This is a genomic window from Pseudomonas graminis (assembly GCF_900111735.1).
Lineage (GTDB): Bacteria > Pseudomonadota > Gammaproteobacteria > Pseudomonadales > Pseudomonadaceae > Aquipseudomonas > Aquipseudomonas graminis.
This window is the reverse complement of the sequence record NZ_FOHW01000028.1, coordinates 1-56,343: the sequence shown is the minus strand read 5'-3', so window position 1 is coordinate 56,343 and position 56,343 is coordinate 1. Positions and strand designations below refer to the sequence as shown.

The 56,343-nt window shown below is 57.6% G+C and carries 60 protein-coding genes, 4 tRNA genes and 1 rRNA gene (1 of these 65 only partly in view); 11 read left to right on the top strand and 54 right to left on the bottom strand.

All coding sequences use genetic code 11. The annotated features are described in order from the left end of the window. On the top strand, positions 1–371 hold the 3' portion of the coding sequence (gene trxA / locus BMY98_RS19300; protein ID WP_074891789.1) for a thioredoxin. 502 nt of this gene lie to the left of the window's left edge; 371 of the gene's 873 nt are visible here — the last part of the coding sequence; its start codon lies off the left edge, out of view; the stop codon is at positions 369–371. 180 nt (positions 372–551) lie between these two features. Here the strand turns inward: trxA and BMY98_RS19295 are convergent, their stop codons facing one another. Then, positions 552–905, bottom strand: a complete 354-nt coding sequence (locus tag BMY98_RS19295; protein WP_074891787.1) for a hypothetical protein — start codon at positions 903–905, stop codon at positions 552–554. A 175-nt stretch (positions 906–1,080) separates the two neighbouring features. Between BMY98_RS19295 and BMY98_RS19290 the strand changes: the two genes are divergently transcribed. From BMY98_RS19290 to BMY98_RS19270, 5 genes are all read left to right on the top strand, one after another. Then, positions 1,081–1,677, top strand: coding sequence for a DUF2796 domain-containing protein (locus BMY98_RS19290; RefSeq protein ID WP_074891785.1), 597 nt, complete (start codon positions 1,081–1,083; stop codon positions 1,675–1,677). A gap of 63 nt (positions 1,678–1,740) precedes the next feature. Next, the gene (locus tag BMY98_RS19285; protein ID WP_074891783.1) at positions 1,741–2,451 is read left to right on the top strand and encodes an ABC transporter ATP-binding protein; all 711 of its coding nucleotides are present in this window, start codon (positions 1,741–1,743) and stop codon (positions 2,449–2,451) included. 1 nt (position 2,452) lies between these two features. After that, entirely contained in the window at positions 2,453–3,718 is a 1,266-nt protein-coding gene (locus tag BMY98_RS19280; protein ID WP_074891781.1) for an ABC transporter permease, read from the top strand. A gap of 25 nt (positions 3,719–3,743) precedes the next feature. After that, the gene (locus tag BMY98_RS19275) at positions 3,744–4,253 is read left to right on the top strand and encodes a DUF3299 domain-containing protein (RefSeq protein WP_425438893.1); all 510 of its coding nucleotides are present in this window, start codon (positions 3,744–3,746) and stop codon (positions 4,251–4,253) included. Positions 4,254–4,365: 112 nt separating this feature from the next. Further along, the gene (locus BMY98_RS19270; RefSeq protein ID WP_074891777.1) at positions 4,366–5,052 is read left to right on the top strand and encodes an OmpW/AlkL family protein; all 687 of its coding nucleotides are present in this window, start codon (positions 4,366–4,368) and stop codon (positions 5,050–5,052) included. A gap of 66 nt (positions 5,053–5,118) precedes the next feature. Here the strand turns inward: BMY98_RS19270 and BMY98_RS19265 are convergent, their stop codons facing one another. Then, positions 5,119–6,048 (bottom strand): NAD-dependent epimerase/dehydratase family protein, encoded by a 930-nt coding sequence (locus tag BMY98_RS19265; RefSeq protein ID WP_074891775.1) that lies wholly within the window; start codon positions 6,046–6,048, stop codon positions 5,119–5,121. Then, positions 6,041–6,925 carry a sugar nucleotide-binding protein gene (locus tag BMY98_RS19260; RefSeq protein WP_074891773.1) on the bottom strand — a complete coding sequence of 295 codons (885 nt, stop codon included), beginning with the start codon at positions 6,923–6,925 and terminating at the stop codon, positions 6,041–6,043. Before BMY98_RS19260 ends, BMY98_RS19265 begins: the two co-directional genes overlap by 8 nt. 191 nt (positions 6,926–7,116) lie before the next feature. Here BMY98_RS19260 and BMY98_RS19255 point away from each other — a divergent pair, with 191 nt between their 5' ends. Beyond that, entirely contained in the window at positions 7,117–11,430 is a 4,314-nt protein-coding gene (locus BMY98_RS19255; protein ID WP_074891770.1) for a DEAD/DEAH box helicase, read from the top strand. Between the two features lie 259 nt (positions 11,431–11,689). On the opposite strand, the gene BMY98_RS19250 is transcribed toward BMY98_RS19255, so the two are convergent. Continuing rightward, positions 11,690–13,852: a mechanosensitive ion channel family protein gene (locus tag BMY98_RS19250; protein ID WP_074891768.1), complete on the bottom strand. Its 2,163-nt coding sequence runs from the start codon at positions 13,850–13,852 to the stop codon at positions 11,690–11,692. A 216-nt stretch (positions 13,853–14,068) separates the two neighbouring features. Here BMY98_RS19250 and BMY98_RS19245 point away from each other — a divergent pair, with 216 nt between their 5' ends. From BMY98_RS19245 to BMY98_RS19235, 3 genes are read left to right on the top strand one after another with little or no spacing between them, the layout of a single operon-like run. Next, the gene (locus BMY98_RS19245) at positions 14,069–16,423 is read left to right on the top strand and encodes an FdhF/YdeP family oxidoreductase (RefSeq protein ID WP_074891766.1); all 2,355 of its coding nucleotides are present in this window, start codon (positions 14,069–14,071) and stop codon (positions 16,421–16,423) included. Between the two features lie 55 nt (positions 16,424–16,478). Further along, the gene (locus BMY98_RS19240; protein ID WP_074891764.1) at positions 16,479–17,057 is read left to right on the top strand and encodes a TetR/AcrR family transcriptional regulator; all 579 of its coding nucleotides are present in this window, start codon (positions 16,479–16,481) and stop codon (positions 17,055–17,057) included. A gap of 48 nt (positions 17,058–17,105) precedes the next feature. After that, positions 17,106–17,585, top strand: a complete 480-nt coding sequence (locus BMY98_RS19235; protein ID WP_074891762.1) for a nuclear transport factor 2 family protein — start codon at positions 17,106–17,108, stop codon at positions 17,583–17,585. A gap of 90 nt (positions 17,586–17,675) precedes the next feature. Here BMY98_RS19235 and BMY98_RS19230 read toward each other — a convergent pair whose 3' ends face one another. Beyond that, a complete protein-coding gene (locus BMY98_RS19230) occupies positions 17,676–18,215 on the bottom strand; it encodes a single-stranded DNA-binding protein (protein ID WP_037017756.1) in 540 nt (179 codons plus the stop codon). Between the two features lie 9 nt (positions 18,216–18,224). Beyond that, entirely contained in the window at positions 18,225–19,619 is a 1,395-nt protein-coding gene (locus BMY98_RS19225; protein ID WP_074891760.1) for an MFS transporter, read from the bottom strand. A gap of 189 nt (positions 19,620–19,808) precedes the next feature. On the opposite strand from BMY98_RS19225, the gene uvrA reads away from it, so the two are divergent. Beyond that, entirely contained in the window at positions 19,809–22,643 is a 2,835-nt protein-coding gene (gene uvrA / locus BMY98_RS19220; RefSeq protein ID WP_074891758.1) for an excinuclease ABC subunit UvrA, read from the top strand. Positions 22,644–22,714: 71 nt separating this feature from the next. On the opposite strand, the gene bfr is transcribed toward uvrA, so the two are convergent. The 48 genes from bfr to rrf all read right to left on the bottom strand — a co-directional run bounded on the left by bfr (position 22,715) and on the right by rrf (position 56,147). Further along, the gene (gene bfr / locus BMY98_RS19215) at positions 22,715–23,179 is read right to left on the bottom strand and encodes a bacterioferritin (protein WP_074891756.1); all 465 of its coding nucleotides are present in this window, start codon (positions 23,177–23,179) and stop codon (positions 22,715–22,717) included. Positions 23,180–23,429: 250 nt separating this feature from the next. Continuing rightward, entirely contained in the window at positions 23,430–23,816 is a 387-nt protein-coding gene (gene rplQ, locus BMY98_RS19210) for a 50S ribosomal protein L17 (RefSeq protein ID WP_074891753.1), read from the bottom strand. 42 nt (positions 23,817–23,858) lie between these two features. Then, positions 23,859–24,860: a DNA-directed RNA polymerase subunit alpha gene (locus tag BMY98_RS19205; RefSeq protein WP_007970428.1), complete on the bottom strand. Its 1,002-nt coding sequence runs from the start codon at positions 24,858–24,860 to the stop codon at positions 23,859–23,861. A 22-nt stretch (positions 24,861–24,882) separates the two neighbouring features. After that, positions 24,883–25,503, bottom strand: a complete 621-nt coding sequence (gene rpsD, locus BMY98_RS19200) for a 30S ribosomal protein S4 (RefSeq protein WP_037017742.1) — start codon at positions 25,501–25,503, stop codon at positions 24,883–24,885. A gap of 18 nt (positions 25,504–25,521) precedes the next feature. Continuing rightward, entirely contained in the window at positions 25,522–25,911 is a 390-nt protein-coding gene (gene rpsK / locus BMY98_RS19195) for a 30S ribosomal protein S11 (protein WP_002555466.1), read from the bottom strand. Positions 25,912–25,941: 30 nt separating this feature from the next. Beyond that, positions 25,942–26,298 (bottom strand): 30S ribosomal protein S13, encoded by a 357-nt coding sequence (gene rpsM / locus BMY98_RS19190; RefSeq protein ID WP_037017739.1) that lies wholly within the window; start codon positions 26,296–26,298, stop codon positions 25,942–25,944. Between the two features lie 131 nt (positions 26,299–26,429). Then, positions 26,430–26,546, bottom strand: a complete 117-nt coding sequence (gene rpmJ, locus BMY98_RS19185) for a 50S ribosomal protein L36 (protein WP_002555468.1) — start codon at positions 26,544–26,546, stop codon at positions 26,430–26,432. A 28-nt stretch (positions 26,547–26,574) separates the two neighbouring features. After that, positions 26,575–27,906 carry a preprotein translocase subunit SecY gene (secY, locus tag BMY98_RS19180; RefSeq protein ID WP_065988454.1) on the bottom strand — a complete coding sequence of 444 codons (1,332 nt, stop codon included), beginning with the start codon at positions 27,904–27,906 and terminating at the stop codon, positions 26,575–26,577. Then, on the bottom strand, positions 27,907–28,338 hold the full coding sequence (rplO, locus tag BMY98_RS19175) for a 50S ribosomal protein L15 (protein ID WP_037017733.1): 432 nt from the start codon (positions 28,336–28,338) through the stop codon (positions 27,907–27,909). It abuts the gene before it with no gap. A 3-nt stretch (positions 28,339–28,341) separates the two neighbouring features. Then, positions 28,342–28,518, bottom strand: a complete 177-nt coding sequence (gene rpmD, locus BMY98_RS19170; protein ID WP_028621547.1) for a 50S ribosomal protein L30 — start codon at positions 28,516–28,518, stop codon at positions 28,342–28,344. A gap of 2 nt (positions 28,519–28,520) precedes the next feature. After that, positions 28,521–29,021 (bottom strand): 30S ribosomal protein S5, encoded by a 501-nt coding sequence (rpsE, locus tag BMY98_RS19165; RefSeq protein ID WP_037017729.1) that lies wholly within the window; start codon positions 29,019–29,021, stop codon positions 28,521–28,523. 3 nt (positions 29,022–29,024) lie between these two features. Next, entirely contained in the window at positions 29,025–29,375 is a 351-nt protein-coding gene (gene rplR / locus BMY98_RS19160; protein WP_037017727.1) for a 50S ribosomal protein L18, read from the bottom strand. A gap of 10 nt (positions 29,376–29,385) precedes the next feature. Beyond that, the gene (gene rplF, locus BMY98_RS19155; RefSeq protein WP_074891751.1) at positions 29,386–29,919 is read right to left on the bottom strand and encodes a 50S ribosomal protein L6; all 534 of its coding nucleotides are present in this window, start codon (positions 29,917–29,919) and stop codon (positions 29,386–29,388) included. A 12-nt stretch (positions 29,920–29,931) separates the two neighbouring features. Beyond that, on the bottom strand, positions 29,932–30,324 hold the full coding sequence (gene rpsH / locus BMY98_RS19150; RefSeq protein WP_037017722.1) for a 30S ribosomal protein S8: 393 nt from the start codon (positions 30,322–30,324) through the stop codon (positions 29,932–29,934). Positions 30,325–30,538: 214 nt separating this feature from the next. Continuing rightward, the gene (rpsN, locus tag BMY98_RS19145; RefSeq protein WP_003186042.1) at positions 30,539–30,844 is read right to left on the bottom strand and encodes a 30S ribosomal protein S14; all 306 of its coding nucleotides are present in this window, start codon (positions 30,842–30,844) and stop codon (positions 30,539–30,541) included. Positions 30,845–30,857: 13 nt separating this feature from the next. Next, positions 30,858–31,397, bottom strand: coding sequence for a 50S ribosomal protein L5 (gene rplE / locus BMY98_RS19140; protein ID WP_037017720.1), 540 nt, complete (start codon positions 31,395–31,397; stop codon positions 30,858–30,860). Positions 31,398–31,417: 20 nt separating this feature from the next. Beyond that, positions 31,418–31,732 carry a 50S ribosomal protein L24 gene (rplX, locus tag BMY98_RS19135; protein WP_002555478.1) on the bottom strand — a complete coding sequence of 105 codons (315 nt, stop codon included), beginning with the start codon at positions 31,730–31,732 and terminating at the stop codon, positions 31,418–31,420. Positions 31,733–31,743: 11 nt separating this feature from the next. Then, on the bottom strand, positions 31,744–32,112 hold the full coding sequence (gene rplN, locus BMY98_RS19130) for a 50S ribosomal protein L14 (protein ID WP_002555479.1): 369 nt from the start codon (positions 32,110–32,112) through the stop codon (positions 31,744–31,746). Positions 32,113–32,135: 23 nt separating this feature from the next. Further along, a complete protein-coding gene (gene rpsQ / locus BMY98_RS19125; RefSeq protein WP_003194644.1) occupies positions 32,136–32,402 on the bottom strand; it encodes a 30S ribosomal protein S17 in 267 nt (88 codons plus the stop codon). Between the two features lie 2 nt (positions 32,403–32,404). Beyond that, the gene (gene rpmC / locus BMY98_RS19120) at positions 32,405–32,596 is read right to left on the bottom strand and encodes a 50S ribosomal protein L29 (protein WP_002555481.1); all 192 of its coding nucleotides are present in this window, start codon (positions 32,594–32,596) and stop codon (positions 32,405–32,407) included. Continuing rightward, positions 32,596–33,009, bottom strand: a complete 414-nt coding sequence (rplP, locus tag BMY98_RS19115) for a 50S ribosomal protein L16 (protein ID WP_003186052.1) — start codon at positions 33,007–33,009, stop codon at positions 32,596–32,598. The genes rpmC and rplP overlap by 1 nt, the downstream gene beginning before the upstream one ends. Positions 33,010–33,021: 12 nt before the next feature. Then, positions 33,022–33,708, bottom strand: a complete 687-nt coding sequence (gene rpsC / locus BMY98_RS19110) for a 30S ribosomal protein S3 (RefSeq protein ID WP_003176422.1) — start codon at positions 33,706–33,708, stop codon at positions 33,022–33,024. 13 nt (positions 33,709–33,721) lie between these two features. Next, a complete protein-coding gene (gene rplV / locus BMY98_RS19105) occupies positions 33,722–34,054 on the bottom strand; it encodes a 50S ribosomal protein L22 (protein WP_003103908.1) in 333 nt (110 codons plus the stop codon). 13 nt (positions 34,055–34,067) lie between these two features. Further along, a complete protein-coding gene (rpsS, locus tag BMY98_RS19100; RefSeq protein ID WP_002555486.1) occupies positions 34,068–34,343 on the bottom strand; it encodes a 30S ribosomal protein S19 in 276 nt (91 codons plus the stop codon). Positions 34,344–34,359: 16 nt separating this feature from the next. Then, on the bottom strand, positions 34,360–35,184 hold the full coding sequence (rplB, locus tag BMY98_RS19095; RefSeq protein ID WP_003176423.1) for a 50S ribosomal protein L2: 825 nt from the start codon (positions 35,182–35,184) through the stop codon (positions 34,360–34,362). 14 nt (positions 35,185–35,198) lie between these two features. After that, positions 35,199–35,498: a 50S ribosomal protein L23 gene (gene rplW / locus BMY98_RS19090; RefSeq protein WP_065988457.1), complete on the bottom strand. Its 300-nt coding sequence runs from the start codon at positions 35,496–35,498 to the stop codon at positions 35,199–35,201. Beyond that, complete coding sequence (rplD, locus tag BMY98_RS19085; protein WP_037017717.1) at positions 35,495–36,097, bottom strand: 50S ribosomal protein L4; 603 nt, start codon at positions 36,095–36,097, stop codon at positions 35,495–35,497. The genes rplW and rplD overlap by 4 nt, the downstream gene beginning before the upstream one ends. A gap of 12 nt (positions 36,098–36,109) precedes the next feature. Continuing rightward, a complete protein-coding gene (gene rplC, locus BMY98_RS19080; protein ID WP_065988459.1) occupies positions 36,110–36,745 on the bottom strand; it encodes a 50S ribosomal protein L3 in 636 nt (211 codons plus the stop codon). Positions 36,746–36,826: 81 nt separating this feature from the next. Then, positions 36,827–37,138 carry a 30S ribosomal protein S10 gene (gene rpsJ, locus BMY98_RS19075; protein ID WP_003186070.1) on the bottom strand — a complete coding sequence of 104 codons (312 nt, stop codon included), beginning with the start codon at positions 37,136–37,138 and terminating at the stop codon, positions 36,827–36,829. 139 nt (positions 37,139–37,277) lie between these two features. Then, positions 37,278–38,471 (bottom strand): elongation factor Tu, encoded by a 1,194-nt coding sequence (gene tuf, locus BMY98_RS19070; protein WP_024646116.1) that lies wholly within the window; start codon positions 38,469–38,471, stop codon positions 37,278–37,280. 31 nt (positions 38,472–38,502) lie between these two features. Next, positions 38,503–40,608: an elongation factor G gene (gene fusA, locus BMY98_RS19065; RefSeq protein WP_074891749.1), complete on the bottom strand. Its 2,106-nt coding sequence runs from the start codon at positions 40,606–40,608 to the stop codon at positions 38,503–38,505. Between the two features lie 30 nt (positions 40,609–40,638). Further along, entirely contained in the window at positions 40,639–41,109 is a 471-nt protein-coding gene (rpsG, locus tag BMY98_RS19060) for a 30S ribosomal protein S7 (protein ID WP_002555493.1), read from the bottom strand. A gap of 116 nt (positions 41,110–41,225) precedes the next feature. Further along, the gene (gene rpsL, locus BMY98_RS19055; protein WP_002555494.1) at positions 41,226–41,597 is read right to left on the bottom strand and encodes a 30S ribosomal protein S12; all 372 of its coding nucleotides are present in this window, start codon (positions 41,595–41,597) and stop codon (positions 41,226–41,228) included. Between the two features lie 202 nt (positions 41,598–41,799). Beyond that, a complete protein-coding gene (gene rpoC / locus BMY98_RS19050; protein ID WP_074891747.1) occupies positions 41,800–45,999 on the bottom strand; it encodes a DNA-directed RNA polymerase subunit beta' in 4,200 nt (1,399 codons plus the stop codon). Between the two features lie 63 nt (positions 46,000–46,062). Continuing rightward, positions 46,063–50,136, bottom strand: a complete 4,074-nt coding sequence (gene rpoB / locus BMY98_RS19045; RefSeq protein ID WP_074891745.1) for a DNA-directed RNA polymerase subunit beta — start codon at positions 50,134–50,136, stop codon at positions 46,063–46,065. 221 nt (positions 50,137–50,357) lie between these two features. Further along, positions 50,358–50,723 carry a 50S ribosomal protein L7/L12 gene (gene rplL / locus BMY98_RS19040; RefSeq protein ID WP_019409897.1) on the bottom strand — a complete coding sequence of 122 codons (366 nt, stop codon included), beginning with the start codon at positions 50,721–50,723 and terminating at the stop codon, positions 50,358–50,360. A 78-nt stretch (positions 50,724–50,801) separates the two neighbouring features. After that, positions 50,802–51,302, bottom strand: a complete 501-nt coding sequence (gene rplJ, locus BMY98_RS19035) for a 50S ribosomal protein L10 (protein WP_074891743.1) — start codon at positions 51,300–51,302, stop codon at positions 50,802–50,804. 197 nt (positions 51,303–51,499) lie between these two features. Then, positions 51,500–52,195, bottom strand: a complete 696-nt coding sequence (gene rplA, locus BMY98_RS19030; protein WP_065988464.1) for a 50S ribosomal protein L1 — start codon at positions 52,193–52,195, stop codon at positions 51,500–51,502. After that, complete coding sequence (rplK, locus tag BMY98_RS19025) at positions 52,195–52,626, bottom strand: 50S ribosomal protein L11 (RefSeq protein WP_037017696.1); 432 nt, start codon at positions 52,624–52,626, stop codon at positions 52,195–52,197. The genes rplA and rplK overlap by 1 nt, the downstream gene beginning before the upstream one ends. Before the next feature lie 119 nt (positions 52,627–52,745). Further along, positions 52,746–53,279 carry a transcription termination/antitermination protein NusG gene (gene nusG, locus BMY98_RS19020; protein ID WP_003317113.1) on the bottom strand — a complete coding sequence of 178 codons (534 nt, stop codon included), beginning with the start codon at positions 53,277–53,279 and terminating at the stop codon, positions 52,746–52,748. A 9-nt stretch (positions 53,280–53,288) separates the two neighbouring features. Beyond that, entirely contained in the window at positions 53,289–53,657 is a 369-nt protein-coding gene (gene secE, locus BMY98_RS19015; RefSeq protein WP_037017694.1) for a preprotein translocase subunit SecE, read from the bottom strand. A gap of 44 nt (positions 53,658–53,701) precedes the next feature. Continuing rightward, positions 53,702–53,777: transfer RNA gene (locus BMY98_RS19010), tRNA-Trp, on the bottom strand. A gap of 176 nt (positions 53,778–53,953) precedes the next feature. After that, a tRNA-Thr gene (locus BMY98_RS19005) sits at positions 53,954–54,029 on the bottom strand. Between the two features lie 27 nt (positions 54,030–54,056). Then, positions 54,057–54,130 (bottom strand) — tRNA-Gly (locus tag BMY98_RS19000). 27 nt (positions 54,131–54,157) lie between these two features. Then, positions 54,158–54,242 (bottom strand) — tRNA-Tyr (locus tag BMY98_RS18995). A gap of 142 nt (positions 54,243–54,384) precedes the next feature. Continuing rightward, complete coding sequence (locus BMY98_RS18990) at positions 54,385–54,822, bottom strand: hypothetical protein (RefSeq protein WP_074891817.1); 438 nt, start codon at positions 54,820–54,822, stop codon at positions 54,385–54,387. Between the two features lie 61 nt (positions 54,823–54,883). Further along, entirely contained in the window at positions 54,884–55,840 is a 957-nt protein-coding gene (gene birA / locus BMY98_RS18985) for a bifunctional biotin--[acetyl-CoA-carboxylase] ligase/biotin operon repressor BirA (RefSeq protein WP_074891741.1), read from the bottom strand. Positions 55,841–56,031: 191 nt separating this feature from the next. Continuing rightward, a 5S ribosomal RNA gene (rrf, locus tag BMY98_RS18980) occupies positions 56,032–56,147 on the bottom strand. Between the last annotated feature and the right edge of the window lie 196 nt (positions 56,148–56,343).

Here is a 56,343-nt window from a genome sequence, read left to right as displayed (position 1 = left end):
GCGAGCTGACGGAAGCCCGTACGGTGCTGGATGCGGTTAAAAGCGATGAGCACAAAGCCGCGCTGGCCGGAGCGAAGGCGCAATTGACGTTTCTGGCCGAAGCCGGCGCGTTGCCTGACGCCGCGGAGCTGAAATCGCGCCTGGCGCAGAACCCGCAGGACGACGAAGCCGCGCACCAGTTGGCGATCCAGCAATTGTCCCGTCAGCAATACGAAGCCGCGTTGGAGGGACTGCTCAAGCTGTTCGTCCGCAACCGCAGCTACAACGAAGGCCAGCCGCACAAGACGCTGCTGCAGGTGTTCGACTTGCTGGGCAACGATCACCCGCTGGTGACTACGTATCGTCGTCGGTTGTTTGCGGCGCTTTACTAGCGGCTGAAGCCGGTCCTACATTGACGCACCGAGCCAGTTCCAAGGAATGTACGCGGTCTACTTGTGGGACCGGCTTTAGCCGGGAAGAGGCCCGCATCAGCACCCTCAATTTTGTGGTGTGACGGATGACGCCTTCCCGGCTAAAGCCGGTCCCACACGGGTCCAAAACGCCCGTATGTATCACTTAACCCAGCGATACACCGGCGTGTCGCCCTGGCTTTCCACTTTCACGTTGGCGCTGTGACGCATGCGCACCATCAGGCGTTTGCCCGCAGCGGTGCTGCCCGACAGTCCTTCAAGCTGACCGAGCAGATCCGGCCCGGTCAGGTGACCTGCTTTGCGTAGCAGCTCCTGAGCGATGTCCCAGACAGCATCATTGCGACTGGCCGCAGGCTTGACGGACGTATCCGTTGGCGCCGACGTTTCCTGAGCCTGCGCGCCCAGCTGAATGCCCAGCCGAGCCCAATCGGCGTCGTCCATTTCCACAGTCAGATCCACCGGCAGATCGCCGACGGTTCCACGGATTCGCAGCATGGTGTGTGTCCTCTGATAAGGCGGACCCGCATGGTCCCACAGCAATTGATGACCTGCACGTGATCCCTGACAGCCCACGCGCCTACAAGGCATCTCGAAAAAGTTAAGAAACCGCGCAACACATTGTTATAAGATCACATAACAAATTTCAGACCTGCCTCCGGAGCTTTCCCCCATGCGTCGTTTGCTACTCGCCCTGCCCTTCGCTTTGCTGCCCCTCGCCGTCGCCCACGCGGCCGATGAACATGACCACGATCATGAGCACGGCAGTCTAGGCGCGCACGTGCACGGTGTCGCGCGGCTGGATATGGCGCTGGACGGGCGTACGCTGGAACTGGAGCTCGACACCCCGGCGATGAACATCGTCGGCTTCGAGCATCCGGCAACCACAGACGCTGACAAGATGACCCTGGCCCTGGCCAAGGAAACCCTGCTCAAGCCCCACGCGCTGTTCAGTCTTCCGGAAACGGCCGGATGCACCGCCACCAGGCAGCGGGTTGAAAGCACGCTGTTCGGCGACAAGGATGACGACGATCACGACCATGACCATGACCATGACCAAGCCGGTGGCGACGCGACTGAACACGAGCACAGCGAAATCCACGGCCACTATCAATTCACCTGCAGCGCGCCGAACGTGCTCAACAAGCTCGACCTGACCCAACTGTTCAAAAGCTTCCCGGCCACCCAGACCATTCAAGTGCAGCTGGTGACACCGAAACGCCAGATGGGCGCTGAAGTGCGTCCGAGCAATCCGGTGGTCAAGTTTTAACCAGCTCCGCTCCATCAGCGACCGGGCTTCCCGGTCGATCACTTTTCAGACGCACGTGTGGCCATGACTCAAGCGCTCATTGAATTGTCCGGACTCGGCTTCAGCTGGCCGGGGCATCCGCAACTGCTGGATATTCCGGCGTTTCGCCTCGATGCCGGCGAAACCCTGTTCCTCAAAGGCCCCAGCGGCAGCGGTAAAACCACGTTGCTGGGTCTGCTGGGCGGTGTGCAGCGCCCGAGTCGCGGCAGCGTTCGCCTGCTCGGTCAGGAGCTGACGCAGCTCTCGGCCGGGGCGCGAGACCGGTTTCGCGTCGATCACACGGGCTACATCTTTCAACAGTTCAACCTGCTGCCGTTTTTGTCGGTGCGCGAGAACGTCGAGCTGCCGTGTCGCTTTTCCAGACTACGCACCCAGCGGGCGACCCAGCGCCACGGCAGCGTCGACAAAGCGGCTGAAAGCCTGCTCGCTCACCTGGGCCTGAAAGACCCTGAAATGCTCAGCCGCCGCGCCGACTCGCTGTCCATCGGTCAGCAGCAGCGCGTCGCCGCAGCCCGCGCGCTGATCGGCCAGCCGGAGCTGGTGATCGCTGACGAACCCACCTCGGCGCTGGATGCCGACGCCCGCGAAGCTTTCATTCAGCTGCTGTTCGCCGAATGCCGCGAGGCCGGCGCCAGCCTGTTATTCGTCAGCCACGATCAGAGCCTGGCGCCGCTGTTCGATCGCAACCTATCGCTGGCCGAACTCAATCGCGCCGCCGTCGCCGCAGAGGTCTGAGATGTATCTTCTTCGTCTGGCGCTGGCCAGCCTCGCCAACCGCCGCTTCACCGCGTTCCTCACCGCGTTCGCCATCGCCCTTTCCGTTTGCCTGCTGCTGGCAGTCGAACGGGTGCGCACCGAAGCGCGCGCGAGTTTTGCCAGCACCATCAGCGGCACGGACCTGATCGTCGGCGCGCGTTCGGGCTCGGTCAACCTGCTGCTGTACTCGGTGTTCCGCATCGGCAATGCCACCAACAACATTCGCTGGGACAGCTTCGAGCACTTCGCAAACAGCAAGCAGGTGAAGTGGGCGATCCCGATTTCCCTGGGTGACAGCCATCGCAGCTATCGCGTGATGGGTACCAATGAATCGTATTTCGAGCACTACCAATACGGTCGTCAGCAGCATCTGGAGCTGGCCGACGGGCGGCCGTTCGCCACCGACCCGTTTGAGGTGGTGCTCGGTGCGGAAGTGGCGGACGCGCTGCATTACAAGCTCGGCGACAAGCTGGTGCTGGCCCACGGCGTCGCGACGGTGAGTCTGGTCAAGCATGACGACAAGCCGTTCACCGTGGTCGGCATTCTCAAACGCACCGGCACGCCGGTGGACCGCACGCTGCACATCAGCCTGGGCGGCATGGAAGCGATTCACATCGACTGGCACAACGGCGTGCCTGCACAAGGCGCCGGGCGTATCAGCGCCGATCAGGCACGCAACATGGACCTCACGCCCACCGCCATCACCGCCTTCATGCTCGGGCTGAACAGCAAGATCGCGACCTTTGCCGTGCAGCGGGACATCAACGAGTTCCGCGGCGAGCCGATGTTGGCGATTCTGCCGGGGGTAGCGTTGCAGGAGCTGTGGAGCCTGATGGGTACGGCTGAAAAGGCGCTGTTCGTGATTTCGTTGTTTGTCGTACTGACCGGGTTGATCGGCATGCTGACGGCGATCCTCACCAGCCTTAACGAGCGGCGCCGCGAGATGGCGATTCTGCGTTCGGTGGGTGCGCGGCCCTGGCATATCGCCAGTCTGTTGGTGCTGGAAGCGTTTGCCCTGGCGCTGGGGGGCTCGGTCTGCGGCCTGGCGCTGCTTTACATCGGCATCGCCTCCGCGCAGGGTTACGTGCAGGCCAATTATGGTTTGTATCTGCCACTGTCACTGCCCAGCACCTACGAATGGACGCTACTGGCGGGGATTCTCGGCGCGGCCGTGTTGATGGGCACCGTTCCTGCGTGGCGTGCCTATCGCCAATCGCTGGCAGACGGGCTGTCGATTCGTTTATGAGGTCGTTGTGATGCGGATGGGTTGGATGCTGCTGTTGATGCTCGTCGCGGCGCCGTTGTGGGCGCAGGACCTGCGGGTGCTGACGTGGCAGGAAATGATTCCGCCTGACGCGCCGCCGGTGAAGCTGATCACCGCGCCGATCCATAACCTGTCGAGCCTGGCGGACACCCTGTCAGTCGAGTCGGCGCCCGCCGCGCATCAACTGGCGCCCCATGCGCCGGTCGTCAAGTCGCTGGACGGCGAGCGGGTGCGGCTGCCGGGTTACATCGTGCCGCTGGAAGTCAGCGAGGAAGGCCGGGTGACGGAGTTTCTGCTGGTGCCGTATTTCGGCGCCTGCATTCACGTGCCACCGCCGCCGCCGAACCAGATCGTCCACGTGACCAGCGAATTGGGCGTGAAGGTTGACGAGCTGTACCAACCCTACTGGATCGAAGGCCCGATGCAGGTCAAACCGTCGACCAGCGAATTGGCCGATGCGGGTTACCAGATGGAAGCGGACAAGATTCTGGTGTACGAAATGCCGGATGAGCAGTGAGTTGCCGTTAACAGGCACACCCTAATCCAGTTTTCATTGAGCCAGGTCAAAAACCGCGACCTAGACGCTTCGTAACATACGGCATACATTTTTATGCCCTTACGGAGCCCCCATGCACAAGTACCTGCTCAGCGCGCCCCTGCTCGCGCTTGCACTCGGTGTCCCCCTCGCTGCTCACGCCCACCAGGCCGGTGACTTCATTATTCGTGCCGGTGCTGCCACGACGGCGCCCAACGAAGAAAGCGGAAACCTGAAGCTTGATGGTGCCAAGGTCCCGGGCACTAAAGCGACACTGGACAGCGACACGCAACTGGGCCTGGCCTTCGCCTACATGCTCACCGACCACGTGGGCCTCGAGTTACTGGCGGCAACGCCCTTCCAGCACACCGTGGGGATCAAAGGCCTGGGCCCGGGCCTGGATGGCAAGCTGGCGGACGTGAAGCAGCTGCCGCCCACCCTGTCGCTGCAGTACTACCCGATGGACGCGACGTCTAAGTTCCAGCCGTACGCCGGTGTCGGCGTGAACTACACCTGGTTCTACGATGAAAACCTGAGCAGCGAGCGCAAGGGCCAGGGCATGAACAACCTGCACATCAAGAACTCCTGGGGCTGGGCCGGTCAGATCGGCGCGGACTACATGCTGACGGACAAGATCATGCTCAACGCCGCCGTCTGGTATGTGGACATCGACACACAAGCGACGCTGGACGGTCCGTCGGCGCTGGGCGTCGGCCGGACCAAAGTGAACGTGGACGTCGATCCGTGGGTGTACATGGTCGGCGTGGGCTACAAGTTTTAAGCGCTGACGCCCCAACGAGCAGGCACAAAAAAGGCACCTCACCGGTGCCTTTTTGCTGTGCGGGCTTCAGCGCCCCAGCAGCCGCGCCAGCCCGACTTTCAGCGGCGTCGGCTCGGGCACTTTGAAACGCTCAAGCAGACGCTGATTGCTCGCCCGTGAATGCTTGATGTCGCCCGAACGTGCCGGCAAGTAGCTCACCGGCGGCAGACTTCCGACAACCTCGGCAAGGGCGCCCAGCAGTTCGTTGAGCGAAGTCGTCGCATTCAGGCCGACATTGACTGCACCCTCCGCCACCGTCGGCATCTCGATACCCTGCACCACAAGGTCAACCAGGTCCTCAACGTAGAAGAAATCGCGGGTCTGCTCGCCATCACCGAAGACGGCAATCGGCAGGCCTTTCACGGCGCGCTCTGCAAAGATGCTGATCACCCCGGAATACGGCGAAGAAGGATCCTGACGCGGGCCGAAGATGTTGAAGAAGCGGAACACGACCGGCTCGAAACCGTGCTGACGACGATAGAAATCGAAGTAGTGCTCACCGGCCAGTTTGTCCGACGCATACGGGGTCAGCGGTGCTTTCGGAGTGTCTTCGGTGATGGCCTCGCCTTCACCGTTGTTGCCGTAAACAGCGGCGCTGGAAGCAAACACCACACGTTTGATGCCGGCCTGGCGCATTGCTTCGCAGACATTCAGCGTGCCGATGAAGTTGCTCTGGTGCGTCTTCACCGGATCATCCACCGAGGCCTGCACCGACGCGACGGCGGCCAGGTGCGCAACGGCCTGACAACCCAGCGCCGCACGGGCCACCAGCGCGGCATCGGCCACATCACCTTCGATCAGCTCGACGCGCGGGTTATCCAGCGGCAGGTTGCTGCGCTTGCCAGTGGACAGGTCGTCGAGGATGCGCACGGCGTAGCCTTTGGCGAGCAGCGCGTCAGTCAGGTGCGAACCGATGAAACCGGCGCCGCCGGTGATGAGGACAGGAGCATCAGACATGGCGGTAATAGCGGTCCAGTAGATTGGGCAAGCCGGCACGCCAGGCGCGTGGCTTGATACCGAAAGTGTGAAGGATTTTCTTACAGGCGAGCACGGCGTTCTGTGGCTCGTCGCTGGCGTCCGGACGCGCGGCATGGGCTTGCGCGGTCGGCGTCTCGATCGCCAGCGGGCGCAGCAGACGGGCTTCGGTCAATACAGCCTGACCGAATGCCAGTGGCGTAGTCGCTTCGTGTCCGGCGTAGTGATAAGTGCCCCACAGCGGCGCGGCGCAATCGAGCTGTTTGAGCACCGAAATAATGACCCTCGCGGCATCGTCGACCGGGGTCGGATTGCCGCGACGATCGTCTGCCAGCAGCAATTCACCGGGGGATTCGGCGCGGCTGAGGAAGCGCCCCAGTACGCCGTCGGCGCTGTCATCCAGCAGCCAGCCAAAACGCAGCAGCACATGCTGCGGGCAGGTGGCACGCACACTCTGCTCGATGCGCCACAAGGCCTGGCCACGGGAACCCAGCGGCACGGGCTCGTCTTTTTCACTGTAAGCCGTCGCCCGCGAACCGTCGAACACACGGTAGCTGGACGGTTGAACGAGGACGATATTGTGGTGCTGGCACAGTTCAGCGAGACGCTCGACGGCGCGTTCCTGATTATCCAGCCTGTCAGCGCTCACTCGCTCCGCCTGAAACCAGTCGAAGTAGTAAGCGAGATTGATCAAGGCATCCGGGCGGGTGTCATCGAGCAGTTGCGTCAGGCTTGCCGCATCCCAACCGTCTTGCGGTGGGCGCGGCGCGAGGAATCCAATGTTCTCCTCGGCACCTAGACGAATCAACGCCTGCCCGAGGGCATTTCCGCCGCCCAATAGCATAAGGCGCATTCGCATAGAGTCAGCAGGCTCAGTCTTCAGGTCGATTAAAAATAGGTGAAAAACGTCCGCAAACATAACACGCCGACGGGCAAGTCCCAACAGCCTCGGGCGCGCGGGACTGCGTGAAGGTATTGAGGCACGCCGCTGATCACTCGGCCCGGTATCTGCCCCTTGCATCCGCCTGCCTGCGCCCGCATTAATTGCTGATGAATCTTCCCCAGAAACCCGACCCGGTGCTCGACCCCTTCCATCCGGCGGTCAGCGCGTGGTTCCGTTCGACGTTTCCGGCCATTACCGCGGCCCAGGCCCAGGCGTGGCCGCTGATCAAGGGCCGCGAATCCACGTTGATTGCCGCGCCGACCGGCTCCGGGAAAACCCTGACGGCGTTTCTGGCGGTCATCGATGATCTGGTCCATCAAGGGCTGGAGCGGGGCGGCGAGCTGCCGGACGAGACCTTCGTGGTGTACGTCTCGCCCCTGAAAGCGCTGTCCAACGACATCCAGATCAATCTGCAAAACCCGCTGGCGGGCATCACGGATCACCTGATCCAGCAAGGCCTGCCCGGGCTGCGTATCACTACCGCTGTGCGCACCGGTGACACGCCCCAGAAAGAACGCACGGCCATGCGCAAAACCGCGCCGAACATTTTGGTCACGACGCCGGAATCGCTTTACGTGCTGCTGGGGTCCGACTCGGGCCGACGCATGCTTGCGAGCACCCAGACCGTCATTGTCGACGAAATTCACGCGATTGCGGCCGGCAAGCGCGGCAGTCATCTCGCCCTGACCCTCGAGCGTTTACAGGCGCTGTGCGCAAAACCGCTGCTGCGCATCGGCCTGTCAGCAACGCAAAAACCCATCGAGCGCGTATCACGCTTTCTGGTCGGCAGTGATCCGGTCAGTCGTCCGTGCGCCATCGTCGACATCGGCCACGCGCGCCCTCGGGATCTGGCTATCGAAGTGCCGCCGGTTGCCTTGAGCGCCGTGATGTCCAGTGACGTCTGGCAACTGGTCTACGACCGGCTGGCGGCGCTGGCCCGTGAACACCGCACCACGCTCATCTTCGTCAACACCCGGCGACTGGCCGAGCGCATGGCGCGGCATCTGAGCGAGCGACTGGGCAAAGAAGCAGTCGCCGCCCACCACGGCAGCATGGCCAAGGAACAGCGGCTGAACGCCGAGCAGCGCCTCAAGCGCGGTGACCTGCAAGTACTGATTGCCACCGCTTCGCTGGAGTTGGGGATTGATATCGGCGACGTCGATCTGGTCTGCCAGATCAGCTCGCCCCGCTCCATCGCGTCCTTTTTGCAGCGGGTCGGCCGTTCCGGTCACCACGTCGGCGGCACGCCCAAGGGACGGCTGTTTGCTGTGTCCCGGGACGATCTGATCGAGTGCGCGGCGCTGCTGGATTGCGTGCGGCGCGGCGAACTCGACACGCTGGTCATTCCCAAAGCACCGCTGGATGTGCTGGCGCAGCAGATCATCGCCGAGGTGAGTTGTCAGGAATGGCAGGAGCAGGACCTGCTGGCGCTGTTCCGCAAGGCTTCGCCCTACGCCGACGTTGACGAAGGCCATTATCAGGCGCTGTTGAGCATGCTCGCCGAAGGTTACAGCGGGCGGCAGGGCGTGCGCGCGGCGTACCTGCATCGCGACGCGGTGACCCGCACGTTGCGTGGCCGGCGCGGCAGCAAACTCACAGCGGTCACCAGCGGCGGCACAATTCCGGACAACGCCGACTACAGCGTGGTTCTCGAACCCCAGGCGCTGAACATCGGTACGGTCAACGAAGATTTCGCCGTGGAAAGCGCGGCGGGCGACATCTTCCAGCTGGGCAACACGTCCTACCGGATTCTGCGGATTGAGTCCGGCCGCGTGCGGGTCGAGGACGCCCACGGCATGCCGCCGAACATTCCGTTCTGGATGGGTGAGGCGCCGGGGCGCAGCGATGAATTGTCGTTCGCCGTCGCACGCTTGCAGGCCGACATCGATCAGCAGCTCAGCGCCCACCCCGGCAACCTTCAGGCCTGCACGGACTGGCTGATGAAAAGCCTGGGCCTGAACCTCGCCAGCGCCGAGCAAATCATTGAATACCTCGCCCGCGCGCACTCGGCCTTGGGCGCATTGCCGTCCCAGGACACGCTGGTCATCGAGCGTTTTTTCGATCAGTCCGGCGGCACGCAACTGGTGATTCATTCCCCGTTCGGCAGCCGGGTCAATCGCGCGTGGGGGCTGGCCCTGCGCAAGCGCTTCTGTCGTACCTTCAACTTCGAGCTGCAGGCGGCGGCCAGCGAGGACGCCATCGTGCTGTCGCTGTCCACGACTCACAGCTTTGCCCTCGATGAAGTCTGGCGTTATCTCAACTCCGCCACTGCCGAGCATTTGCTGATTCAGGCGGTGCTGGATGCGCCGCTGTTCGGCGTGCGCTGGCGCTGGAATGCCGGTGTCGCACTGGCCCTGCCGCGTTACACCGGCGGGCGAAAAGTGGCGCCACAGCTGCAACGGATCAAGAGCGATGACCTTATCGCCACGGTGTTTCCGGACCAGATCGCCTGTATGGAGAATCTGGTGGGCGAGCGGGATGTCCCTGAGCATCCGCTGATCGAGCAGACCCTGGACGATTGCCTGCACGAAGCCATGGACGCCGAAGGCTGGCTGAAACTGCTGCGGCGCATGGAGAACGGCGAGGTGCGTCTGGTCAGCCGCGATCTGCCCGCGCCCTCGCCGCTGGCGGCGGAAATTCTCAACGCCAAGCCGTATGCGTTTCTCGACAACGCGCCACTGGAAGAACGTCGCACCCAGGCAGTGCTCAATCGGCGCTGGAGCGACCCGGAATCCACCGACGATCTCGGCGCGCTGGACGTCGATGCGATCAAAGCGGTGGCCGATGAAGCCTGGCCGCAGCCGCAAAACGTCGATGAGATGCACGAGGCGCTGATGAGCCTGGGGTGCATCACCGGCGTTGAGGCCCGCGAGCACGGCGGCTGGATGAAATGGCTGGAGAGCCTCGCCCGTTCAGGCCGGGGCACACGCTTGCAGGTCACCCCTGAGCAGGCGTTGTGGATTCCCCTGGAGCGGCTGACCTGTTTGCAGGCGATCTACCCTGCCGCCGAAATGCACCCGCCGTTGGCGACATTGGCCGGGTTCGATGAAGCGTGGAGCGAGGACGAAGCGCGCGTGGAGATCGTGCGGGCGCGGCTTGGCGGTTTCGGTCCGCTCACGGTCGCGGCCATTGCCGAGCCGCTGGCGCTGACACTGAACGAGGTCGCTCAGGCGCTGGCGCAGCTGGAGAACGAAGGGTATGTGCTGCGCGGCCAGTTCAGCCCTGACGCCCGCGAGGAACAGTGGTGCGAGCGGCATCTGCTGTCGCGCATCCACCGCTACACGGTCAAACGCCTGCGTCGCGAAATCGAGCCGGTGTCGCTGCAGGACTTCACTCGGTTCCTGTTCGATTGGCAGCACTTGTCTGCGACGACCCAGAGTCAGGGCAAAGCCGCGCTGCCGGAGGTCGTTGCGCAACTGGAGGGTTTTTCGTCGGCGGCAGGCGCGTGGGACAGTGATCTGCTTCCAGCGCGCTTGAAGGACTATTCATCGATCTGGCTGGATGACCTGTGTCGGTCCGGCAAGGTGGTGTGGATGCGTCTGACCAGTCGCAACAAGGTTGGCAGCGCCGCGTTGCGCAGTACGCCGATTGTGCTGCTGCCGCGACCGCAGGTTCGCCTGTGGACCGGGCTGACCGAACAGCCGGCGCCGACCGAATTATCCCTGCGCGCGCAGAAGGTTCATGAGGTGCTGTCGAGCCAGGGCGCGATGTTTTTCGACGAGCTGACCGGCGAAGCGCACTTGCTGCGCGCCGAGCTGGAAACCGCGCTGCAGGAATTGGTCGGTGCCGGGCTGGTCAATGCCGACAGCTTCGCCGGGCTGCGCGCGCTGATCACCCCGGCGAGCAAACGCAGCAGCCACACCAGTCGACGCAACCGTGGCGCGTTCATTGGCGGCATGGACGACGCCGGGCGCTGGGCGTTGCTGCGTCGCGCGCCGGCGAAGGAAGAAGGCGCGTCGCAAAGGATCGACAGCGACACGCTGGAGCACATAGCCATGACCTTGCTGCGCCGATACGGCGTGGTGTTCTGGCGCCTGCTGGAGCGCGAGGCCGACTGGCTGCCGACCTGGCGCGAGCTGCTGCGCACATTCCATCGTCTTGAGGCCCGCGGCGAGATTCGCGGCGGGCGCTTTGTGGCAGGGCTGGCCGGTGAGCAGTTCGCGTTGCCCGAAGCCATCCCGCTATTGCGCGAAGTCCGCAATCGCCCGCTGGACGGCAGCCTGATTGCCGTCAGTGGAGTCGACCCACTCAACCTCGCCGGGACCCTGCTGCCCGGCGCGAAGGTCCCGGCGATTGTGGGCAACAAGCTGGTTTACCGCGACGGCATCCCCATCGCCGCCATCGTCGCGGGCAAACCGCAATACTGGGGCGAGGTGGATGAGGCGCTGATGTTGCAGGTGCGCGATCGATTGTTCAGGTAGACCGCAGGCAATCTCTGGGGCGTCGCTTGCTGGCGAAGGCGGTGCCTCAGGCAATCACGATGTTGGATGTGCTGACGCCTTCGCGGGCAAGCGCGCTCCTACAGTGGCTTTAGGTCGCTCACATGATTTGTGGTTGGCCCCAATCCAAGGAGCCGGCTTGCTGGCGAACCTTGCCGGTCTGACAACTATGTAGGGGCTGACCGGACGCTTTCGCCAGCAAGCCGGCTCAATTTCGAGCTCGCGCCAGCTACCCAGTATGTCAAACCGGGCTTTCGGACCCGTCTTTGTTCACCACGGATGTCTTGCCGGGCAGCGCTTGTTGCTCTCCGCCCTCCTCGGCACGTTCGCCCTCGGGTGCCTGGCGATTGTGCGGGCTCATCACCAGTTGTGGATAAGTTTGCGCGAATCGCACCTCAGCCGACTTATCCACAAGTCGCTTAAGTCGATCGTTGAACGCACGGCTCACCGCGTACTGCCCGCCCGATGACGTACGGAACTGCGCCGTGATGACAATGCCGTTCATGTCCATCCGGTCCAGTCCGAACACCTCCAGCGGCCCCTGCAGCTTGCTCGCCAGCAGCAGATCATCGCTGATCGACTGACCCGCTTCGCGAATCAGCGAGGTTGCCGCATCCACGTCCGTGTCGTAGGTGAACTGGAACGAGAAAAACGCGTACGCGAACTGACGCGACTGGTTGGTGACCGCCTTGATCTGCCCGAACGGCACCGAATGCACGAAGCCCTTGCCGTCGCGCAGACGCAGGGTGCGGATCGTCAGGCTCTCGACCGTACCGGCGTGGCCTGAATCCAGCACCACCCAGTCGCCGATGGAGATGGTGTCTTCGATGATGATGAACAGTCCGGTAATGACGTCCTGCACCAACTGCTGCGAACCGAAACCGATCGCCAGACCGACAACCCCGGCACCGGCCAGCAGTGGCGCGACGTTGATGCCCAGGTTGGCCATGGTCGTGATGGTGCAGATCACCACCAGGATGATCTTCATCGCGTTGCGCAACAGCGGCAGGATGGTCTTCACCCGCGTGCTCGGCTGACGCGCGGAACGTCCATTGGCCGGAGGCTTCAGGGCTTCCTGAATCGCCGTGTCCATCACCACCCACAGCAGCCAGGTCACCAGCAGAATCAGACCGATGCTGCTCAGCGAATCGCTGATCACCTTGCCCAGGGCATTGCGTTGGGCAAATTCAAACAGCGAGAAACCCCAGATCTGCCCCAGCAACTCGATGAAGCCAATCGCCAGCGCAATACGCATGACCGCGTGCAACAGGCTCAGCAGACGCTCCTTGTAAACACTATTGGTGCGCACCTCGGTGGGCTTGAACATGTGCTGGAACAAAGTGCTGAGAAACACCGAGCCAATCAACAGCACCGTGGTCAGCAACGCGCAACGCAGGGCTTCCTGACTGCCTTCACCGGCGCCGATCAGGTTTACAGCCGAGACCAGAATCATCAGCAGGATCGGCAAATGCCACAGGCTGGAGAAGATTTTCAGCGTCTGTTGCACCGCCGGCCGCGCCAACCGGGCGGCCAGGGGACGGTTGCGGATCAGATGCGCGATCGGCCGACGCATGCGGATGACAACCATGCCAAACATGACCGACGCCATCAGCCCGGTGAACGCGGCGATGCTGGTGGTCACGTTGCCGCCGAACAGCCTGGCAATCTGCGGGCTGGTTAACGCATCACTCAGCGCCGCGAGGAATCCGATGATGAACAACGGATGCGGCGCGTAGTGACGAATGATGCGCACCGCCGGCCGTTTGTGGCCCGAATTGAACAGCACGATCAGCGACAGCAGCACCGAGGTGGAGAAAATCCCGCTGCTGGTCGAGTAAGCCAGACACAGCGCCAGCGCGCGCCCCACCGACGTCGGCATGAAATGACTGACGTACAGCGTCAGCGGCAGACAGATGAGCGCTGGCACCATGTATGGCAGCACATAGCCCAGCACCCCGACCACGCGATCGCGGCGGATCAAAAAACGGTGCCGTGATAACCGGGTCACGAGAAACGCGCCGATGCGGTTGAGCAGCAGGAATGCCCCCGCCCACACCAGCGACAGCATCACGAAATCGCCGGTGATTCGCCACGGTGAGCGCGACTGCGGTTTGTTGACCAGCGCGTCGATCTCGTCAGCGGCTCGGTCGGCCCGCAGGCGCCAGGAGTCGAGCAAGTGGCCATCCACATCGAGCTTGTCTTGCACGCTGTCGATGCTGGAACTGATGGCGCCGAGCAATCCGCCTTTGACCAGAATCTCCGCTTTGGCGGGATCCACCGGCGCCGGGTCGGCAGTTGCGGCAGCAGGAGCAGTGGTTGCGGCGGGGGCTTCGGCGGCTTGAGCGTTGACGCTGCAAACGCTCAACAGCAGGCAAAGCAACAGAAAGGGTTTGAAATTCGGCAAAACGCGAGTCACTCCTTCGATCAGGGAACCGTGAAAAAAACGGCCCTCTGACACTGATCGGATTTCACTCGGCAAGTTCGCTCGGACACGCAATCGTCATGTTGGCCGTTGACGGTCCTCTCACTGAGAAATGTAACGAACCTTTACCGAGCCGCTTCGTCGTAGCCTTACGAGGGCGACTGTCTCCAGTGCGCCCGTCCGCCGAGGATCCCCTTCATGACACTCATCCATCCCGAAGCTCATTTCCGCCCCTACACCTCTGCCGCTGGCGGTTGGGGCTCGGCGAAGTCGGTGATGGAGATCCTATGGCGCGAGCAGGCGCCGATTCGGGCAGGCCTGCCGCTGATCAAACAAAACAAGCCGGGCGGGTTTGCCTGCGTCAGCTGCGCATGGGCCAAGCCCGGCAAACCCCACAGCCTCGAGTTCTGTGAAAACGGCGCGAAGGCCACGGCGTGGGAGCTGACGTCGCGGAAGACCGACCCGGCCTTCTTCGGCCGTCACACGCTCACCGAACTGCGCCAGTGGCCCGATTACGACCTTGAGCAACAGGGCCGCCTCACGCACCCCATGCGGTACAACGCTGCAACCGATCGCTATCAGGAAACCACGTGGGAGGACGCCTACCGTGACATTGGCGCGCAGCTGAAAAGCATGACGCCCGAGAGCGTGGTCTTTTATGCGTCGGGCCGGGCCTCGCTGGAAACGTCGTTCATGTACCAGCTCATCGCCCGCGCCTACGGCAACAACAACCTGCCCGACAGCTCGAACATGTGTCACGAGAGCACCTCGGTCGGTTTACAGGAAAGTATCGGCGTACCGGTAGGAACCGTGACGCTGGATGACTTCGAGCACACCGACTGCATCCTGTTTTTTGGCCAGAACGTAGGCAGTAACAGCCCGCGGATGCTGCATCAGCTGCGAGAAGCCCGGCAGCGTGACGTGCCGATCATCACGTTCAACCCGATTCGCGAGCGCGGCCTCGAGCGCTTCGTCAATCCCCAGTCTCCCGTGGAGATGCTCGGGCCGAAGTCGACCGTCATCAGCACCCAATACCATCAGTTGGCGATCGGCGGCGACACGGCGGTTGTGCTGGGCATTGCCAAATCGCTGTTTGAAATGGACGAGGCGGCGCTGGCGAAGGGGCAGCCCGGGATCATCGATCAGGCGTTCATTGCCCAGCATACCGAAGGGTTCGCCGAGTTCTGCAACTGCGTGCTTGAAACGCCGTGGGACACGATTGAGCGTCAGGCAGGACTTAGTCGCAGCGCACTGGAGGCAGTGGCGACGGTGTACGCCAGACACGAGCGCGTGATGCTGGTTTACGGCATGGGCATCACCCAGCACCGGCGCGGCGTGACCAATGTGCAGATGCTTGTGAATCTGCTCCTGCTGCGCGGCAACATCGGCAAGCGCGGCGCCGGCATCTGCCCGGTGCGCGGTCACTCCAACGTGCAGGGCCAACGCACCGTCGGCATTACCGAAGACCCGAAAAAGATTCCTGTGGATAAGATTGAGGCACTGTATGGCTTCTCGGTCCCGTCGAAAAAAGGCTTGAACACCGTTGAGACCTGCGAAGGACTGCTGGACGGGAGCGTGCGCGGATTCATCGGGCTCGGCGGGAATTTTCTACGGGCGATCCCGGATACGTCCCGCATGGAGCCGGCCTGGAATACCTTGGACCTGAACGTTCAGATCGCCACGAAGCTGAACCGCACTCACCTGGTGCCGGGGAAAAGTGCGTGGATCCTGCCCTGCCTCGGGCGCATCGAAAAGGATGTGCAAAACGGCGTCGAGCAGGTTTATACCACCGAAGACAGCACCGGCTGCGTGAGGGCCTGGCAGGGTAATAGCGAACCGGCCAGCGGCCACGCCCGCGCTGAAGTCGCCATCCTTTCCGGCATCGCCGAGGCAACATTACCCGGTGCCACTCGAATCGATTGGGACGCCTGGCGCCGCGATTACAAGCTGATTCGTCAAGGCATCGCTCAGGTCTACCCGGAGATTTTTCACGACATGGAAACCCGCATGTGGGAAACCGGCGGCTTTCATCGCCCCATTGCCGCAGCGAAGCGTGAATGGAAAACCGAGAGTGGCCGCGCGATGTTCATCACGCCCGAACTGCTCGAAGAAAACGATGACGTGTACCCGAACCACACTCGCCGTGACGTGCTGCAACTGATGACGCTGCGCAGCAATGACCAGTTCAACACCACGATCTACGGCTACGAAGATCGCTTCCGCGGCGTCAGCGGCACCCGCGCGGTGATCTTCATGAACCGCAACGATGTCCTCCGACTGGGCTTCAAGCCGGGAGACTGGGTGAACGTCACCACCGCCATCGAGCCGCAGCTCACGCGCTCGGTGGGGCCTCTGCAGATCATTGCCTATGACATCCCCGAGAACTGCTGCGCGGCGTATTACCCTGAGTGCAATCCCCTTGTTCCGCTGTGGCACCACGCCGAACGCAGCAAGGTGCCTGCGGCTAAATCCATCCCCGTTACGCTGGCCAAAGCCTCACCCAGCGCAGACGAGTTGAGACGTGCGCTGCCGGAGTCCGACCAAGTGCGTTGAGCCTTTTTGAATGGACGGCTTGACGCAGGAGAACGTACGTTCTACCTTTGGGATCATGAATACATCGACGACCAACACTCGCGAGAAGATCCTCGCGACGGCCGAACAGCTCATTTACCAGAACGGCATCCAGGCCACCGGCATGGACCTTCTGGTGAAGACGTCGGGCGTCGCGAGGAAAAGCATCTATCGCTACTTCGCCACCAAAGACGACGTGGCCGCCGCTGCGCTAAACGCCCGTGACGTGCGCTGGATGGACTGGTTCCGAACCGAGTCAGACAAGGCCGACACCCCTCAAGCGCGCATCCTGAAGATGTTTGACGTGCTCAAAGGCTGGTTCGAGTCCGAAGGCTTTCGCGGCTGCGCATTTATCAATACGGCAGGCGAAATCGGCGACCCACAGGACCCCATCCGTCAGATCGCCATGCTGCACAAACAGAAGCTGCTGGATTACACGCTGGGGCTCTGCGAACAGCTCGGTATTGCCGATCCGCAAGTCTTGGCCAAACAGCTACTCATCCTCATTGATGGCGCGATTACCGTCGCACGCGTCATGGGTGACTACAGCACAGCAGAGAGCGCCAGGGCTGTTGCGCAGTCAATGCTTGAACAGCGCTTGCGTATCAGTCCCTAGCCACACACGTCCCACCCACCGCCGAATCATCACCGCCTGGAGGTCCCTATGTCGTCCAATGCCCAGACTCGCCCACCACTTCCCCCTTTCACCCGAGAATCCGCCATCCAAAAGGTTCGCCTCGCGGAAGATGGCTGGAACAGCCGGGACGCTGAAAAAGTCTCGCTGGCCTACACACTCGACACCCAATGGCGCAATCGCGCCGATTTTGTCGAGAACCGCGAGGAGGCGAAAAATTTCCTGATCCGCAAGTGGAACAAGGAGCTCGACTACCGCCTGATCAAAGAGCTGTGGGCGTTCACCGACAATCGCATCGCGGTCCGTTACGCCTACGAATGGCACGACGACTCAGGCAACTGGTTCCGTTCGTACGGTAACGAGAACTGGGAATTCAATGAAGACGGTTTGATGGCGCGACGTTTTGCCTGCATCAATGACATGCCGATCAAAGAAACGGATCGCAAGTTTCACTGGCCCTTGGGCCGCCGTCCTGATGATCATCCCGGGTTATCGGATCTGGGCCTGTAATCCCTGACGCGACCCAAAACAAAGCCCCCGACAGCTGAGCTGTGCGGGGGCTTTTGTTTGCAGCGTTATCGCGGTTGGATAACGCGCTGCTTAAAACGGGATGTCGTCATCGAAGCTATCGAAATCAGGCGCTGGCTGCGGCGCTTGTTGCGGCGCAGGACGCGACTCGCGCTGTGGCTGAGGAGCGGACTGCTGCGGGCGTGCCTGTTGCTGCGGACGCGGCGCTGAGTTTTGCGAGTTCTGATAACCGCCACCACCCTGGCCCTGAGGGGCGCCGTCGCCTTGAGGACGGCCACCGAGCAACTGCATGGTGCCTTGCATGTCGACGACGATTTCAGTCGTGTAACGCTTGATGCCGTCTTTTTCCCATTCGCGGGTCTGCAGCTTGCCTTCGATGTAGACCTGCGAACCCTTGCGCAGGTACTCGCCGGCGATTTCGGCGACTTTGCCGAACATCGAAACACGGTGCCATTCGGTCTTCTCGACCTTCTGACCGGTTTGCTTGTCGGTCCACTGTTCGCTAGTTGCCAGACTCAGGTTGGTCACGGCATTACCGTTAGGCATGTAGCGGACTTCGGGATCCTGGCCGCACGTGCCGACCAATATGACTTTGTTTACCCCACGGGCCATAACGTTCTCCTAGGCTTCACACGTTTCCGACGCTGGATTGACCACTTCGTCGAAAGACGCCCGATCCAACAGTTCTTTGTCAAATTTGATATAGATGGCAGCCTCATCGGCCACCACTACTGCATCTGTTACTCCACGTACGGCCAACACGCGATCGGCAAGGCCTGTGTCGCGTTGAGCCTCGGGCGACAACGGCAAGCGAAGGCTGGTTACGTAGGGAGGTTCGCGCATGGTAACAGCAAACGCCAGCCAGATGGCGGCCAGCCCGGCGCCGCCAAGGAACACCACATCCAGTCCGCCGTGCTGGAAAAGCCACCCTCCGAGAATCCCGCCCGCCGCCGAACCCAGGAACTGACTGGTGGAATAAATCCCCATCGCCGTGCCCTTCCCGCCCGCAGGTGACACTTTGCTGATCAGCGATGGCAGAGACGCCTCGAGCAAATTGAATGCGGTGAAAAAGACCACGGTACCGATGACCAGCGCTCGCAGCGTGTCTCCGAACTCCCAGAAGAATAGCTCAGTGAGCATCAGCACCAGCACGGCGCCGAGCAAGACCCGCTTCATCTGACGCTTCTTTTCGCCGTAGATGATGAAAGGGATCATCGCGAAGAAAGAAATCAGCAGTGCTGTGAGATATACCCACCAGTGCTGCTCCTTGGGCAAGCCGGCTTTTTCGACCAGCGCCAGCGGCAATGCCACGAAACTGGACATCAGCATGGCGTGCAACGCGAAGATACCGAGGTCCAGACGCAGCAGGTCGGGATGACGAAGCGTCGCGCCCAACGCCTGCCGCGCCAGACCGGACTCCCGGTGCTGCAGGGTCACCGTGGACTTGGGCACGACGAAGGCAACGATCGCCACGCCGACCAGCGCCATGGCGCCGGTCGCCAGGAACAGACCGGACAATCCGAATGCACTGGTCAGAATGGGGCCGACCACCATTGCAACGGCGAACGACACGCCAATGGTCATGCCGATCATTGCCATGGCTTTGGTGCGATGCTGCTCACGGGTCAGATCCGACAGCAAGGCCATGACCGCAGCGGAGATAGCGCCCGCGCCTTGCAGGACCCGGCCGGCGATCACGCCCCAGATCGAGGTCGACTGGGCCGCCAGCACACTGCCGAGCGCAAACACGATCAATCCCAGATAAATGACGGGGCGACGGCCAATGCGATCGGAGATGATGCCGAACGGAATCTGCAATACCGCTTGGGTCAGGCCGTAGGCGCCGATCGCCAGACCGATGAGCGCCGGACTCGCGCCGGCCAGGTCCATCCCGTAAGTGGCGAGGACGGGCAGCACCATGAACATGCCAAGCATACGGAAGGCAAACACCAGCGCCAGACCGCCCGCGGCGCGGGTTTCGCTGCCGCTCATGCGCTCGCTGTGAGAATCGTGCATGAAGGAACCTCGTATGAACCGGCGGCGATTCTACCAGTCCCATCGTTTAGAGCACATACGACGGTTTGCCGCGCATCGCAGGAATATTCTTTATTCCGAGTAAGGCGGCGAGATCCTCGATAGTGTGTATCCATCCAGTATTTCCCCGTATACTTCCACGTTTTACACGCCCGCCGTGCGAGGCCAGCTTTGGACAAGATCTTGATTCGTGGGGCTCGAACCCACAACCTGAAGAACATCGACCTGACCCTTCCACGCGACAAGCTGATCGTCATCACCGGATTGTCCGGCTCAGGAAAATCGTCCCTGGCGTTCGATACGCTCTACGCCGAGGGCCAGCGCCGCTACGTCGAATCGCTGTCCGCCTACGCGCGTCAGTTCCTGTCGATGATGGAGAAGCCGGACGTCGACACGATTGAAGGCCTCTCCCCGGCCATCTCCATCGAGCAGAAGTCCACGTCCCACAACCCGCGCTCGACCGTGGGCACCATCACCGAAATCTACGACTACCTGCGTCTGCTGTATGCGCGCGTCGGTCAGCCGCGTTGCCCGGATCACGACATTCCTCTGGAGGCGCAAACCGTCAGCCAGATGGTCGACCTGGTCCTGGCGCAGCCCGAAGGCGCCAAGCTGATGCTGCTTGCCCCCGTGGTACGGGAGCGTAAAGGCGAGCACCTGGCAGTCTTCGAAGAGCTTCGCGCTCAGGGTTTCGTGCGCGCTCGGGTGAATGGCCGGCTGTGCGAGCTGGACGAACTGCCAAAACTTGATAAACAGAAGAAGCACTCGATCGATGTCGTGGTTGACCGCTTCAAGGTGCGCTCGGACCTGCAACAGCGTCTGGCCGAATCCTTCGAAACCGCGTTGAAGCTGGCAGACGGCATTGCGCTGGTCGCACCGATGGACGATGAGCCAGGCGAAGAGATCATTTTCTCCGCCCGCTTCGCTTGCCCGATCTGCGGACACGCGATCAGCGAACTGGAGCCAAAGCTGTTCTCGTTCAACAACCCCGCCGGCGCATGCCCGACCTGCGACGGCTTGGGTGTGAAGCAATTCTTCGACACCAAGCGTCTGGTCAATGGCGAACTGACGCTGGCAGAAGGCGCGATTCGTGGCTGGGACAGGCGAAACGTCTATTACTTCCAGATGCTTGGCTCGTTGGCGAAGCATTACGGCTTCAGCCTCGAGGTGCCGTTCAAGAAACTGCCTGCCGATTTGCAGAAGGTCCTGCTGGGCGGCAGCGGCAAGGACAGTGTCGACTTCCGGTACTTGAACGACCGTGGCGACATCGTCAAACGTGCGCACCCGTTCGAAGGCATCGTTCCCAACCTGGAGCGCCGCTATCGTGAAACCGAATCGACTACGGTTCGAGAGGAATTGGCGAAGTTTCTCAGTACGCAGCCCTGCCCCGAATGCCGTGGCACGCGGCTGCGCCGTGAAGCTCGTCACGTCTGGGTCGGCGAGAAGACACTGCCCGCTGTCACCAATATGCCAATCGGCGACGCTACGCATTATTTTGGTGAGCTGAAGCTCACGGGTCGCCGTGGTGAAATCGCTGACAAGATTCTCAAGGAAATTCGTGAGCGCCTGCAGTTCCTCGTCAACGTCGGGCTTGACTACCTGACACTGGACCGCAGCGCCGATACGCTCTCTGGCGGTGAGGCGCAACGGATTCGTCTGGCCAGCCAGATCGGTGCCGGCCTGGTCGGCGTGATGTACATCCTCGATGAGCCCTCAATTGGTCTGCATCAGCGCGATAACGATCGGCTGCTCGACACGTTGCGGCACCTGCGAGACATCGGCAATACCGTGATCGTGGTTGAGCACGATGAGGACGCGATTCGACTGGCCGACTACGTGGTCGACATCGGCCCGGGTGCGGGCGTGCATGGCGGCCAGATCGTTGCGGAGGGCACGCCACAGGAAGTGATGGATCATCCGGATTCGTTGACGGGCAAATACCTGTCGGGCCGCGTGAAGATCGCCGTGCCGGCCAAGCGTACGCCTCGTAACAAGAAGCTGTCGCTCAAACTCAAAGGCGCGCGCGGCAACAACCTGCGCAACGTCGATCTGGAAATTCCAATCGGCTTGCTGACCTGCGTAACAGGTGTATCGGGTTCGGGCAAGTCGACGCTGATCAACAACACACTGTTTCCGCTCAGCGCCACAGCCCTCAATGGCGCAACGACGCTTGAGGCGTCGGCACACGACAGCATCGACGGTCTGCAGCACCTGGATAAAGTCGTCGATATCGACCAGAGCCCAATCGGGCGCACACCACGGTCAAACCCTGCGACGTATACCGGCCTTTTCACACCGATCCGTGAATTGTTCGCTGGCGTGCCTGAATCGAGATCTCGTGGTTACGGGCCTGGCCGCTTCTCCTTCAACGTCAAGGGCGGACGCTGCGAGGCCTGCCAGGGCGACGGCCTGATCAAGGTCGAGATGCATTTCCTGCCTGACATCTATGTGCCTTGCGATGTGTGCAAGAGCAAGCGATACAACCGTGAGACTCTCGAGGTGAAGTACAAGGGCAAAAACGTCCACGAGGTCCTGGAAATGACGATCGAGGAGGCAAGGACGTTCTTCGACGCCGTGCCTGCCCTTGCACGGAAGCTGCAGACGCTGATGGATGTGGGCTTGTCCTACATCAAGTTGGGTCAATCGGCGACCACGCTTTCCGGTGGTGAGGCGCAGCGCGTGAAGTTGTCTCGCGAACTCTCCAAGCGTGACACAGGCAAGACCCTGTACATCCTTGATGAGCCCACCACGGGTCTGCATTTCGCGGATATCCAGCAATTGCTCGACGTCTTGCATCGCCTGCGTGACCACGGCAACACGGTCGTGGTGATCGAGCACAACCTGGACGTGATCAAGACCGCCGATTGGCTAGTTGATTTGGGTCCTGAAGGCGGTTCGAAAGGCGGACAAATCATCGCAACCGGTACGCCAGAACAGGTAGCGGACATGAAACAGTCCTACACCGGCCACTATCTGAAGCCGCTTCTGGAGCGCGATCGCGCTTGATCCCATGACTGTAACAAAAAGCCCCTGTCGCGATACGCGGCAGGGGCTTTTTTTTGCGACGGTCGCAGTGTTCAGAATTGCGACTGAAGGTAGTTCTGGAGGCCGATGGATTTGATCAGGCCCAGCTGCTTTTCAAGCCAGTAAGTGTGGTCTTCTTCGGTGTCAGCGAGCTGAATGCGGAGGATGTCACGGCTGACGTAATCTCTGTGTTGCTCACAGAGCGCAATACCTTTGCACAGTGCGGCTCGCACCTTGTACTCAAGACGAAGGTCACTGGCGAGCATCTCAGGCACCGTGGTACCCACGTCGAGATCGTCCGGACGCATGCGGGGGGTGCCTTCAAGCATTAGAATCCGGCGCATCAACGCATCAGCGTGTTGAGCCTCTTCTTCCATCTCGTGGTTGATGCGTTCGTACAGCTTGCTGAAACCCCAATCTTCGTACATCCGCGAGTGGACGAAATACTGGTCGCGCGCAGCCAGTTCGCCAGTCAACAGCGTGTTGAGGTAATCAATTACATCGGGGTGGCCTTGCATCGCCGTCCATCTCCTCGTGAAAGGCGTTAGTTTGAACCAACAAGACTGGTTGGTCACCCAGCGAGAGGACAAATAACAGTAGAAATACTGCGAAATTCGGGCATTTGGTGTCGAAAAGACGGGTAAATGAGGAAGGTTCCGTTTAGCACTTAGAATCAGCTCGTTCTGGGCGCAATTCAGGCTTAAAAGTGGTTTTGGCAGGAAACAAAAAACCGGGCACTAGGCCCGGTTCTTTGTATTGACTGATATCTTATTCAGCGGCTTCTACAGAGCCACCGACAGGACGGTCAACCAGTTCGACGTACGCCATTGGCGCGTTGTCGCCAGCGCGGAAGCCGCACTTGAGGATGCGCAGGTAGCCACCCTCACGAGTTGCATAACGCTTGCCCAGATCGTTGAACAGTTTGCCGACCATTTCTTTCGAACGGGTACGGTCAAATGCCAGACGACGGTTAGCAACGCTGTCAATCTTGGCCAAGGTGATCAGCGGCTCAGCAACGCGACGCAGTTCTTTGGCTTTCGGCAGGGTAGTTTTGATCAGCTCGTGCTCGAACAGCGACACCGCCATGTTTTGGAACATGGCCTTACGGTGAGAGCTGGTACGGCTCAGGTGACGTCCACTTTTACGATGACGCATGGTTCATTCCTTACCAAACACTACGTTCGGTGATTACGACGATCAGGCAGTCGCCTTGTCGTCCTTCTTAAGACTTGCAGGCGGCCAGTTGTCGAGGCGCATGCCGAGGGAGAGACCACGAGAAGCCAGAACGTCCTTGATCTCGGTCAAGGATTTCTTGCCCAGGTTCGGAGTCTTCAACAGTTCTACTTCGGTGCGCTGAATCAGGTCGCCGATGTAGTAAATGTTCTCCGCCTTAAGGCAGTTGGCCGAACGTACGGTCAGTTCCAAATCGTCAACCGGACGAAGCAGGATCGGATCGATCTCGTCTTCCTGTTCGACTACAACGGGTTCGCTGTCACCTTTGAGGTCGACGAACGCAGCCAACTGCTGTTGCAGAATGGTTGCTGCACGACGGATAGCCTCTTCAGGATCCAGAGTACCGTTGGTTTCCAGATCAATAACCAGCTTGTCCAGGTTGGTACGCTGCTCGACACGGGCGTTTTCCACCACGTATGCGATGCGACGAACCGGGCTGAACGAAGAGTCGAGCTGCAAGCGACCAATGCTGCGGCTTTCGTCTTCATCGCTCTGACGCGAGTCTGCTGGTTCATAACCGCGACCACGAGCTACGACGAGCTTCATGTTCAGGGCGCCGTTAGACGCCAGGTTAGCGATTACGTGATCGGGGTTAACGATCTCGACATCATGATCCAGCTGAATATCGGCAGCGGTAACCACCCCCGAACCCTTCTTCGACAAGGTCAGCGTAACTTCGTCTCGACCGTGCAGCTTGATAGCCAGACCTTTAAGGTTCAACAGGATTTCAATGACATCTTCCTGTACACCTTCGATGGCGCTGTACTCATGGAGCACACCGTCAATCTCGGCCTCGACTACTGCACAGCCGGGCATGGAGGACAACAGGATGCGGCGCAGCGCGTTGCCCAGGGTATGGCCGAAACCACGCTCGAGAGGCTCGAGAGTGATCTTGGCGCGGGTCGGACTGACAACCTGCACATCAATGTGGCGGGGTGTCAGGAACTCATTTACCGAAATCTGCATGGATGCACCTATTTTCTAGCCCTTACTTGGAGTAGAGCTCGACAATCAGGCTTTCGTTGATGTCGGCGGACAGATCACTGCGAGCTGGAACGCTTTTGAAGACGCCAGATTTTTTCTCAGTGTCTACTTCTACCCATTCTACGCGGCCACGTTGGGCACACAGATCGAGAGCCTGGACGATACGCAGTTGGTTCTTCGCTTTTTCGCGAATTGCCACTACGTCACCAGCACGGACCTGGTAGGACGGAACGTTAACGGTTTTGCCGTTTACGCTTACCGACTTGTGCGATACCAGCTGACGCGATTCGGCACGAGTCGAACCGAAGCCCATGCGGTACACAACGTTGTCCAGACGGCATTCGAGCAGTTGCAGCAGGTTCTCACCAGTTGCGCCTTTCTTGCCGGCAGCTTCTTTGTAGTAACCGCTGAACTGACGCTCGAGAACGCCATAAATACGACGGACCTTCTGCTTTTCACGCAGTTGGGTGCCGTAGTCGGACTGGCGACCGCGGCGTTGGCCGTGGATACCAGGTGCTGCTTCGATGTTGCACTTCGATTCGATCGCGCGCACGCCGCTCTTCAGAAAGAGATCGGTGCCTTCGCGACGAGCGAGTTTGCATTTTGGACCAATGTAACGAGCCATTCTTTACAATCTCCTGGATTACACGCGGCGCTTCTTCGGCGGACGGCACCCGTTGTGCGGGATTGGCGTCACGTCGGTGATGCTGGCGATCTTGTAGCCGCAGCCGTTCAAAGCACGGACAGCAGATTCACGACCTGGACCTGGACCTTTGACGTTAACGTCGAGGTTTTTCAGGCCGTATTCCAGCGCAGCTTGACCAGCACGTTCAGCAGCTACTTGAGCAGCAAACGGCGTGGACTTGCGGGAACCGCGGAAACCCGAACCACCGGAGGTTGCCCAGGACAGAGCGTTACCTTGACGGTCGGTGATGGTCACGATTGTGTTGTTAAAAGATGCATGGATGTGGGCGATGCCATCAACCACTGTCTTTTTAACTTTCTTACGAGGACGAGCAGCAGGTTTTGCCATGATTTAATTCCTGTCGATTCGCTGGTGCGATTACTTGCGGATCGGCTTACGCGGACCTTTACGGGTACGCGCGTTAGTCTTGGTACGCTGACCGCGCACTGGAAGACCACGACGATGACGCAGACCGCGATAGCAACCGAGGTCCATCAAGCGCTTGATTTTCATGTTGATTTCGCGACGCAGATCACCTTCAGTGGTGAACTTCGCGACTTCGCCACGCAGCTGTTCAATCTGCTCGTCGCTCAGATCTTTGATCTTTACCGCCGGGTTAACCCCGGTAGTAGCACAGATTTTGTGTGCAGTTGTGCGACCAACACCATAGATGTAGGTCAGCGAGATAACAGTATGCTTGTTATCTGGAATGTTAACGCCTGCAATACGGGCCATTCAGTGGGACTCCAATTGACAGCTACCTACGCCCCGGAAGCCAAGAAATAGGGCGCGAGATAATATCGCTGTAATAACAAATAATCAACCCAGCAGCGCACTAGCTGCTGGGCTTTTAGCACAGATCACATTTAGCCTTGGCGCTGCTTGTGACGTGGTTCCGCGCTGCAAATTACTCGAACAACACCTTCGCGGCGAATAATCTTGCAGTTGCGGCACAGCTTTTTCACCGATGCACGAACTTTCATCACCAACTCCTCGAACCTTATGGGTGCTTCAGCGCAGCATGCCGCTGCCGTAGCCCTTCAGGTTGGCTTTCTTCATCAGGGATTCATACTGGTGCGAAACGAGGTGCGATTGCACTTGGGACATGAAGTCCATCACAACCACGACCACGATCAGCAACGAGGTCCCGCCAAGGTAAAACGGCACGTTTGCAGCGACCACGAGAAACTGTGGAAGCAAGCATACGGCCATCATATAGAGAGCACCGAACATGGTCAGACGAGTCAGAACGCCATCAATATAGCGCGCAGACTGCTCACCAGGACGAATGCCCGGAATAAAGGCACCGGACTTCTTCAGGTTTTCCGCTACGTCTTTCGGATTGAACATCAAAGCCGTATAGAAGAAGCAGAAGAAAATAATCCCTGCACTAAACAGCAGAATATTCAACGGCTGACCAGGTGCGATCGACTGCGAGATGTCCTGCAACCAGCCCATACCCTCAGACTGACCGAACCAGGCACCCAGCGAAGCCGGAAACAGCAAGATGCTGCTAGCGAAAATGGCAGGAATAACACCCGCCATGTTCACTTTCAACGGCAAGTGGCTCGTCTGCGCAGCGAAGACCTTACGGCCCTGCTGACGCTTCGCGTAGTGAACAGCAATACGACGCTGACCACGCTCGATGAACACCACGAAACCGATGATCGCTACTGCCAGCAAACCGATGGCGACCAAAGCGAAGATATTGATATCACCTTGACGAGCAGACTCGAAAGACTGCCCGATCGCTCTCGGAAGACCGGCAACGATACCCGAAAAAATCAACATCGAGATACCGTTGCCAACACCACGCTCAGTGATCTGCTCGCCTAGCCACATCATGAACAGTGCACCCGCTACAAAAGTGGTGACTGCAACGAAGTGGAAGCCGATATCTGCTGAGAACGCAACGCCCTGCCCGGCCAAGCCAATGGACATGCCAATAGCTTGAACCAGGGCCAGGACGACGGTGCCATAGCGGGTGTACTGGCTGATCTTACGACGACCAGCCTCACCTTCCTTCTTCAACTGCTCCAGCTGCGGGCTGACTGCGGTCATGAGCTGCATGATGATCGACGCCGAGATATACGGCATGATCCCCAGTGCAAAAATGCTCATGCGCTCCAGCGCACCGCCGGAAAACATGTTGAACAAGCTAAGAATGGTCCCCTCATTCTGTCGAAACAGGTCCGCCAGACGGTCAGGGTTGATACCCGGAACTGGGATATGCGCACCGATCCGATAGACGATAATCGCCAGGAACAGGAAACGCAGACGAGCCCAGAGTTCGGACAACCCGCCGCTTTTGCCTAGCGCTGAGAGAGCACCTTGCTTAGCCATTTATTCCTCGAACTTGCCGCCAGCTGCTTCGATAGCCGCACGCGCACCTTTGGTGGCTGCGATACCTTTAAGGGTGACTGCGCGAGTAACCTCACCGGACAGCATGATTTTCACACGCTGTACGTTTTGGTTGATCACGTTGGCATCCTTCAGGGACTGCACAGTGACGACGCCTTCAACTTTAGCCAGCTCGGAGGTGCGAACTTCAGCACGATCCATAGCTTTCAAAGAGACGAAGCCGAACTTAGGCAGACGACGATGCAACGGCTGTTGGCCGCCTTCGAAGCCCGGAGCAATGGTGCCACCGGAGCGGGAGGTCTGACCTTTGTGGCCACGGCCACCGGTCTTACCCAAACCACTACCGATACCACGGCCCGGACGATGCTTTTCGCGACGGGAACCCGGCGCTGGACTCAGATCATTGAGTTTCATCGATTAACCCTCGACGCGCAGCATGTAGTAAGCCTTGTTGATCATCCCACGGTTTTCCGGGGTATCAACGACTTCTACAGTGTGACCGATGCGACGCAGACCCAAACCCTTAACGCACAATTTGTGGTTAGGGATGCGGCCGGTCATGCTTTTGATCAACGTTACTTTAACGGTAGCCATGATCAGAAAATCTCCTGGACGTTCAGGCCGCGCTTAGCAGCGATGGACTCAGGGGACTGCATGGTTTTCAAACCCTTGAACGTTGCGTGAACAACGTTGACCGGGTTAGTCGAACCGTAGCACTTGGCCAGAACGTTGTGGACGCCAGCAACTTCGAGGACAGCGCGCATTGCGCCGCCAGCGATGATGCCGGTACCTTCCGACGCAGGCTGCATGTAAACCTTCGAAGCCCCATGAGCGGACTTGATGGCGTACTGCAGAGTAGTGCCGTTCAGATCAACCTGGATCATGTTGCGGCGAGCAGCTTCCATTGCCTTCTGGATCGCGGCAGGCACTTCACGTGACTTGCCACGGCCGAAGCCAACGCGCCCTTTACCGTCACCAACCACGGTCAACGCGGTGAAGGTGAAGATACGGCCGCCTTTAACGGTTTTTGCTACGCGATTAACTTGTACCAGCTTCTCGATGTAGCCTTCGTCGCGTTTTTGGTCGTTATTTGACATAACTTAGAACTCCAGCCCGCCTTCACGAGCAGCATCAGCCAGCGCCTTAACGCGGCCGTGGTACTTGAAGCCAGAACGATCAAAAGCCACTTGCGATACACCGGCGGCTTTCGCACGCTCAGCGATCAGCTGGCCAACTTTAGTGGCCGCGTCGATGTTGCCAGTGGCGCCATCACGCAGTTCTTTGTCCAAAGTCGAGGCGTTTGCCAGGACTTTGCTGCCGTCGGCCGAGATGACCTGGGCATAAATGTGCTGCGAAGAGCGGTACACGCAGAGACGCACGACTTCTAGCTCGTGCATTTTCAGGCGTGCTTTGCGAGCGCGACGCAGTCGGGTAACTTTTTTGACGGTCATTTGCTATGCCCTACTTCTTCTTGGCTTCTTTACGACGGACGACTTCGTCCGCGTAACGCACGCCTTTGCCTTTGTACGGCTCTGGACGGCGGAAGTCGCGGATCTCAGCGGCCACTTGACCAACCAACTGCTTGTCGATACCGCGAATGACGATATCGGTTTGGTTGGGAGTCTCAGCGGTGATGCCTTCCGGCAATTCGTAGTCCACTGGGTGCGAGAAGCCAAGGGCCAGGTTCAGCACCATGCCTTTTGCTTGCGCTTTGTAACCAACACCGACCAGCTGGAGCTTGCGCTCGAAGCCTTGGCTTACGCCCTGGACCATGTTGTTTACCAACGCACGAGTGGTACCGGCCATTGCGCGAGTTTGTTGATCGCCATTGCGAGCAGCGAAACGCAGCTCACCGGACTCTTCAACAATTTCAACGGACGAATGGATGTTCAGGTCTAGAGTGCCCTTGGCACCCTTCACCGAAAGCTGCTGGCCGACGAGTTTGACTTCGACGCCTGCTGGCAACTTAACGGGGTTCTTAGCTACGCGTGACATGCTTATCCCCCCTTAGAACACTGTGCAAAGCACTTCGCCGCCGACACCGGCAGCGCGCGCAGCACGATCCGTCATCACACCTTTGTTGGTGGAGACGATAGACACACCGAGGCCGCCACGAACTTTTGGCAACTCATCGACGGACTTGTACTGACGCAGGCCTGGACGGCTAACGCGCTTCACTTCTTCGATGACCGGACGGCCTTCGAAGTACTTCAGCTCGATGGACAGCAACGGCTTTGTTTCGCTGCTGATCTGATAACCCGCAATGTAACCTTCGTCCTTCAGGACTTTGGCTACAGCCACCTTCAACGTGGAGGATGGCATGCTTACGACGGGCTTTTCAGCCATCTGGGCATTACGGATACGAGTTAGCATGTCCGCTAACGGGTCCTGCATACTCATGGGCTAGACGCTCCTGATACAAAAAAAATGAGCCTTACGGCTACAACCTATCGCCTTAAAATTCCGGGCACGTGCAAGCACGGGCTCTGGCGAGCCGGCAATTCTAGGCGCACCCCGGAAATGAATCAAGCCCCAAAAGGGGCTTGATTCAAATTCAGGCTCTACGCTCATCGGTTCGAGGTGAACACAATGGGCGCACTGCGAGAATAACTTCTTACCAGCTGGCTTTAACCAGACCTGGTACGTCGCCACGCATTGCTGCTTGGCGCAGCATGTTACGGCCGAGGCCGAACTTGCGGTATACGCCGTGCGGACGACCTGTCAGACGGCAACGGTTACGCATGCGCGAGGCGCTTGCATCACGTGGTTGCTTCTGCAGTGCGACCGTAGCTTCCCAACGTGCTTCTGGACTTGCGTTCAGATCCACGATGATCGCTTTCAGCGCAGCACGCTTGGTAGCGTACTTGGCAACGGTGAGCTGACGCTTCAGCTCACGATTTTTCATGCTCTTCTTGGCCATGGTCCTACTCCAATCAGTTGCGGAACGGGAACTTGAAAGCACGCAGCAATGCGCGACCTTCTTCGTCCGTACGAGCAGTGGTGGTCAGGGTAATGTCCAGACCGCGCAGGGCATCGATCTTGTCGTAGTCGATTTCCGGGAAAATGATCTGCTCTTTAACGCCCATGCTGTAGTTACCACGACCATCGAAGGACTTGGCATTCAGGCCGCGGAAGTCGCGAACCCGAGGCAGGGAGATCGACAGCAGACGATCCAGGAATTCATACATACGCTCACGGCGCAGAGTCACTTTGACGCCGATCGGCCAACCTTCACGGACTTTAAAGCCAGCGATAGATTTGCGAGCGTAGGTCACAACGACTTTTTGGCCGGTGATTTTTTCCAGGTCTGCAACAGCGTGCTCGATGACTTTCTTGTCGCCGATCGCTTCGCCCAGACCCATGTTCAACGTGATCTTGGTAACGCGTGGAACTTCCATCACGTTCGAAAGCTTAAGTTCTTCCTTAAGTTTCGGTGCGATTTCTTTCCAGTAAATCTCTTTTAGTCGTGCCATGGTCTTCTACCTAGCAGTGTTCAAGCATCAACCGCTTTTTGGGTCGACTTGAAGACACGAATTTTCTTGCCGTCTTCAACTTTGAAACCAACGCGGTCAGCCTTGTTGGTTGCGCCGTTGAAAATGGCGACGTTAGAAGCGTGCAATGGCGCTTCTTTCTCGACGATACCGCCCTGTACGCCCGACATCGGGTTTGGCTTGGTATGACGCTTCACCAGGTTGATCCCACCAACGACCAGACGGTCATCAGCGAGAACCTTGAGCACCTTACCGCGCTTACCTTTGTCTTTGCCGGCGATCACGATGATCTCGTCGTCACGACGAATCTTTTGCATGTCGGATCTCCTTACAGCACTTCTGGGGCGAGCGAGACGATCTTCATGAACTTCTCAGTACGAAGTTCACGGGTCACTGGCCCAAAGATACGGGTGCCGATCGGCTCTTGCTTGTTGTTCAACAGAACAGCAGCGTTGCCATCAAAGCGGATGATGGAGCCGTCTGCGCGACGAACACCGTGGCGAGTGCGGACTACTACTGCAGTCATCACTTGGCCTTTTTTCACCTTACCGCGCGGAATTGCTTCCTTGACGGTAACTTTGATGATGTCACCGATACCAGCGTAACGACGATGAGAGCCACCAAGCACCTTGATGCACATAACGCGGCGTGCGCCGCTGTTATCGGCCACATCGAGCATGGATTGAGTCTGAATCATATAATTTCTCCGACCCCTAGCCCTTAGACTTCCACAGCGCGTTCGAGAACATCAACCAGCGCCCAAGATTTTGTCTTGGCCATCGGACGAGTTTCACGAATAGTGACCTTGTCGCCGATGTGGCACTGATTGGTTTCGTCGTGCGCGTGCAGCTTAGTCGAACGCTTAACGTATTTACCGTAGATTGGGTGCTTGACGCGACGCTCGATCAGTACGGTGATGGTCTTGTCCATCTTGTCGCTGACGACACGGCCAGTCAGCGTACGGACGGTTTTTTCGGCTTCAGCCATGATTACTTACCTGCCTGCTGGTTGAGCACAGTCTTCACGCGAGCGATGTCACGCTTAACTTGCGAGAGCAGGTGAGACTGCCCCAACTGGCCAGTTGCTTTCTGCATGCGCAGATTGAACTGGTCGCGCAGCAAGCCGAGCAGCTGCTCGTTCAGTTGCTGTGCTGATTTTTCACGAAGTTCATTCGCTTTCATCACATCACCGTCCGCTTAACAAAGGAGGTGGCGAGCGGCAGCTTTGCAGCAGCCAGGGCGAAAGCCTCACGCGCCAACTCTTCGGAAACACCCTCGATTTCATACAGGACTTTGCCTGGCTGAATCTGGGCAACCCAGTACTCCACGTTACCCTTACCTTTACCCATCCGAACTTCGAGAGGCTTTTTGGTGACAGGCTTGTCCGGGAATACACGGATCCAGATCTTGCCGCCACGTTTAACGTGACGGGTCAGTGCACGACGCGCTGACTCGATCTGACGAGCGGTGAGACGACCACGAGCTACAGACTTCAGCGCGAACTCGCCGAAGCTGACTTTGCTACCGCGCAATGCCAGACCACGGTTGTGGCCGGTCATTTGCTTGCGGAACTTCGTACGCTTAGGTTGCAACATTTGGCGTACCCCTTACTTAGCAGCTTTTTTACGAGGCGCTGGTGCTTGCGGCTTCAGCTCTTCTTGGCGACCACCAATTACTTCGCCTTTGAAGATCCAAACCTTTACACCGATCACACCGTAAGTGGTGTGAGCTTCGTAGTTGGCATAGTCGATGTCGGCACGCAGGGTGTGCAAAGGCACACGACCTTCGCGATACCATTCAGTACGTGCAATTTCAGCACCGCCGAGACGACCGCTCACTTGGATTTTGATGCCTTTGGCACCAATGCGCATGGCGTTCTGCACTGCGCGCTTCATAGCGCGACGGAACATTACGCGACGCTCCAGCTGCTGAGCTACGCTCTGCGCAACCAGCATACCGTCGAGCTCCGGCTTACGGATCTCTTCGATATTGATGTGCACAGGCACACCCATTTGCTTGGTCAGGTCCTGACGCAGCTTCTCAACATCTTCACCTTTCTTCCCGATAACGATACCTGGACGAGCGGTGTGGATGGTGATGCGTGCAGTCTGCGCCGGACGATGGATATCGATACGGCTTACGGACGCGCTTTTTAGTTTGTCTTGGAGATACTCTCGCACCTTCAGATCAGCGAACAAGTAGTCCGCATAAGTCCGACCGTCTGCGTACCAGACGGAGGTGTGCTCCTTGACGATTCCCAGGCGAATGCCAATGGGATGTACTTTCTGACCCATTTCTTCGACTCCGTTACTTGTCAGCAACCTTGACAGTGATATGGCAAGACCGCTTGACGATGCGATCAGCACGGCCTTTGGCACGTGGCATGATGCGCTTCAACGAACGCCCTTCGTTGACGAAAACGGTGGAGACCTTAAGGTCATCAACGTCTGCGCCTTCGTTATGCTCGGCGTTGGCTACGGCCGACTCCAGCACTTTCTTCATGATCTCGGCGGCTTTCTTACTGCTGAAAGCCAACAGGTTGAGCGCTTCGCCCACCTTCTTCCCGCGGATCTGGTCGGCGACCAAGCGGGCTTTCTGGGCGGAGATTCGAGCGCCCGACAACTTAGCGGCTACTTCCATCGTTCCTTACCCCTTAACGCTTGGCTTTCTTGTCTGCCACGTGCCCACGATAAGTGCGGGTACCGGCAAACTCGCCTAGTTTGTGGCCGACCATGTCTTCGTTCACGAGAACAGGAACATGCTGACGACCGTTATGCACAGCAATGGTCAAACCGACCATTTGTGGCAGGATCATAGAACGGCGCGACCAGGTCTTAACTGGTTTGCGATCGTTCTTTTCCGCCGCCACTTCGATCTTCTTCAGTAGGTGAAGATCAATAAAAGGACCTTTTTTCAGAGAACGTGGCACTGTCGTATCCCTCTATTTACTTGCGACGACGGACGATCATTTTGTCGGTACGCTTATTACCACGAGTCTTCGCGCCCTTAGTCGGGAAGCCCCACGGCGATACCGGATGACGACCACCAGAGGTACGACCTTCACCACCACCATGTGGGTGGTCAACCGGGTTCATGGCAACACCACGAACGGTTGGGCGAACGCCACGCCAGCGTTTGGCACCAGCTTTACCCAGCGAACGCAGGCTGTGCTCGGAGTTCGAGACCTCACCCAGAGTCGCGCGGCATTCAGCCAGAACTTTACGCATCTCACCGGAGCGGAGACGCAGAGTCACGTAGACACCTTCACGAGCGATCAACTGTGCAGATGCACCAGCGGAACGAGCGATCTGAGCACCTTTGCCCGGCTTCAACTCGATGCCGTGAACGGTAGAACCCACTGGAATGTTGCGCAGCTGCAAAGCGTTACCTGGCTTGATTGGAGCCAAGGCGCCTGCGATCAGCTGGTCGCCAGCACTCACGCCTTTAGGCGCGATGATGTAACGACGCTCGCCGTCTGCGTACAGCAGCAGTGCGATGTGAGCAGTACGGTTTGGATCGTATTCAATGCGCTCGACGGTGGCAGAGATGCCATCCTTGTCGTTGCGACGGAAATCGACCAGACGATAATGCTGCTTATGACCACCACCGATGTGACGAGTAGTGATGCGGCCATTGTTGTTACGACCACCAGTCTTCGATTTTTTCTCGAGCAGCGGTGCGTGAGGAGCGCCTTTATGCAGCTCCTGGTTGACCACCTTGACCACAAAACGGCGGCCAGGGGAAGTCGGTTTGCATTTAACGATTGCCATGATGCACCCCTTCCTTACTCAGCACTGCTGCTGAAATCGAGATCTTGGCCTGGCTGAAGGGAGATAACTGCCTTCTTCCAGTCATTACGCTTGCCCAGACCGCGAGCAGTGCGCTTGGTCTTACCCATAACATTCAGGGTAGTGACACGCTCTACTTTCACGCTGAACAGGCTTTCGACGGCCTTCTTGATTTCCAGCTTGGTTGCATCAGTAGCAACCTTGAAAACGAACTGACCTTTTTTGTCTGCCAGAACCGTAGCCTTCTCGGAAACGTGCGGGCCAAGCAGAACTTTAAATACGCGTTCCTGGTTCATCCCAGCAGCTCCTCGAATTTCTTCACGGCCGACACAGTGATCAACACTTTGTCGTATGCGATCAGACTAACTGGATCGGAACCTTGAACATCACGCACATCAACGTGCGGCAGGTTGCGAGCAGCCAGGTACAGGTTCTGATCAACAGCGTCCGACACGATCAAAACGTCGGTCAGGCTCATGTCGTTCAGTTTGCCCAGCAGATCTTTGGTTTTCGGCGATTCAACAGCGAAATCCTGAACCACGACCAGACGATCAGTACGAACCAGTTCAGCAAGAATGGAGCGCAGTGCTGCGCGATACATCTTCTTGTTGAGCTTCTGAGAGTGATCCTGAGGACGTGCTGCGAAAGTGGTACCGCCGCCGCGCCAGATCGGGCTACGGATAGTACCGGCACGAGCACGGCCAGTACCCTTTTGACGCCAAGGGCGCTTACCGCCACCGGATACGTCAGAACGGGTCTTTTGCTGCTTGCTACCCTGACGACCGCCAGCCATATAGGCCACGACTGCCTGGTGAACCAGCGTCTCGTTGAATTCGCCGCCAAATGTCAGTTCGGAAACTTCGATCGCTTGGGCGTCATTTACATTTAATTGCATGTCAGCTTCCCCTTAACCGCGAGCCTTGGCTGCTGGACGTACAACCACATTGCCGCCAGTAGCGCCAGGAACAGCACCCTTGACCAACAACAGATTGCGTTCAGCGTCCACGCGCACTACTTCCAGGGACTGCACGGTCACGCGCTCAGCGCCCATATGACCGGACATTTTTTTGCCCTTGAATACACGACCAGGAGTCTGGCACTGGCCGATAGAGCCCGGGACGCGGTGGGACACGGAGTTACCGTGAGTATTATCTTGGCCACGGAAATTGTGGCGCTTGATAGTACCTTGGAAGCCTTTACCTTTGGACTGACCGGTAACATCTACCATCTGGCCAGCAGCAAAGATTTCTGCATTGATCAGATCGCCAGCCTTGTATTCGCCTTCTTCAAGACGGAATTCCAGGACGGTACGACCTGCGGCAACGTTCGCTTTAGCGAAGTGACCTGCCTGAGCAGCAGTCACACGGGAAGCACGACGCACGCCGACAGTGACTTGCACTGCACGATAGCCATCGACTTCTTCGGTTTTGAACTGGGTGACGCGATTCGGCTCGATCTCAATGACCGTAACCGGAATGGAGACACCTTCTTCGGTGAAAATACGGGTCATACCGCATTTACGACCGACTACACCAATAGTCATGTTGTAAACCTCATGAGTGTACGGGGCTTTCACCCGCTATGGCCGCCCATTTCAGAGCGTTACACGACTAAGACCCGAGTCTTAGCCGAGGCTGATCTGTACTTCCACACCTGCCGCAAGATCAAGCTTCATCAGCGCGTCAACGGTTTTATCCGTTGGCTGGACGATGTCCAGAACACGCTTATGAGTGCGGATCTCGTACTGGTCGCGCGCGTCTTTGTTGACGTGCGGAGAAACCAGAACAGTGAACCGCTCTTTACGGGTAGGGAGTGGAATCGGACCACGCACTTGAGCACCAGTACGTTTCGCGGTTTCCACGATTTCCTGGGTGGATTGGTCGATCAGGCGATGGTCAAAAGCCTTCAACCTGATACGGATTTGCTGATTTTGCATTGGATTTCAGACTCCAGGCTACTTCCCACCGAGCGCAATACGCCCGTTTAAAGGAGGCGCAATTCTATAGACGAGCTAACAGGGTGTCAACCCAATAAAAAAGCCCCCGCAAGCGGAGGCTCTTTTTGAAGATCATCGCTTACGCGATGATTTTGGCTACGACGCCAGCGCCGACGGTACGACCGCCTTCACGGATAGCGAAACGCAGACCATCTTCCATTGCGATTGGCTTGATCAGGGTAACGGAAACTTTCACGTTATCACCTGGCATAACCATCTCAACGCCTTCCGGCAGTTCGCAGCTACCAGTTACGTCGGTAGTACGGAAGTAGAACTGTGGACGGTAGCCTTTGAAGAACGGAGTGTGACGGCCGCCTTCTTCCTTGCTCAGAACGTAGATTTCAGCTTCGAACTGAGTGTGCGGCTTGACAGTACCTGGCTTTACCAGGACTTGGCCACGCTCAACGTCGTCACGCTTGGTGCCGCGCAACAGAACGCCGCAGTTCTCGCCAGCACGGCCTTCGTCGAGCAGCTTACGGAACATTTCAACACCGGTGCAGGTGGTGACGGTGGTGTCACGCAGACCAACGATTTCCAGTGGATCTTGAACCTTGACGATACCGCGCTCTACACGACCAGTCACAACAGTACCGCGACCGGAGATCGAGAATACGTCTTCGATTGGCATCAGGAACGGCTTGTCGACAGCACGCTCTGGCTGAGGAATGTAGCTGTCCAGAGTTTCAACCAACTTCTTGACGGCAGTGGTACCCATCTCGTTGTCGTCTTTACCTTCCAACGCCATACGGGCAGAGCCGATGATGATTGGAGTGTCGTCGCCCGGGAAGTCGTAAGTGCTCAGCAGATCGCGCACTTCCATCTCAACCAGCTCCAGCAGCTCAGCGTCGTCTACCAGGTCAGCCTTGTTCAGGAAGACCACGATGTACGGAACGCCTACCTGACGGGACAGCAGGATGTGCTCACGAGTCTGTGGCATCGGACCGTCAGCAGCCGAACAAACCAGGATAGCGCCGTCCATCTGGGCAGCACCGGTGATCATGTTCTTCACGTAGTCAGCGTGACCCGGGCAGTCAACGTGCGCGTAGTGACGTACAGACGAGTTGTACTCAACGTGAGCAGTGTTGATGGTGATACCGCGAGCCTTCTCTTCTGGTGCGCTGTCGATCTTGTCGAAGTCAACACGAGCCGAACCGAAAACTTCGGAGCAGACGCGAGTCAGAGCAGCGGTCAGCGTGGTTTTACCATGGTCAACGTGACCGATGGTGCCAACGTTGACGTGCGGAAGGGAACGATCAAATTTTTCTTTAGCCACGACAAATAACTCCTAGCCTAAAGGCGCTGAATCAGCCTTGTTTTTTGGTTACAGTTTCGACGATGTGCGACGGAGCTGTATTGTATTTTTTGAATTCCATAGAGTAGCTTGCGCGACCTTGGGACATGGAGCGAACGTCGGTCGCATAACCGAACATCTCACCCAACGGGACCTCGGCACGAATTACCTTGCCGGAGACCGTATCTTCCATACCCAGGATCATGCCGCGACGACGGTTAAGGTCGCCCATCACGTCACCCATATAGTCTTCAGGCGTAACAACCTCTACAGCCATGATCGGCTCAAGCAACTCACCGCCGCCCTTTTGGGCCAGTTGCTTGGTCGCCATGGAAGCAGCCACCTTAAACGCCATCTCGTTCGAGTCGACGTCGTGGTAAGAACCATCAAACACGGTAGCCTTCAGGCCGATCAGCGGATAGCCGGCAACAACGCCGTTCTTCATCTGCTCTTCGATGCCCTTCTGGATAGCCGGGATGTATTCCTTAGGAACCACACCACCCACTACTTCGTTCACGAATTGCAGACCTTCCTGACCTTCGTCAGCGGGTGCAAAACGGATCCAGCAGTGGCCGAACTGACCACGACCGCCGGACTGGCGAACGAACTTGCCTTCGATTTCACAGTTCTTCGTGATGCGCTCACGATACGAAACCTGAGGCTTACCGATGTTGGCTTCGACGTTGAACTCACGGCGCATCCGGTCAACCAGGATGTCCAGGTGCAGCTCGCCCATGCCAGAGATGATCGTTTGACCAGTCTCTTCATCAGTTTTGACGCGGAAAGACGGGTCTTCCTGAGCAAGTTTGCCCAGTGCGATACCCATTTTTTCCTGGTCATCCTTGGTTTTAGGCTCTACGGCAACCGAAATAACCGGCTCCGGGAAGTCCATCCGAACCAGGATGATTGGCTTGTCAGCGTTGCACAAGGTTTCACCAGTGGTGACGTCCTTCATGCCGATCAAGGCCGCGATGTCACCAGCGCGTACCTCCTTGATCTCTTCGCGAGCGTTTGCGTGCATTTGCACCATACGGCCCACGCGCTCTTTCTTGCCCTTGACCGAGTTGATCACACCGTCGCCGGATGCCAACACGCCCGAGTAAACACGGACGAAGGTCAGGGTGCCCACGAATGGGTCGGTAGCGATCTTGAACGCCAGAGCCGAGAACGGCTCGTTGTCGTCTGCGTGACGCTCCAGATTGATGGTCTCGTCATCAGGGTCTGTACCCTTGATGGCAGGAATATCAACTGGTGCCGGCAGATAGTCGATCACGGCGTCCAGAACCAGGGGAACACCCTTGTTCTTGAAGGAAGAACCGCAAACAGCCAGGACGATTTCGCCAGCAATAGTACGCTGACGCAGAGCATCCTTGATTTCCGCGTTGGTGAGTTCTTCACCCTCGAGGTATTTGTTCATCAGCTCTTCGCTGGCTTCGGCCGCAGCCTCAACCATGTTGCCGCGCCATTCGTCAGCCATTTCCTGCAGTTCAGCAGGGATAGGCTTGCGAACAGGGACCATGCCCTTGTCGGAATCGTTCCAATAGACCGCTTCCATGGACATCAGATCGATCTGACCCTGGAAGTTGTCTTCGGAACCGATAGCCAGCTGGATAGGCACCGGAGTGTGGCCCAGACGCTGCTTGATCTGACCGATTACGCGCAGGAAGTCTGCACCCGCACGGTCCATCTTGTTTACGTACACAAGACGTGGGACACCGTACTTGTTGGCCTGACGCCATACGGTTTCCGACTGCGGCTCTACGCCGGAAGTACCACAGAAAACTACGACCGCGCCGTCGAGTACACGCAGGGAACGCTCAACTTCAATGGTGAAGTCTACGTGGCCCGGGGTGTCAATCACGTTGAAGCGATACTGGTCTTTGTGTTGCTTCTCGGAACCCTGCCAAAAGGCAGTAATAGCAGCAGAAGTAATGGTAATACCACGCTCCTGCTCCTGAACCATCCAGTCGGTGGTCGCGGCGCCGTCATGCACCTCGCCCATCTTGTGGCTTTTACCGGTGTAAAAAAGGACGCGCTCGGTGGTGGTGGTTTTACCAGCATCCACGTGAGCAACGATACCAATGTTACGGTAACGGTTGATCGGTGTAGTACGAGCCATAAAGCCCTCGCAAAATTAGTGACGCTGAAATTAGAAGCGGTAGTGCGAGAAAGCTTTGTTGGCTTCAGCCATACGGTGCACGTCTTCACGCTTCTTGACCGCAGCACCTTTACCTTCGGCGGCGTCCAACAATTCGCCAGCCAAACGCAGAGCCATAGACTTCTCACCGCGCTTGCGCGCGAAGTCTACCAGCCAACGCATTGCCAGAGCATTACGACGGGACGGACGAACTTCGACCGGAACCTGGTAAGTAGCACCGCCTACACGGCGCGACTTCACTTCGACCAGCGGAGCGATGGCGTCGAGAGCTTTCTCGAAGATTTCCAGGGGATCGGAGTTCTTGCGTTCTTTAACCTTTTCCAGCGCGCCATAAACGATACGCTCGGCAACGGCTTTCTTACCGCTTTCCATAACGTGGTTCATGAACTTGGCCAGGATCTGGCTGCCGTATTTTGGATCGTCAAGCACTTCGCGCTTGGCTGCTACGCGTCTTCTTGGCATGGATAAGCCCTCAAACGGTCTTCAGGTTCGCTCGGAATCAGCACCTACTGGCGCTTCCGACCTTACTCTTATCGACTCAGAAAATAAGATGATTCAGTTTTTACAAAAAGCCGCTACTACTTAGGCTTCTTGGTACCGTACTTCGAACGACCCTGGTTACGACCCTTGACACCGGAAGTATCCAACGAACCGCGAACGGTGTGGTAACGAACACCTGGCAAGTCTTTTACACGGCCGCCACGAATCAGTACGACGCTGTGCTCTTGCAGGTTGTGGCCTTCACCACCGATGTACGAGGAAACCTCGAAACCGTTGGTCAGACGCACACGGCAAACTTTACGCAATGCCGAGTTAGGTTTTTTCGGCGTAGTTGTGTACACGCGAGTGCACACACCACGACGCTGCGGGCAGTTCTGCAGCGCAGGCACGTCGGATTTCTCGACGATACGCTTACGCGGCTGACGTACCAGCTGGTTGATAGTTGCCATCTACTAGCTCCACTGTTGTCTTGCGACGCTATTGTCTTACAAGAAAAGCAAAATGGCAGGACATACGTCCCGCCAGATTTAGGGGTACAAGAGTCTAAAGAGGATCCTGCCCCCAGTCAAGGCAAAGCCCCGATGTCCACAACCACTGGCAACCCCTCGAAACCGGGTTAGACCAATGATCGTGAAAATCGGGGCCCTACTCTCAATTACTGCTTGAGTTCAACGCTTCGGTCAGCGCGGCTTCAACTTCGCTCGCACTTACGCGCATCGGCTTGTCAGCTTCACGGCGACGCTTGCGCTCGCTGTGATATGCAAGACCGGTACCCGCAGGGATCAAACGACCCACGACTACGTTTTCCTTCAGGCCGCGCAGGTAATCGCGCTTGCCGGTAACCGCCGCTTCGGTCAGTACGCGGGTGGTCTCCTGGAAGGAGGCCGCCGAGATGAACGATTCGGTGGACAGCGAGGCCTTGGTGATACCCAGCAACACACGAGTGAATTTGGAAACAAATTTCTCGTCAGCTGCCAAGCGCTCGTTTTCAACCAGTACGTGCGTCAACTCCATCTGGTCGCCCTTGATGAAGCTGGAGTCGCCCGACTCAGCGATCTCGACTTTACGCAGCATCTGACGAAGGATCGTCTCGATGTGCTTGTCGTTGATCTTCACGCCTTGCAGGCGGTAAACATCCTGGATCTCGTTGACGATGTATTTCGCCAGCGCGCTGACACCCAGCAGACGCAGGATATCGTGCGGATCGCTAGGACCGTCGGAGATAACCTCACCACGGCTGACCTGCTCACCTTCGAAGACGTTCAGGTGACGCCACTTAGGAATCAGCTCTTCGTACGGATCGGTACCATCGTTTGGTGTGATAACCAGACGGCGCTTGCCCTTGGTCTCTTTACCAAACGCAATCGTACCGCTGACTTCAGCCAGGATCGATGCCTCTTTAGGGCGACGCGCTTCGAACAGGTCGGCAACGCGTGGCAGACCACCGGTGATGTCACGTGTCTTGGAGGTTTCTTGCGGGATACGGGCGATAACGTCACCAACACCCACTTGCACACCATCCGCAACACCAACGAGGGCGTTTGCCGGTAGGAAATACTGAGCAGGTACATCGGTACCAGGCAGCAGCAGATCCTTACCATCAACACCAACCATCTTGACCGCAGGACGAATGTCTTTACCTGCTGCAGGACGATCTTTGGCATCCAGTACTTCGATGTTGGTCAAACCGGTCAATTCGTCGGTCTGGCGCTTGATCGTAATACCTTCCTCCATGCCCACGTAGGTCACGGTACCTTTCATCTCTGTGACGATTGGGTGAGTGTGCGGATCCCACTTGGCCACGATGGACCCAGCGTCGACCTTGTCACCTTCCTTCACCAGAATCACAGCGCCGTAAGGCAGCTTGTAACGCTCGCGCTCACGCCCGAATTCGTCGGCAATTGCCAGCTCACCAGAACGCGAAACCGCAACCAGGTGACCGTCAAGACGCTCAACGTGCTTCAGGTTATGGAGACGAACGATACCGCCGTTCTTGACCTGAACACTGTCCGCAGCAGAAGTACGACTTGCGGCACCACCGATGTGGAATGTACGCATAGTCAGCTGGGTACCCGGCTCACCGATCGACTGCGCAGCGATAACGCCGACAGCTTCACCGATGTTCACCTGGTGGCCGCGAGCCAGATCACGGCCGTAGCACTTGGCGCAGATACCGAAACGCGTTTCACAGCTGATCGGAGAACGTACGATCACTTCGTCGATGCTGTTCAGCTCGATGAATTCGACCCACTTCTCGTCAACCAGCGTGCCGCCTGGAACGATCACATCTTCAGTGCCAGGCTTGAATACGTCACGGGCGATAACTCGACCCAGTACGCGTTCGCCCAACGGCTCGACAACGTCACCGCCTTCAATGTGCGGCGTCATTACCAGACCGTGCTCGGTACCGCAGTCAACCTCGGTAACGACCAGATCCTGAGCCACGTCCACCAGACGGCGAGTCAGGTAACCGGAGTTCGCGGTTTTCAACGCGGTATCCACAAGACCCTTACGAGCACCGTGAGTCGAGATGAAGTACTGAAGTACGCTCAGACCTTCACGGAAGTTCGCAGTGATCGGCGTCTCGATGATCGAGCCATCCGGCTTGGCCATCAGACCACGCATACCTGCCAGCTGACGAATCTGTGCAGCGGAACCCCGCGCACCAGAGTCGGCCATCATGTACATCGAGTTGAAGGATTCCTGGTCAACGGTCTCACCGTGACGGTCGACAACCTTCTCTTTCGACAGGTTCGACATCATCGCTTTCGAGACTTCGTCGTTGGCCTTGGACCAGAGGTCGATCACCTTGTTGTACTTCTCGCCCTGGGTAACCAGGCCGGAGGCGTACTGACTTTCGATCTCTTTCACTTCATCGGTTGCGGCGTCGATGATCCGAGCTTTTTCATCAGGGATAACGAAGTCGTTAACGCCGATGGAAACACCCGAGATCGTCGAATAGGCGAAACCGGTGTACATCAACTGGTCGGCGAAGATAACGGTTTCTTTCAGGCCAACCACGCGATAGCACTGGTTGATCAGCTTGGAGATCGCCTTCTTCTTCATCGGCTGGTTGACGACGTCATAGGACAGGCCGGCCGGAACCACCTGGAACAGCAACGCACGGCCAACGGTTGTGTCGACGATACGAGTGTTCTTGACGCTGCCACCGTCACGATCATTGACCGTTTCGTTAATGCGCACTTTTACTTTCGCATGCAGTGCGGCTTCGCCGGCACGGAACACACGGTCAACTTCCTGCAGATCCGCGAACACACGACCTTCGCCTTTGGCGTTGATCGCTTCACGGGTCATGTAGTACAGACCCAATACAACGTCCTGCGAAGGAACGATGATTGGTTCACCGTTAGCTGGGGACAGAATGTTGTTAGTCGACATCATCAGCGCACGGGCTTCGAGCTGAGCTTCCAGCGTCAGCGGCACGTGAACGGCCATCTGGTCACCGTCGAAGTCGGCGTTGTATGCCGCACAGACCAGCGGGTGCAGCTGGATCGCTTTACCTTCGATGAGAACCGGCTCAAACGCCTGAATGCCCAGACGGTGAAGCGTCGGCGCACGGTTCAGAAGCACTGGGTGTTCGCGAATCACTTCGGCGAGAACGTCCCAGACTTCTGGCAGCTCGCGCTCAACCATTTTCTTGGCAGCTTTGATGGTGGTTGCGAGACCACGCATTTCGAGCTTGCCGAAAATGAACGGCTTGAACAGCTCCAGTGCCATCTTCTTCGGCAGACCGCACTGGTGCAGACGCAGGGTCGGACCTACGGTAATTACCGAACGGCCAGAGTAGTCAACACGCTTACCGAGCAAGTTCTGACGGAAACGGCCCTGCTTACCCTTGATCATGTCAGCCAGGGACTTCAGAGGACGCTTGTTCGAACCAGTGATGGCACGACCGCGACGACCGTTATCGAGCAGCGCATCGACAGCTTCCTGCAGCATGCGCTTTTCGTTACGCACGATGATGTCAGGAGCAGACAGATCAAGCAGGCGCTTCAAACGGTTGTTACGGTTGATCACCCGACGATAGAGATCGTTGAGGTCAGAGGTCGCGAAACGACCACCATCCAGTGGAACCAGTGGACGCAGGTCTGGCGGCAGAACCGGCAGAACGGTCAACACCATCCACTCTGGAAGGTTGCCGGAACCCTGGAAGGCTTCCATCAACTTCAGACGCTTGGACAGCTTCTTGATTTTAGTCTCGGAGTTGGTTTGCGGAATCTCTTCGCGCAGACGGCCAATCTCGTGTTCCAGATCAATAGCGTGCAGCAGCTCGCGGACAGCCTCGGCACCCATGCGGGCGTCGAAGTCATCACCGAACTCTTCGAGGGCTTCGAAGTACTGCTCGTCGTTCAGCAGTTGCCCTTTTTCGAGCGTGGTCATGCCCGGATCGATAACGACATAGCTCTCGAAGTAGAGAACGCGTTCGATATCACGCAGGGTCATGTCCATCAGCAAGCCGATACGGGACGGCAGCGACTTCAGGAACCAGATGTGAGCTACCGGCGATGCCAGTTCGATGTGAGCCATGCGCTCACGACGGACCTTGGCCAGTGCGACTTCAACGCCACACTTCTCGCAGATGACGCCACGATGCTTCAAGCGCTTGTACTTACCGCACAGGCACTCGTAATCCTTGACCGGGCCAAAGATCTTGGCGCAGAACAGGCCGTCACGCTCTGGTTTGAACGTACGGTAGTTGATGGTTTCCGGCTTTTTAACTTCACCGAACGACCACGAACGGATCATCTCAGGCGATGCCAATCCGATACGGATGGCGTCGAACTCTTCGACTTGACCCTGGTTTTTCAGCAAATTCAGTAGGTCTTTCAAGGCCTTTCCTCCTGGCGGAGCAGAGGGCAGTCATACAGACCCACCCTCGATTCGCGTCACGTGTTATTCGGTTTCCAGATCGATATCGATACCGAGCGAACGGATTTCTTTGATCAACACGTTGAAGGACTCGGGCATGCCCGGCTCCATACGGTGATCGCCGTCCACGATGTTCTTGTACATCTTGGTACGGCCGTTCACGTCGTCCGACTTCACTGTGAGCATTTCTTGCAGAGTGTACGCCGCGCCATATGCTTCCAGCGCCCAGACTTCCATCTCCCCGAAACGCTGACCACCGAACTGAGCCTTACCACCCAGCGGCTGCTGGGTGACCAGGCTGTACGAACCAGTGGAACGCGCGTGCATCTTGTCGTCCACCAAGTGGTTCAGCTTCAGCATGTACATGTAGCCAACGGTGACCGGACGCTCAAACTTGTTACCGGTACGGCCGTCGAACAGCTGCATCTGGCCACTGTCCGGCATGTCCGCCAAGCGGAGCATTGCCTTGATTTCGGATTCCTTGGCCCCGTCGAATACCGGGGTAGCCATTGGAACGCCGCCACGCAGGTTCTTCGCCAGATCCAGAATTTCCTGATCAGACAGGTCATCAAGATTTTCTTGACGGCCGCCAATCTCGTTGTAGATCTCGTTCAGAAACTTGCGCAGCTCAACAACTTTACGCTGCTCTTCGAGCATCCGGTTGATCTTCTCGCCCAACCCTTTAGCCGCGAGGCCCAGGTGGGTTTCGAGAATCTGACCAACGTTCATACGCGAAGGTACACCCAACGGGTTGAGGACGATATCTACCGGCGTACCGTTGGCATCGTGCGGCATGTCTTCAACCGGCATGATCACGGAGACCACACCTTTGTTACCGTGACGACCGGCCATCTTGTCGCCCGGCTGGATGCGGCGGCGGATCGCAAGGTAGACCTTGACGATCTTCAGCACGCCTGGAGCAAGGTCATCGCCCTGCTGCAGCTTGCGCTTCTTGTCTTCGAACTTGTCGTCCAGCAGACGGCGGCGATCAACGATGTACGCCTGAGCTTTCTCGAGCTGCTCGTTCAGCGCATCTTCGACCATGCGCAGCTTGAACCACTGACCGTGTTCCAGACCGTCCAAAACTTCGTTGGTGATTTCCTGCCCTTTTTTCAGGCCGGCACCACCTTCAGCTGTACGACCCACCAGCGCAGAACGCAGACGCTCGAAGGTTGCGCCTTCAACAATGCGGAACTCTTCGTTCAAGTCCTTGCGGATCTCGTCGAGCTGACTTTTCTCGATGGACAGAGCACGGGCATCGCGCTCAACGCCGTCACGAGTGAAGACCTGGACATCAATGACAGTGCCTTTGGTACCGGTAGGTACGCGCAGGGATGTGTCTTTAACGTCGCTCGCTTTTTCACCGAAGATTGCGCGCAGCAGCTTCTCTTCCGGAGTGAGTTGGGTCTCGCCTTTCGGAGTGACCTTACCTACCAGAATGTCGCCAGCGCCTACTTCCGCGCCAACATAAACGATACCGGCTTCGTCCAGCTTGTTCAGTGCCGCTTCACCCACGTTAGGGATGTCAGCAGTGATCTCTTCAGGCCCGAGCTTGGTATCACGCGCCACACAGGTCAGTTCCTGAATGTGGATCGTGGTGAAGCGGTCTTCCTGAACAACACGCTCGGACAGGCAGATGGAGTCTTCGAAGTTGAAGCCGTTCCACGCCATGAACGCGATGCGCATGTTCTGGCCCAGCGCCAGCTCACCCATGTCGGTGGACGGCCCGTCAGCCATGATGTCGCTGCGCTGAACGCGATCACCCTTGCTCACCAGCGGACGCTGGTTGATGCAGGTGTTCTGATTCGAACGCGTGTATTTGGTCAGGTTGTAGATGTCGACACCGGCTTCGCCTGTCTCAACTTCGTCATCTGCAACACGAACCACGATGCGGCTGGCGTCTACTGAGTCGATCACGCCGCCACGACGGGCCACGACGCAAACGCCGGAGTCGCGAGCAACGTTGCGCTCCATGCCGGTACCGACCAGCGGCTTGTCAGCGCGCAGGGTTGGTACAGCCTGACGCTGCATGTTCGAACCCATCAACGCACGGTTGGCGTCGTCGTGCTCAAGGAACGGGATCAGCGATGCTGCAACCGATACAACTTGCTTCGGCGAAACATCCATCAGGGTGACGTCTTCCGGCGCCTTGACGGTGAACTCGTTCAAGTGACGAACAGCAACCAGCTCGTCGATCAGGATCTTCTTGTCGTTCATTGCCGCAGAAGCCTGGGCAATAACGTGATCCGCTTCCTCAATAGCCGAGAGGAAAACGATTTCGTCAGTTACCAGAGCGTCTTTAACCACACGATACGGGCTCTCGAGGAAGCCGTACTGGTTGGTGCGCGCATAAGCAGCCAAGGAGTTGATCAGACCGATGTTCGGACCTTCAGGCGTTTCAATCGGGCATACACGACCGTAGTGAGTCGGGTGTACGTCACGAACTTCAAAGCCAGCACGCTCACGCGTCAGACCACCAGGGCCGAGTGCAGAGACGCGACGCTTGTGAGTGATCTCGGACAGCGGGTTGTTCTGGTCCATGAACTGGGAAAGCTGGCTGGAACCGAAGAACTCTTTCACCGCCGCCGCAACAGGCTTGGCGTTGATGAGGTCCTGAGGCATCAGGCCTTCGCTTTCCGCCATCGACAGACGCTCTTTGACCGCACGCTCAACACGTACCAGACCTACGCGGAACTGGTTCTCGGCCATCTCGCCTACGCAACGAACGCGACGGTTACCGAGGTGGTCGATGTCATCGACGATGCCTTTACCATTGCGGATGTCGACCAGGGTCTTCAGCACAGCAACGATGTCGTCTTTATGCAGAACGCCCGAACCTTCGATTTCAGTACGACCGATACGGCGGTTGAACTTCATCCGACCTACAGCCGACAGATCGTAGCGCTCTGGACTGAAGAACAGGTTGTTGAACAAGGTCTCGGCAGCATCCTTGGTAGGCGGCTCACCGGGACGCATCATCCGATAGATTTCGACCAGGGCCTCAAGCTGATTGCCAGTCGAGTCGATCTTCAGGGTGTCGGATATGAACGGACCGCAGTCGATATCGTTCGTGTACAGCGTCTCGATACGAACAACCTGAGCCTTGGCAATTTTTGCCAGGATCTCGGTGTTCAGCTCGGTATTGCACTCGGCAATGATTTCACCGGTCGCAGGATGCACAATCGCTTTGGCGCTGGTGCGGCCGATGACGTAATCGAGCGGAACTTCAAGGGTCTTGATGTTCGCTTTTTCGAGCTGGTTGATGTGGCGAGCCGTGATACGACGGCCTTGCTCAACAATCACCTTGCCCTTGTCGTCCAGAATATCCAGAACGGCAATTTCGCCACGCAGGCGCTGAGGCACCAACTCCAGATTCAGATTCTCGCCCTGAACGTGGAATACGTTGGTGGTGTAGAAGGCATCCAGCACTTCTTCCGTGGTGTAACCCAGCGCACGGAGCAGAACCGATGCAGGGAGTTTGCGGCGACGGTCGATACGTACGAAGACACAGTCTTTCGGATCGAATTCGAAGTCCAGCCACGAACCACGGTAAGGAATGATACGAGCCGAGTACAACAGCTTCCCAGAACTGTGCGTCTTGCCGCGGTCGTGGTCAAAGAACACGCCCGGGGAACGGTGCAGCTGGGAAACGATCACTCGTTCGGTACCGTTGATAACGAAGGTACCGTTCTCAGTCATCAGGGGGATTTCACCCATGTAGACTTCTTGCTCTTTGATGTCCTTGATCGCTTTATTCGACGATTCTTTGTCGAAAATGATCAGACGTACTTTTACCCGCAAAGGTACGGCGTATGTCACACCGCGCAGCACGCATTCCTTGACATCAAAAGCCGGTTCGCCCAGACGATAACCCACATACTCCAAAGCAGCATTGCCGGAGTAGCTGATGATCGGGAAAACAGATTTGAAGGCCGCATGCAGGCCCACGTCGCGGAACTGATCTTTAGTCGCTCCCGCTTGCAAGAATTCACGATACGAATCCAGCTGGATGGCCAGGAGGTAAGGCACATCCATGACGTCCGGCAACTTGCTAAAGTCCTTGCGGATACGTTTTTTCTCAGTATATGAGTAAGCCATCAGCGTTCCCCAGCTTGGTCACCTGCTTGTTTGGCTCCTCCCGACGGGAGCAGCCAGAAAAATCTTGCGAACCCCATGGTTCGCGCCACCGTTCGAGGTGGGTAGATCACGTAATCAGCGCTAACCGAATCAGCTGCCAACAACGGAAAAAGGCCGGTGGCAGAAGCCACCAGCCATCAGCCTTTCGCTTAACGCTTGGGCTGGAAACGCAAAGTCGATGCTTACTTCAGCTCGACTTTAGCGCCTGCTTCTTCCAGAGTAGCCTTGGCTTTGTCAGCAGCGTCTTTAGCTACTGCTTCCAGGACCATTGCTGGTGCGCCGTCAACGACTGCCTTGGCTTCTTTCAGGCCCAGACCGGTCAGCTCACGAACTGCTTTAATGACGTTAACTTTCTTCTCGCCAGCTTCCAGCAGCATGACGTTGAATTCAGTTTGCTCTTCAACAACGGCGGCAGCAGCAGCTGGGCCAGCAGAAGCAGCAGCAGCGCTAACACCGAATTTTTCTTCGAATGCTTTGATCAGCTCTACAACCTGCAGAACGGACATTTCAGCTACGGCGTTGAGGATATCGTCTTGAGAGATAGACATGACTCTAATTCCTGAATTGGGGGACGGCCTACGCGACCATCGAAATAAACAAAAATACGCGAGAGGAAGTGCCAGCCCTTAAGCTGCAGCGGCTTCTTTCTGTTCGCGAATGGCCGCCAGAGTACGAGCGAGCTTGCTGGTAGCGCCTTGAATCACGCTCATCAGCTGCGAAATCGCTTCGTTGCGGGTCGGCAGTGTTGCCAGTACGTCGATCTGATTAGCTGCGAGGAACTTGCCCTCGAACGCAGCTGCCTTGATCTCGAACTTATCCTGACCTTTAGCAAACTCTTTGAACAAACGGGCAGCAGCGCCGGGATGTTCATTTGAGAAAGCGATCAAGGTCGGGCCGGTGAACACATCGTTGAGGACACTGTATTCAGTATCAGCAACGGCGCGCTTGAGCAGGGTGTTACGCACAACACGCACGTATACGCCAGCTTCACGAGCCTCTTTACGGAGTCCGGTCATCGCGCCTACTGTCACACCGCGGGCATCAGCCACAACAGCAGACAGAGCGTTTTTGGCAGCCTCGTTGACTTCAGCGACGATGGCCTTCTTGTCTTCGAGTTTAATTGCCACGGGTTTAACTCCTGCTTGTTACCGTTTCATCTGACCTAGGCCGGATGTCGTTTTGGTGTCTGATTCGGTAAGGAACCGGGAGCACCATCTGCGTAGGCTTGAGGTTTAAGGCTTTCGCCGCCTACGGTCTTGGATAGCCCCCGCCAGGCAGGGACCCCAATTTTCGCAACGGCGCGGTTACCCGCGCCATGCCAGTCTTACGCGTCCAACGAACCTTGGTCGATGACCAAGCCTGGGCCCATAGTGGTGCTCAGTGTTACGCGCTTGACGTAGATACCTTTCGACGAAGCCGGCTTGATACGCTTCAGATCAGCGATCAGCGCCTCAACGTTCTCACGCAGCTTGTCTGCTTCGAAGCCGACCTTGCCAACGGAAGTGTGGATAATGCCGTTTTTGTCGGTGCGATAACGAACCTGACCAGCCTTGGCGTTTTTAACGGCAGTGGCTACGTCTGGAGTAACAGTACCGACCTTAGGGTTAGGCATCAGGCCGCGTGGACCCAGGATCTGACCCAACTGACCAACAACACGCATTGCATCCGGGGAAGCAATAACGACGTCATAGTTCAGATCGCCGCCCTTCATTTCAGCAGCCAGGTCGTCCATACCAACGCGATCAGCGCCGGCAGCCAGAGCAGCTTCAGCAGCTGGACCCTGAGTAAATACCGCTACACGAACGGTCTTGCCAGTGCCGTGTGGCAGCACGGTAGCGCTACGTACGACCTGGTCGGATTTACGAGGATCAACACCGAGGTTCACAGCAACGTCTACAGACTCGCTGAACTTCACTGTCGACAACTCAGCCAGCAGAGCAGCGGCTTCGTTGAAGTTGTACGATTTGCCAGCTTCAACCTTGGAAGCGATAGCCTTTTGGCGCTTAGTCAGCTTAGCCATTACACACCCTCCACGTTAAGGCCCATGCTACGAGCGGAACCGGCGATGGTGCGCACGGCGGCGTCCATATCAGCAGCGGTCAAGTCGGCATTTTTTGCCTTGGCGATTTCTTCAAGCTGAGCACGGGTTACGGTGCCAACTTTTACGGTGTTCGGACGAGCCGAGCCGCTGGTCAGGCCAGCTGCTTTTTTCAGCAGTACCGAAGCCGGGGTGCTTTTGGTTTCAAAGGTGAAGCTGCGGTCACTGTAAACAGTGATGATCACAGGAGTCGGCAGACCTGGCTCAATACCCTGAGTACGGGCGTTGAACGCCTTGCAGAATTCCATGATGTTCACGCCGTGCTGACCCAGTGCAGGACCTACAGGCGGGCTAGGGTTAGCCTGAGCGGCTTTCACTTGAAGCTTGATGTAAGCGGTAATCTTCTTGGCCATGAGGCACTCCAATTACGGGTTCTAGCGCCTCGAAAGGCTCCCCGGTTACTTGCGCGTTTATCCCGGTGACGAAAAAACCCCACAGCCCAGGGCTGCGGGGTATGGGATTCTGAGCTCAGTTACGCCTTTTCGACCTGACTGAACTCTAGCTCCACCGGGGTGGAGCGTCCGAAAATGAGCACCGCCACTTGGATCCGGCTCTTCTCGTAGTTGACTTCTTCGACAGTACCGTTGAAATCAGCGAACGGACCGTCTGTAACACGGACGACTTCGCCCGGCTCAAACAGAGTTTTTGGCTTCGGCTTGTCGCTGCCGTCAGCAACGCGACGCAGGATAGCCTCAGCTTCTTTATCGGTAATAGGCGCAGGCTTGTCCGCCGTGCCACCGATGAACCCCATGACACGAGGAGTATCCTTGACCAGGTGCCAAGTACCCTCGTTCATGTCCATCTGGACAAGCACATAGCCAGGGAAGAATTTGCGCTCGCTTTTGCGCTTCTGGCCGTTACGCATCTCTACTACTTCTTCAGTAGGGACCAGAATTTCGCCGAAGCCATCTTCCATGCCTGCAAGCTTTACACGCTCAACAAGAGAGCGCATGACATGCTTCTCGTAACCCGAGTAGGCATGCACTACGTACCAACGCTTAGCCACGGGACACCCTTAGCCGACAATCAAGGAAACAAGCCAGCCGAGCAGGGAATCTAAACCCCACAACAGCAGCGCCATGACAAGAACGACCGCAACCACAATCAGAGTGGTCTGAGTAGTCTCTTGACGCGTAGGCCACACGACTTTACGAATCTCAGCGCGAGCTTCCTTGGCCAAAACAAAGAAAGCCTTACCCTTCCCAGTCTGCAGAGCCACATAGGCTGCCACAGCGGCGATAACAAGCAGGGCAAGAACGCGATACAGGATTGGTTGCGCGGAATAGTATTGATTTCCAACGACACCCACGACCACCAGAAGCACTACTACAAGCCACTTCACGAGATCAAAACGGGAGTCTTGGGCTTCAGCCTTTGGATTCATCTACTAAAATCCTGTGAAAAGAAAGCCAGATACTTTAGAGAATCTGGCAGGTCAGGAGGGAATCGAACCCCCAACCTACGGTTTTGGAGACCGTCGCTCTGCCAATTGAGCTACTGACCTAAAAGCAAAATCAGGCCGAACATTATGCGGACCTGACAGGAAGATTTCAACAGCAACTCGAAAAGTACGCACTGCGCAAATCGACCCGCTGCAGCACTACCTCACCAAGCCCTTGAAAAACTTGGAATTCGTAGCGCCTAAAACAAAGGCAGATACTTGCATATCTGCCTTAGTAATGGAGCTCTTGAGCGGATTTGAACCGCTGACCTCACCCTTACCAAGGGTGTGCTCTACCAACTGAGCTACAAGAGCAAAACACATCGCACAACCAGAAAAACTTGGAGCGGGTAGCGGGAATCGAACCCGCATCATCAGCTTGGAAGGCTGAGGTTCTACCACTAAACTATACCCGCCGAGCTTTGCTGCTTACGCTCAAAATTTGGTGGAGGGGGAAGGATTCGAACCTTCGAAGTCGTAGACGTCAGATTTACAGTCTGATCCCTTTGGCCGCTCGGGAACCCCTCCTAAGCGAGGCAGCATTCTATATCATGCCACCCTTCTGTCAATCTTTTTCTCAATAAAAACTTGAGGTTACAAGCATTGACTCTCGCAACACCAGTACTTATCAATTGATCTGCACTGCGAAGCGGGCGCCATTCTATTCAAACTATTCTGCGGTTGCAATGCCTTCACACGACATTATTTCATTTTTTAGCGTGGGGAAATCCCTACGGAGCTCGGCGATCAACGTCTCGCTGATCAGCCGCCGGCTAGCAGGCGCAATTTTCACCCAGTAACCGCCGCGTTGCAGGTCCAGGCGTTTCCCAAAGCGAGCATCTATATCCAAAGCAACAAGGCGCTGCTCGAGAAGCGCCGCCTCAGCCTGCTTGGTGCTACCTCCAACGTAGAGGCATTTCTCTTGATCTGCAGTGGTGTGCGCATTACCACCACCCAATCCTGACTCGCTTAGTAACCGAATATCCTGGCCATATGCTCGATGAGTTAGCAGCGGCTCAACCTCTTTAGGGCGTAGCGGCGCATCCTGCTGATGCCATACAAAATAAAGACCGTTCAACATCAGTACTAACAACAACGTCCAAGGCATACCCACCTCATAAACGATACGCATCCGGATGCATGCCTACCTACTGACTGCGATTTGAACCCTAATCACCCTTGAGCCTGAGACTCACTTCCCCGCCGCTGAAATGCTCCTCACGCCCGCCAACCTCAAGGCGTAACGCTCCATCATCACCAACCCCCATAACAACGCCTTGAGTGATCGTCGCACCTGCGGTAAGAGCAACCCCGAGGCCTTGCCATAAGTGCTTGTCTTCCCAATCTCTCCGGTAGGCTGCAAAACCCTTTTCTTGATGCCCAGCAAGATAGGCGCTGAGATTTCGACTGAGGGCGCAGGCAACGTTGTTCCGGTCCTGGAGATGTCCCAGCTCGAGGCCCAATGAAGTCCAGGCCTGGTCGACGTCACTGGATTCACGCATGTTGATATTGATCCCAATACCAATCACTACATGGCATACATTGGCGGGATCGCCAGTTACCTCGAGCAGCACTCCCGCGACTTTCTTGCCGCCAACCAGAATGTCGTTAGGCCATTTCAACCCCGCGTCACGAATACCGAGCTGTCGCAGGGTATCTACTACTGCAAGCCCTACGACAAGGCTAAGACCGTCGAGCCGACGCGTCCCTCCATCCATACGCAGCGCGAGGCTGTAGTAGAGATTTTCAGCAAAAGGACTTATCCAATGACGGCCACGCCTGCCGCGGCCCGCCGTCTGCTGCTCTGCAAGAACCAGGCATGGAAGAACAGCGCCTGAATTCGCCACTCGCATGGCTTCAGCATTCGTCGAGTCGATCGTTTCGTGGATGCTGCACGCCCAACCCAGCTCAGCGTGCCCACCACGCAGCGCCTCATCGTCCAGCAAGGACAGCGGCGAAGCCAAACGGTACCCACGACCGCGCACCTTGTAAATTTCAATGCCGATGTCAGCCTGCAGCTGCTGCAGCTTCTTCCAGACCGCGCTCCGACTGACGCCCAGCGCAAGCCCCAGGTCCTCGCCAGAGTGAAACGCCCCGTCTTCAAGTAGCTTTAGCAAGGTATGCATGAGTGAAACCGCCTGGTAGTAAGAGGCGCATGATAGCGATACAACCGACCTACGCAAGAGCCAGTGCCAATACTCAGACCGGAGCCGAGCAGCTCTCATGCGCTAGTTATCCTGGGAAAGATGGATACCAATTTTTTCGCGCACAAAAACAAAACCCCATCTGCTTTCGCAAATGGGGTTTTGGAATTTAATCTTGACGATGACCTACTCTCACATGGGGAAACCCCACACTACCATCGGCGATGCATCGTTTCACTGCTGAGTTCGGGATGGGATCAGGTGGTTCCAACGCTCTATGGTCGTCAAGAAATTCGGGTACTGACTCGTTCTCTCGAACGCTTCAGCAAATCGGGTATGTGATCAAGGTACAGCTTGTGTGTTCGCAAACTTTCGTCTTCATGCGTCTTCACACACCGCAATCTGCTGTCTTTGTGCAGATTGCTTGGGTGTTATATGGTCAAGCCTCACGGGCAATTAGTATTGGTTAGCTCAACGCCTCACAG

Excerpts from the sequence above, each read along its gene's own strand:
- BMY98_RS19280 (WP_074891781.1), top strand. The coding sequence starts at position 2,453 with ATGTATCTTCTTCGTCTGGCGCTGGCCAGCCTCGCCAACCGCCGCTTC.
- rpsK (WP_002555466.1), bottom strand. The coding sequence starts at position 25,911 with ATGGCAAAACCTGCTGCTCGTCCTCGTAAGAAAGTTAAAAAGACAGTG.
- rpsQ (WP_003194644.1), bottom strand. The coding sequence starts at position 32,402 with ATGGCTGAAGCCGAAAAAACCGTCCGTACGCTGACTGGCCGTGTCGTC.
- rplV (WP_003103908.1), bottom strand. The coding sequence starts at position 34,054 with ATGGAAGTAGCCGCTAAGTTGTCGGGCGCTCGAATCTCCGCCCAGAAA.
- rpmC (WP_002555481.1), bottom strand. The coding sequence starts at position 32,596 with ATGAAAGCGAATGAACTTCGTGAAAAATCAGCACAGCAACTGAACGAG.
- BMY98_RS19230 (WP_037017756.1), bottom strand. The coding sequence starts at position 18,215 with ATGGCCCGTGGGGTAAACAAAGTCATATTGGTCGGCACGTGCGGCCAG.
- BMY98_RS19275 (WP_425438893.1), top strand. The coding sequence starts at position 3,744 with ATGCTGCTGTTGATGCTCGTCGCGGCGCCGTTGTGGGCGCAGGACCTG.
- rpsE (WP_037017729.1), bottom strand. The coding sequence starts at position 29,021 with ATGTCAAATAACGACCAAAAACGCGACGAAGGCTACATCGAGAAGCTG.
- BMY98_RS19235 (WP_074891762.1), top strand. The coding sequence starts at position 17,106 with ATGTCGTCCAATGCCCAGACTCGCCCACCACTTCCCCCTTTCACCCGA.
- rpsL (WP_002555494.1), bottom strand. The coding sequence starts at position 41,597 with ATGGCAACTATCAACCAGCTGGTACGTCAGCCGCGTAAGCGTATCGTC.
- rpsJ (WP_003186070.1), bottom strand. The coding sequence starts at position 37,138 with ATGCAAAATCAGCAAATCCGTATCAGGTTGAAGGCTTTTGACCATCGC.
- bfr (WP_074891756.1), bottom strand. The coding sequence starts at position 23,179 with ATGCAAGGCCACCCCGATGTAATTGATTACCTCAACACGCTGTTGACT.
- BMY98_RS19265 (WP_074891775.1), bottom strand. The coding sequence starts at position 6,048 with ATGTCTGATGCTCCTGTCCTCATCACCGGCGGCGCCGGTTTCATCGGT.
- BMY98_RS19205 (WP_007970428.1), bottom strand. The coding sequence starts at position 24,860 with ATGCAGATTTCGGTAAATGAGTTCCTGACACCCCGCCACATTGATGTG.
- BMY98_RS19260 (WP_074891773.1), bottom strand. The coding sequence starts at position 6,925 with ATGCGAATGCGCCTTATGCTATTGGGCGGCGGAAATGCCCTCGGGCAG.
- rplA (WP_065988464.1), bottom strand. The coding sequence starts at position 52,195 with ATGGCTAAGCTGACTAAGCGCCAAAAGGCTATCGCTTCCAAGGTTGAA.
- BMY98_RS19245 (WP_074891766.1), top strand. The coding sequence starts at position 14,069 with ATGACACTCATCCATCCCGAAGCTCATTTCCGCCCCTACACCTCTGCC.
- BMY98_RS19285 (WP_074891783.1), top strand. The coding sequence starts at position 1,741 with ATGACTCAAGCGCTCATTGAATTGTCCGGACTCGGCTTCAGCTGGCCG.
- rplX (WP_002555478.1), bottom strand. The coding sequence starts at position 31,732 with ATGCAAAAGATTCGTCGTGACGACGAGATCATCGTGATCGCCGGCAAA.
- rpsM (WP_037017739.1), bottom strand. The coding sequence starts at position 26,298 with ATGGCCCGTATTGCAGGCGTTAACATTCCAGATAACAAGCATACTGTT.
- BMY98_RS19225 (WP_074891760.1), bottom strand. The coding sequence starts at position 19,619 with ATGCACGATTCTCACAGCGAGCGCATGAGCGGCAGCGAAACCCGCGCC.
- rplB (WP_003176423.1), bottom strand. The coding sequence starts at position 35,184 with ATGGCAATCGTTAAATGCAAACCGACTTCCCCTGGCCGCCGTTTTGTG.
- rplO (WP_037017733.1), bottom strand. The coding sequence starts at position 28,338 with ATGAAACTCAATGATCTGAGTCCAGCGCCGGGTTCCCGTCGCGAAAAG.
- BMY98_RS19240 (WP_074891764.1), top strand. The coding sequence starts at position 16,479 with ATGAATACATCGACGACCAACACTCGCGAGAAGATCCTCGCGACGGCC.
- BMY98_RS19270 (WP_074891777.1), top strand. The coding sequence starts at position 4,366 with ATGCACAAGTACCTGCTCAGCGCGCCCCTGCTCGCGCTTGCACTCGGT.
- rplF (WP_074891751.1), bottom strand. The coding sequence starts at position 29,919 with ATGTCACGCGTAGCTAAGAACCCCGTTAAGTTGCCAGCAGGCGTCGAA.
- rplD (WP_037017717.1), bottom strand. The coding sequence starts at position 36,097 with ATGCAATTAAATGTAAATGACGCCCAAGCGATCGAAGTTTCCGAACTG.
- rplP (WP_003186052.1), bottom strand. The coding sequence starts at position 33,009 with ATGTTGCAACCTAAGCGTACGAAGTTCCGCAAGCAAATGACCGGCCAC.
- fusA (WP_074891749.1), bottom strand. The coding sequence starts at position 40,608 with ATGGCTCGTACTACACCGATCAACCGTTACCGTAACATTGGTATCGTT.
- BMY98_RS19295 (WP_074891787.1), bottom strand. The coding sequence starts at position 905 with ATGCTGCGAATCCGTGGAACCGTCGGCGATCTGCCGGTGGATCTGACT.
- secY (WP_065988454.1), bottom strand. The coding sequence starts at position 27,906 with ATGGCTAAGCAAGGTGCTCTCTCAGCGCTAGGCAAAAGCGGCGGGTTG.
- BMY98_RS19255 (WP_074891770.1), top strand. The coding sequence starts at position 7,117 with ATGAATCTTCCCCAGAAACCCGACCCGGTGCTCGACCCCTTCCATCCG.
- rplL (WP_019409897.1), bottom strand. The coding sequence starts at position 50,723 with ATGTCTATCTCTCAAGACGATATCCTCAACGCCGTAGCTGAAATGTCC.
- rpsC (WP_003176422.1), bottom strand. The coding sequence starts at position 33,708 with ATGGGTCAGAAAGTACATCCCATTGGCATTCGCCTGGGAATCGTCAAG.
- rpoB (WP_074891745.1), bottom strand. The coding sequence starts at position 50,136 with ATGGCTTACTCATATACTGAGAAAAAACGTATCCGCAAGGACTTTAGC.
- rpsH (WP_037017722.1), bottom strand. The coding sequence starts at position 30,324 with ATGAGTATGCAGGACCCGTTAGCGGACATGCTAACTCGTATCCGTAAT.
- rpsD (WP_037017742.1), bottom strand. The coding sequence starts at position 25,503 with ATGGCTCGTTACATTGGTCCAAAATGCAAACTCGCTCGTCGCGAAGGC.
- rplQ (WP_074891753.1), bottom strand. The coding sequence starts at position 23,816 with ATGCGTCATCGTAAAAGTGGACGTCACCTGAGCCGTACCAGCTCTCAC.
- BMY98_RS18990 (WP_074891817.1), bottom strand. The coding sequence starts at position 54,822 with ATGCCTTGGACGTTGTTGTTAGTACTGATGTTGAACGGTCTTTATTTT.
- rpsN (WP_003186042.1), bottom strand. The coding sequence starts at position 30,844 with ATGGCCAAGAAGAGCATGAAAAATCGTGAGCTGAAGCGTCAGCTCACC.
- BMY98_RS19290 (WP_074891785.1), top strand. The coding sequence starts at position 1,081 with ATGCGTCGTTTGCTACTCGCCCTGCCCTTCGCTTTGCTGCCCCTCGCC.
- rplC (WP_065988459.1), bottom strand. The coding sequence starts at position 36,745 with ATGACTATTGGTGTAGTCGGTCGTAAATGCGGTATGACCCGTATTTTC.
- rpmJ (WP_002555468.1), bottom strand. The coding sequence starts at position 26,546 with ATGAAAGTTCGTGCATCGGTGAAAAAGCTGTGCCGCAACTGCAAGATT.
- secE (WP_037017694.1), bottom strand. The coding sequence starts at position 53,657 with ATGAATCCAAAGGCTGAAGCCCAAGACTCCCGTTTTGATCTCGTGAAG.
- rplW (WP_065988457.1), bottom strand. The coding sequence starts at position 35,498 with ATGAACCAGGAACGCGTATTTAAAGTTCTGCTTGGCCCGCACGTTTCC.
- rplN (WP_002555479.1), bottom strand. The coding sequence starts at position 32,112 with ATGATTCAGACTCAATCCATGCTCGATGTGGCCGATAACAGCGGCGCA.
- birA (WP_074891741.1), bottom strand. The coding sequence starts at position 55,840 with ATGCATACCTTGCTAAAGCTACTTGAAGACGGGGCGTTTCACTCTGGC.
- rplR (WP_037017727.1), bottom strand. The coding sequence starts at position 29,375 with ATGACCGTCAAAAAAGTTACCCGACTGCGTCGCGCTCGCAAAGCACGC.
- rplE (WP_037017720.1), bottom strand. The coding sequence starts at position 31,397 with ATGGCACGACTAAAAGAGATTTACTGGAAAGAAATCGCACCGAAACTT.
- rplK (WP_037017696.1), bottom strand. The coding sequence starts at position 52,626 with ATGGCCAAGAAGATTACCGCTTACATCAAGCTTCAAGTGAAAGCCGCT.
- rpmD (WP_028621547.1), bottom strand. The coding sequence starts at position 28,518 with ATGGCTACCGTTAAAGTAACGTTGATCAAAAGCATGACCGGCCGCATC.
- rpsG (WP_002555493.1), bottom strand. The coding sequence starts at position 41,109 with ATGCCAAGAAGACGCGTAGCAGCCAAGCGCGAAGTGCTTGACGATCCA.